Annotated in this window: 52 protein-coding genes and 1 tRNA gene; 16 read left to right on the forward strand and 37 right to left on the reverse strand. The window is 72.0% G+C overall.

Going from position 1 to position 55,516, the window contains the following annotated elements; translation table 11 throughout:
- Nucleotides 1–695: TerD family protein (locus ACFWJB_RS30000; protein WP_386926157.1), on the forward strand; the 695-nt coding region annotated here is incomplete at its 5' end.
- A gap of 42 nt (nt 696–737) precedes the next feature.
- Here ACFWJB_RS30000 and ACFWJB_RS30005 read toward each other — a convergent pair.
- The 5 genes from ACFWJB_RS30005 to ACFWJB_RS30025 form a co-directional block, all read right to left on the reverse strand.
- Nucleotides 738–1,301, reverse strand: a complete 564-nt coding sequence (locus tag ACFWJB_RS30005; RefSeq protein ID WP_385465180.1) for a TetR/AcrR family transcriptional regulator — start codon at nt 1,299–1,301, stop codon at nt 738–740.
- A gap of 153 nt (nt 1,302–1,454) precedes the next feature.
- Nucleotides 1,455–3,041: a TROVE domain-containing protein gene (locus ACFWJB_RS30010; protein ID WP_386926159.1), complete on the reverse strand. Its 1,587-nt coding sequence runs from the start codon at nt 3,039–3,041 to the stop codon at nt 1,455–1,457.
- 361 nt (nt 3,042–3,402) lie between these two features.
- Nucleotides 3,403–3,482 (reverse strand) — tRNA-Ile (locus ACFWJB_RS30015).
- A gap of 31 nt (nt 3,483–3,513) precedes the next feature.
- Nucleotides 3,514–4,974: an alkaline phosphatase PhoX gene (locus ACFWJB_RS30020; protein WP_385465174.1), complete on the reverse strand. Its 1,461-nt coding sequence runs from the start codon at nt 4,972–4,974 to the stop codon at nt 3,514–3,516.
- Between the two features lie 321 nt (nt 4,975–5,295).
- A complete protein-coding gene (locus ACFWJB_RS30025) occupies nt 5,296–6,723 on the reverse strand; it encodes a hypothetical protein (RefSeq protein ID WP_386926161.1) in 1,428 nt (475 codons plus the stop codon).
- A 280-nt stretch (nt 6,724–7,003) separates the two neighbouring features.
- On the opposite strand from ACFWJB_RS30025, the gene ACFWJB_RS30030 reads away from it, so the two are divergent.
- Nucleotides 7,004–8,830 carry an endonuclease/exonuclease/phosphatase family protein gene (locus ACFWJB_RS30030; protein WP_386926163.1) on the forward strand — a complete coding sequence of 609 codons (1,827 nt, stop codon included), beginning with the start codon at nt 7,004–7,006 and terminating at the stop codon, nt 8,828–8,830.
- 31 nt (nt 8,831–8,861) lie between these two features.
- On the opposite strand, the gene ACFWJB_RS30035 is transcribed toward ACFWJB_RS30030, so the two are convergent.
- The 3 genes from ACFWJB_RS30035 to ACFWJB_RS30045 all read right to left on the reverse strand — a co-directional run bounded on the left by ACFWJB_RS30035 (nt 8,862) and on the right by ACFWJB_RS30045 (nt 10,633).
- A complete protein-coding gene (locus ACFWJB_RS30035; protein WP_385465164.1) occupies nt 8,862–9,566 on the reverse strand; it encodes an antibiotic biosynthesis monooxygenase in 705 nt (234 codons plus the stop codon).
- 177 nt (nt 9,567–9,743) lie between these two features.
- Nucleotides 9,744–10,217: a DUF3618 domain-containing protein gene (locus tag ACFWJB_RS30040; RefSeq protein WP_385465161.1), complete on the reverse strand. Its 474-nt coding sequence runs from the start codon at nt 10,215–10,217 to the stop codon at nt 9,744–9,746.
- On the reverse strand, nt 10,214–10,633 hold the full coding sequence (locus ACFWJB_RS30045) for a phage holin family protein (protein WP_385465158.1): 420 nt from the start codon (nt 10,631–10,633) through the stop codon (nt 10,214–10,216). The genes ACFWJB_RS30040 and ACFWJB_RS30045 overlap by 4 nt, the downstream gene beginning before the upstream one ends.
- Before the next feature lie 147 nt (nt 10,634–10,780).
- Here ACFWJB_RS30045 and dapA point away from each other — a divergent pair, with 147 nt between their 5' ends.
- Nucleotides 10,781–11,728: a 4-hydroxy-tetrahydrodipicolinate synthase gene (gene dapA / locus ACFWJB_RS30050; RefSeq protein WP_386926166.1), complete on the forward strand. Its 948-nt coding sequence runs from the start codon at nt 10,781–10,783 to the stop codon at nt 11,726–11,728.
- Nucleotides 11,729–11,824: 96 nt separating this feature from the next.
- On the opposite strand, the gene dapD is transcribed toward dapA, so the two are convergent.
- The 11 genes from dapD to ACFWJB_RS30105 all read right to left on the reverse strand — a co-directional run bounded on the left by dapD (nt 11,825) and on the right by ACFWJB_RS30105 (nt 20,415).
- Entirely contained in the window at nt 11,825–12,826 is a 1,002-nt protein-coding gene (gene dapD, locus ACFWJB_RS30055; protein ID WP_385465152.1) for a 2,3,4,5-tetrahydropyridine-2,6-dicarboxylate N-succinyltransferase, read from the reverse strand.
- Nucleotides 12,827–12,928: 102 nt separating this feature from the next.
- The gene (locus ACFWJB_RS30060; protein WP_385465149.1) at nt 12,929–13,465 is read right to left on the reverse strand and encodes a TetR/AcrR family transcriptional regulator; all 537 of its coding nucleotides are present in this window, start codon (nt 13,463–13,465) and stop codon (nt 12,929–12,931) included.
- Nucleotides 13,465–13,785: a DMT family transporter gene (locus tag ACFWJB_RS30065; protein WP_386926169.1), complete on the reverse strand. Its 321-nt coding sequence runs from the start codon at nt 13,783–13,785 to the stop codon at nt 13,465–13,467. Before ACFWJB_RS30065 ends, ACFWJB_RS30060 begins: the two co-directional genes overlap by 1 nt.
- A gap of 84 nt (nt 13,786–13,869) precedes the next feature.
- On the reverse strand, nt 13,870–14,202 hold the full coding sequence (locus ACFWJB_RS30070; protein ID WP_030403776.1) for a metal-sulfur cluster assembly factor: 333 nt from the start codon (nt 14,200–14,202) through the stop codon (nt 13,870–13,872).
- Complete coding sequence (gene sufU / locus ACFWJB_RS30075) at nt 14,199–14,666, reverse strand: Fe-S cluster assembly sulfur transfer protein SufU (RefSeq protein WP_385465143.1); 468 nt, start codon at nt 14,664–14,666, stop codon at nt 14,199–14,201. Before sufU ends, ACFWJB_RS30070 begins: the two co-directional genes overlap by 4 nt.
- A 17-nt stretch (nt 14,667–14,683) precedes the next feature.
- Nucleotides 14,684–15,940: a cysteine desulfurase gene (locus ACFWJB_RS30080; RefSeq protein ID WP_385465140.1), complete on the reverse strand. Its 1,257-nt coding sequence runs from the start codon at nt 15,938–15,940 to the stop codon at nt 14,684–14,686.
- Entirely contained in the window at nt 15,937–16,701 is a 765-nt protein-coding gene (gene sufC, locus ACFWJB_RS30085) for a Fe-S cluster assembly ATPase SufC (protein ID WP_350721656.1), read from the reverse strand. Before sufC ends, ACFWJB_RS30080 begins: the two co-directional genes overlap by 4 nt.
- Nucleotides 16,702–16,708: 7 nt before the next feature.
- Nucleotides 16,709–17,026 (reverse strand): non-heme iron oxygenase ferredoxin subunit, encoded by a 318-nt coding sequence (locus ACFWJB_RS30090; protein WP_385465135.1) that lies wholly within the window; start codon nt 17,024–17,026, stop codon nt 16,709–16,711.
- A complete protein-coding gene (sufD, locus tag ACFWJB_RS30095; RefSeq protein ID WP_385465133.1) occupies nt 17,023–18,204 on the reverse strand; it encodes a Fe-S cluster assembly protein SufD in 1,182 nt (393 codons plus the stop codon). The genes ACFWJB_RS30090 and sufD overlap by 4 nt, the downstream gene beginning before the upstream one ends.
- Nucleotides 18,205–18,265: 61 nt before the next feature.
- Complete coding sequence (sufB, locus tag ACFWJB_RS30100) at nt 18,266–19,687, reverse strand: Fe-S cluster assembly protein SufB (RefSeq protein ID WP_385465131.1); 1,422 nt, start codon at nt 19,685–19,687, stop codon at nt 18,266–18,268.
- The gene (locus ACFWJB_RS30105; protein WP_385465128.1) at nt 19,684–20,415 is read right to left on the reverse strand and encodes a helix-turn-helix transcriptional regulator; all 732 of its coding nucleotides are present in this window, start codon (nt 20,413–20,415) and stop codon (nt 19,684–19,686) included. Before ACFWJB_RS30105 ends, sufB begins: the two co-directional genes overlap by 4 nt.
- Nucleotides 20,416–20,587: 172 nt before the next feature.
- On the opposite strand from ACFWJB_RS30105, the gene ACFWJB_RS30110 reads away from it, so the two are divergent.
- From ACFWJB_RS30110 to ACFWJB_RS30125, 4 genes are read left to right on the forward strand one after another with little or no spacing between them, the layout of a single operon-like run.
- Nucleotides 20,588–21,400: an aminoglycoside N(3)-acetyltransferase gene (locus ACFWJB_RS30110; protein WP_385465125.1), complete on the forward strand. Its 813-nt coding sequence runs from the start codon at nt 20,588–20,590 to the stop codon at nt 21,398–21,400.
- Nucleotides 21,401–21,431: 31 nt separating this feature from the next.
- A complete protein-coding gene (locus tag ACFWJB_RS30115; protein ID WP_386926174.1) occupies nt 21,432–22,355 on the forward strand; it encodes an ABC transporter ATP-binding protein in 924 nt (307 codons plus the stop codon).
- The gene (locus ACFWJB_RS30120; RefSeq protein ID WP_385465120.1) at nt 22,352–23,125 is read left to right on the forward strand and encodes an ABC transporter permease; all 774 of its coding nucleotides are present in this window, start codon (nt 22,352–22,354) and stop codon (nt 23,123–23,125) included. The genes ACFWJB_RS30115 and ACFWJB_RS30120 overlap by 4 nt, the downstream gene beginning before the upstream one ends.
- Nucleotides 23,126–23,180: 55 nt before the next feature.
- Nucleotides 23,181–24,203, forward strand: coding sequence for a heme A synthase (locus ACFWJB_RS30125; protein ID WP_386926176.1), 1,023 nt, complete (start codon nt 23,181–23,183; stop codon nt 24,201–24,203).
- Here the strand turns inward: ACFWJB_RS30125 and ACFWJB_RS30130 are convergent.
- The 4 genes from ACFWJB_RS30130 to ACFWJB_RS30145 form a co-directional block, all read right to left on the reverse strand.
- Nucleotides 24,158–24,895: a nucleotidyltransferase gene (locus ACFWJB_RS30130; protein WP_385465114.1), complete on the reverse strand. Its 738-nt coding sequence runs from the start codon at nt 24,893–24,895 to the stop codon at nt 24,158–24,160. The genes ACFWJB_RS30125 and ACFWJB_RS30130 overlap by 46 nt on opposite strands.
- An 18-nt stretch (nt 24,896–24,913) precedes the next feature.
- The gene (locus ACFWJB_RS30135; protein ID WP_385465111.1) at nt 24,914–26,020 is read right to left on the reverse strand and encodes an amidohydrolase family protein; all 1,107 of its coding nucleotides are present in this window, start codon (nt 26,018–26,020) and stop codon (nt 24,914–24,916) included.
- Between the two features lie 65 nt (nt 26,021–26,085).
- Nucleotides 26,086–26,418, reverse strand: coding sequence for a hypothetical protein (locus tag ACFWJB_RS30140; RefSeq protein WP_385465108.1), 333 nt, complete (start codon nt 26,416–26,418; stop codon nt 26,086–26,088).
- Nucleotides 26,419–26,508: 90 nt separating this feature from the next.
- A complete protein-coding gene (locus ACFWJB_RS30145; protein WP_386926179.1) occupies nt 26,509–27,462 on the reverse strand; it encodes a heme o synthase in 954 nt (317 codons plus the stop codon).
- 372 nt (nt 27,463–27,834) lie between these two features.
- On the opposite strand from ACFWJB_RS30145, the gene tkt reads away from it, so the two are divergent.
- From tkt to pgl, 5 genes are read left to right on the forward strand one after another with little or no spacing between them, the layout of a single operon-like run.
- Nucleotides 27,835–29,922 (forward strand): transketolase, encoded by a 2,088-nt coding sequence (gene tkt / locus ACFWJB_RS30150; protein ID WP_386926181.1) that lies wholly within the window; start codon nt 27,835–27,837, stop codon nt 29,920–29,922.
- A gap of 34 nt (nt 29,923–29,956) precedes the next feature.
- Complete coding sequence (tal, locus tag ACFWJB_RS30155) at nt 29,957–31,075, forward strand: transaldolase (RefSeq protein ID WP_385472557.1); 1,119 nt, start codon at nt 29,957–29,959, stop codon at nt 31,073–31,075.
- 4 nt (nt 31,076–31,079) lie between these two features.
- Entirely contained in the window at nt 31,080–32,603 is a 1,524-nt protein-coding gene (zwf, locus tag ACFWJB_RS30160) for a glucose-6-phosphate dehydrogenase (RefSeq protein ID WP_385472559.1), read from the forward strand.
- Nucleotides 32,600–33,655, forward strand: a complete 1,056-nt coding sequence (gene opcA, locus ACFWJB_RS30165; protein WP_386926183.1) for a glucose-6-phosphate dehydrogenase assembly protein OpcA — start codon at nt 32,600–32,602, stop codon at nt 33,653–33,655. Before zwf ends, opcA begins: the two co-directional genes overlap by 4 nt.
- Entirely contained in the window at nt 33,652–34,437 is a 786-nt protein-coding gene (gene pgl, locus ACFWJB_RS30170; RefSeq protein ID WP_386926185.1) for a 6-phosphogluconolactonase, read from the forward strand. Before opcA ends, pgl begins: the two co-directional genes overlap by 4 nt.
- A 73-nt stretch (nt 34,438–34,510) precedes the next feature.
- On the opposite strand, the gene ACFWJB_RS30175 is transcribed toward pgl, so the two are convergent.
- The 12 genes from ACFWJB_RS30175 to uvrC all read right to left on the reverse strand — a co-directional run bounded on the left by ACFWJB_RS30175 (nt 34,511) and on the right by uvrC (nt 49,932).
- Nucleotides 34,511–35,482: a hypothetical protein gene (locus ACFWJB_RS30175; RefSeq protein WP_386926187.1), complete on the reverse strand. Its 972-nt coding sequence runs from the start codon at nt 35,480–35,482 to the stop codon at nt 34,511–34,513.
- An 89-nt stretch (nt 35,483–35,571) separates the two neighbouring features.
- The gene (gene pgi / locus ACFWJB_RS30180) at nt 35,572–37,224 is read right to left on the reverse strand and encodes a glucose-6-phosphate isomerase (RefSeq protein ID WP_386926189.1); all 1,653 of its coding nucleotides are present in this window, start codon (nt 37,222–37,224) and stop codon (nt 35,572–35,574) included.
- A gap of 163 nt (nt 37,225–37,387) precedes the next feature.
- Nucleotides 37,388–37,723: an RNA polymerase-binding protein RbpA gene (locus ACFWJB_RS30185; RefSeq protein ID WP_003976875.1), complete on the reverse strand. Its 336-nt coding sequence runs from the start codon at nt 37,721–37,723 to the stop codon at nt 37,388–37,390.
- Between the two features lie 199 nt (nt 37,724–37,922).
- Nucleotides 37,923–38,159: a preprotein translocase subunit SecG gene (gene secG, locus ACFWJB_RS30190; protein ID WP_385470272.1), complete on the reverse strand. Its 237-nt coding sequence runs from the start codon at nt 38,157–38,159 to the stop codon at nt 37,923–37,925.
- Between the two features lie 112 nt (nt 38,160–38,271).
- Nucleotides 38,272–39,048, reverse strand: a complete 777-nt coding sequence (tpiA, locus tag ACFWJB_RS30195; RefSeq protein ID WP_385470274.1) for a triose-phosphate isomerase — start codon at nt 39,046–39,048, stop codon at nt 38,272–38,274.
- 5 nt (nt 39,049–39,053) lie between these two features.
- Complete coding sequence (locus tag ACFWJB_RS30200) at nt 39,054–40,265, reverse strand: phosphoglycerate kinase (RefSeq protein ID WP_386926192.1); 1,212 nt, start codon at nt 40,263–40,265, stop codon at nt 39,054–39,056.
- A 143-nt stretch (nt 40,266–40,408) separates the two neighbouring features.
- A complete protein-coding gene (gap, locus tag ACFWJB_RS30205; protein ID WP_386926194.1) occupies nt 40,409–41,416 on the reverse strand; it encodes a type I glyceraldehyde-3-phosphate dehydrogenase in 1,008 nt (335 codons plus the stop codon).
- 226 nt (nt 41,417–41,642) lie between these two features.
- Complete coding sequence (locus ACFWJB_RS30210) at nt 41,643–44,597, reverse strand: M14 family zinc carboxypeptidase (protein ID WP_386926196.1); 2,955 nt, start codon at nt 44,595–44,597, stop codon at nt 41,643–41,645.
- A gap of 193 nt (nt 44,598–44,790) precedes the next feature.
- Nucleotides 44,791–45,783 carry a DNA-binding protein WhiA gene (gene whiA, locus ACFWJB_RS30215; protein WP_385470282.1) on the reverse strand — a complete coding sequence of 331 codons (993 nt, stop codon included), beginning with the start codon at nt 45,781–45,783 and terminating at the stop codon, nt 44,791–44,793.
- A complete protein-coding gene (gene yvcK, locus ACFWJB_RS30220) occupies nt 45,774–46,865 on the reverse strand; it encodes a uridine diphosphate-N-acetylglucosamine-binding protein YvcK (protein WP_385470284.1) in 1,092 nt (363 codons plus the stop codon). The genes whiA and yvcK overlap by 10 nt, the downstream gene beginning before the upstream one ends.
- Nucleotides 46,862–47,878 carry an RNase adapter RapZ gene (gene rapZ, locus ACFWJB_RS30225; protein WP_385470286.1) on the reverse strand — a complete coding sequence of 339 codons (1,017 nt, stop codon included), beginning with the start codon at nt 47,876–47,878 and terminating at the stop codon, nt 46,862–46,864. The genes yvcK and rapZ overlap by 4 nt, the downstream gene beginning before the upstream one ends.
- The gene (gene uvrC / locus ACFWJB_RS30230; protein ID WP_385470287.1) at nt 47,875–49,932 is read right to left on the reverse strand and encodes an excinuclease ABC subunit UvrC; all 2,058 of its coding nucleotides are present in this window, start codon (nt 49,930–49,932) and stop codon (nt 47,875–47,877) included. Before uvrC ends, rapZ begins: the two co-directional genes overlap by 4 nt.
- A 387-nt stretch (nt 49,933–50,319) precedes the next feature.
- On the opposite strand from uvrC, the gene ACFWJB_RS30235 reads away from it, so the two are divergent.
- Nucleotides 50,320–51,321, forward strand: a complete 1,002-nt coding sequence (locus ACFWJB_RS30235) for a hypothetical protein (protein WP_386926199.1) — start codon at nt 50,320–50,322, stop codon at nt 51,319–51,321.
- A 27-nt stretch (nt 51,322–51,348) separates the two neighbouring features.
- On the opposite strand, the gene ACFWJB_RS30240 is transcribed toward ACFWJB_RS30235, so the two are convergent.
- Nucleotides 51,349–51,771: a Rieske 2Fe-2S domain-containing protein gene (locus tag ACFWJB_RS30240; protein ID WP_385470289.1), complete on the reverse strand. Its 423-nt coding sequence runs from the start codon at nt 51,769–51,771 to the stop codon at nt 51,349–51,351.
- Between the two features lie 194 nt (nt 51,772–51,965).
- Here ACFWJB_RS30240 and ACFWJB_RS30245 point away from each other — a divergent pair, with 194 nt between their 5' ends.
- Together ACFWJB_RS30245 and ACFWJB_RS30250 are read left to right on the forward strand one after the other, a co-directional pair.
- Nucleotides 51,966–53,027, forward strand: coding sequence for a LacI family DNA-binding transcriptional regulator (locus ACFWJB_RS30245; RefSeq protein WP_385470291.1), 1,062 nt, complete (start codon nt 51,966–51,968; stop codon nt 53,025–53,027).
- Nucleotides 53,024–53,932, forward strand: a complete 909-nt coding sequence (locus tag ACFWJB_RS30250) for a carbohydrate kinase (RefSeq protein WP_385470293.1) — start codon at nt 53,024–53,026, stop codon at nt 53,930–53,932. The genes ACFWJB_RS30245 and ACFWJB_RS30250 overlap by 4 nt, the downstream gene beginning before the upstream one ends.
- A 13-nt stretch (nt 53,933–53,945) precedes the next feature.
- Here ACFWJB_RS30250 and ACFWJB_RS30255 read toward each other — a convergent pair whose 3' ends face one another.
- The gene (locus ACFWJB_RS30255) at nt 53,946–54,809 is read right to left on the reverse strand and encodes a helix-turn-helix domain-containing protein (RefSeq protein WP_386926203.1); all 864 of its coding nucleotides are present in this window, start codon (nt 54,807–54,809) and stop codon (nt 53,946–53,948) included.
- 101 nt (nt 54,810–54,910) lie between these two features.
- Here ACFWJB_RS30255 and ACFWJB_RS30260 point away from each other — a divergent pair, with 101 nt between their 5' ends.
- A complete protein-coding gene (locus ACFWJB_RS30260; RefSeq protein WP_386926205.1) occupies nt 54,911–55,471 on the forward strand; it encodes a YceI family protein in 561 nt (186 codons plus the stop codon).
- Nucleotides 55,472–55,516: the final 45 nt, after the last annotated feature.

A 55,516-nucleotide genomic window follows, 5' to 3' on the forward strand; every position in this document is an offset into this window, starting at 1 on the left:
AGCCGGCCCCGCCGCAGGCGGTCACCCCGCCGCCGGCCCCGCCCGCCGCCGCGCCGACGATGCCCGCCGCTCCCCCGGCCCCGCCGGCCGCGCCGCCCGCGCCCGCCCCCGGCACCGGGAAGATCAACCTGGACAAGGGCCGGGTCAGTCTCCAGAAGAACCAGACCGTCTCCCTGATGAAGGGCGGCCGCCCGCTGCTGTCCCAGGTCACGATGGGCCTCGGCTGGGAGCCGGCCTACCGCGGCAAGGACATCGACCTGGACGCCTCGGTCATCGCCTACGGCCCGCAGCGCAACCACGTCGACAGCTGCTACTTCGGCAAGCTCCAGATCGTGGGCGGCGCCATCCGCCACTCCGGCGACAATCTCACCGGCGAGGGCGGCGGTGACGACGAGACGATCACCGTCGACCTCGGCCGGCTCCCCATGGACGTCACCGGACTGGTCTTCACCGTCAACTCCTTCTCCGGCCAGAAGTTCACGGAGGTCGCCAAGGCCTACTGCCGCCTCCTGGACACCACCACCGGCGAGGAACTGGTCCGCTTCGACCTCACCGGCGCGGAGCCGCAGACCGGCGTGATGATGGCGAAGCTGATCCGCCAGTTCTCCGGCGAGTGGGAGATGACCGCCATGGGCGACTTCGTGAAGTCCCGCACGGTGCGGGGCATGGTGAAGCCGGCGAGCCAGGCGCTGTAGGGGGCCGGGCACAGGGCCGCCCCCGGGTCCCCCGGCGCGGCCCTACGCCCGCAGGCCGTCCACCACCAGCGACAGATACCGCCGTACGGAGGTCCCGTCCTCCGCACCGGCCATCTCGGACGCCGTCACCACCCCGTGCACGAGCCGCAGCACCTCGACCGGTTCGACGTCCCGACGCAGCGCGCCCTCCTCCTGCGCCGCCCGGACCAGCCGCGTCGCCGCGCCCCGCACGCAGTCGCCGCACACCGCGCCCATCGCGGCGCCGGTGACGGCCGTGCCCAGCAGTGCCTTCAGTCCGCGCACCTGGAGCATTCCGGCGGCGAGTTCGCCGAGCCACGCGACGAGCGCCTCGCCCGCCGGCCGTCCGGCCGCGATCGTGTCGGCGCGGGCGGCGATCGCCTCGATGCGCTCCAGGTAGGCGGCCTCCAGCAGCGCCCGGCGCGTCGGGAAGTGCCGGTACAGGGTGCCGACGCCGACGCCCGCGCGCTTGGCGATGTCGTCCAGCGAGGCGCCCTCACCGCGCTCGGCGAAGGCCTCCGCCGCCACCGCGAGCAGCCGCTCGCGATTGCGCCGGGCATCCGCACGCATGGGCCTGACCTGCGTCATCCCCCTACTCCCTGCCCGCCGGGAACCCTCCCGGGCAGCCTACCGCGCGGGGCCGGCGCGGCAGGCGGGCCGCCCGGGCGTCACGTGCGGGTGCGGTCATGGGGGAGCCCGCACCCGTCGTGCGTGGGTGCGGGCCGCGCGGACCGGCCTGTCTCAGGCCGCCGCCCAGGGCCAGTCGGCGTCCCGGGCGGCCTCGAGCAGCGGGACCATCCGGAAGGCCGCGTCCGAGAGGCCGCCGAAGGTGTGCCGATTCGCCTTGCCCGACGGGCCGTGGCCCGCCCGGTACCCGGCGAGGTTCCAGGTGTAGACCGGCACGTCCGCCGGCACCTGCTCGGTCGGGTCGCCGTGCCGGCTGTACGCGTACTGCTCGTCGGTGACGATCAGCACCCGGTCGTGCTTGCGGTAGTGCCGCCGGACCGCCTCGGTCGTGTCGGTGCCGCCCAGGTTGCCGAAGCGGTCCAGGATCCTCAGCACCGACTCGCCCCGGCGGAACCTCACGCGACCGCTCGAGGTCCCGAACTCGACGAGGTCGGCGTCCGCCGCCCGCAGCGCGAGCGCCGTGCCGAAGACCGCCGCCGCGTCGGCCCGGTTCAGCTCCGAGCGGTCCGACATCCGCGAGTGGAACATCGAGCCCGAGCGGTCCACGAGGACCAGCGTCCGGCCGGGCAGCGCGGGCACGTTGGCCAGCGAGTGGCCGAGCGCCTGCTCCAGCGGGTACGACCAGCGCAGCGACGGCGCGTGCCGGTACGCGGCGAGGTAGCGGAAGGGGAACTGCCGCGAGCGCGCCACCTGTTCCGGGTCGCTGATCCGCGCCGCGACCCGGGCGGCGGCCTCGTCGGACACGCCGGCCTCGTCGAAGGCGCGCAGGTTGCGGACGAGCGCCATGGCACCCATGGACGGGATCACGGCCTCCCACGCCGCCTTGTCCATCGGGCCCTGGAGCCAGCCGGCCAGCATCTCCCAGGTGAAGCCCGCGGCCGCGAGCCGCTCGGCGCCGTCGGGCGCGGTGACGACCGCCCGCCGCCGCTCGACGGGCAGCTCCATCAGCTCGCGGTGCGCGACCAGGACGCGGTTCGAGGCGGGCGGCACCGCGGTGTCGGGGTTGTGCCGGCGGTCCAGCGCGTACCGGAACAGCTCCCCCTGCCACGGCTTCTCCGGGTCCGGCGCCGCGTGCACCAGATTGAGGATGTCGCCGAAGCGGTACCCCTTGGACGCGGTGTCGTACTTCAGCAGCGACTTGCCGTGGTAGAGCCGCCGTACGGCGTCGGCGACACCCCGCTTGACCGGCTTGGGCACGGCGCGGCCGTACGTGGCCGTCCAGTAGGCCAGCAGCTCGCCGGGCTCGTCGGGCCGCTGGAGCACGGAGGCGACGACCTGCCGGTTGGCGGGACCTTCGGTGGCGCCGGCGTCGAGGCGGGCCTTGACGTACTCGGCGGCGCCGACGATCGAGGCGGTGCGCAGGTTGCCCTCGCCGCGCAGCCAGCCGAGCAGGCCCGCCGTCCAGGACGGGTCGGCGAGGGCGAGTTCGCGCACGAGCGCGGCGAACCGGTCGTCGCGGTCGGCGCCGGACTCGTAGAAGGTCTGCTGCGAGACGAAGTTCCCGACCGCCAGCAGGAAGAGTTCGGAGCGCGGGTCGCGCTCGCGGCCCCGGCCGCCCTGGTGGGTGGTGAGGACGCGGCCCGTCGACGTCACGCGCGAGGTGGGCCGAGCCTTCGCGGACTTGGCGTTGAAGCGTGCCATGGTGAATTCCCCCCGAATTCGTCCGGAGGGAGGCGTGGCGAACTACAGGATGCCCGAGGTCGGAATCGGTGGCGGGACTTTCCGGACGCTCTTCCGGTTGAGCTACACCGACCCGAAGTCGGTGACGGGACTCGAACCCGCAGCATTCCGGTCCAAAGAAGTATCCGCCGCCTGCGCACCGGGCACCCTGCCGTTCGCTGCGCCTCCCGAGATCAAGTCGGCCGCGGCATCGGTTTCTTTTACGAGAAGAAGTAGCCGCGGCCCGCGCACCGGGAGGTGCGTGAAGTTTTCGGTGTCCAGAGTTCAGGTCGGCGGAACCGACAAGGTGCTCCAACCCCTGAGCTACACCGGCGCGTTGTGCCGGAGACGGGACTCGAACCCGTGACCGCCCCATTATCAGTGGAAGTAGGTCCTGCCTTCGCACCTGGACGTTCATCACTCTAAAAGAGCGGCCGCCGGTCGGGCGAGCGAATTAATTGCCGCGCTTCTGCCGCTTCCACGGCCCGGTGATGGCGAGCATGATGCCGGGGGTCTGGATGTTGGCGTACAGGGTGCGGCCGTCGGGCGAGAAGGTGACGCCGGTGAACTCGCTGTACTCGGGCTCCTCCTCGGACCCGATGTTCAGCTCGTTGCGGGCGATGGGGTAGGTGCGGCCGCTGTCGGTGGCGCCGAACAGGTGCTGGACGCCGTCGCCGTCCTCGGCGATGACGAGGCCGCCGTACGGCGAGACGGTGATGTTGTCGGGGCCGTCGAAGGCGCCGTCCGCGGAGGGGTCGGGGTTGACGCCGAGGAGGACCTTCAGGGTGAGGGTGCGGCGCTTGGGGTCGTAGAACCAGACCTGGCCGTCGTGCGGCCGGCCGGGGCTCTCGTCGCGGGCGAAGGAGGAGACGACGTAGGCGCCGCCGTCGGCCCACCACATGCCCTCCAGCTTGCGGGCGCGGGTGACCTGGCCGGTGGTGAACTGCTTGCGCACGGACGTGGTCCTCGCGTCACGGTCGGGGACCTCGACCCAGTCGACGCCGTAGACGGTGCCGGTCTTCGTGGCGCGGGAGAGGTCGTCGACGAACTTGCCGCCGGAGTCGAAGCACTTGAACGCCTCGAGGACACCGGCGTCGTCGGCGAGGGTGCGCAGCCGGCCCCGGCCGTGCCGGAAGCCCTGCGGCGGGGTCCAGCGGTAGAACAGGCCGTTGGGGCCGGAGGCGTCCTCGGTGAGGTAGAGGTGGCCGCGCTTGGGGTCGACGACGACGGCCTCGTGGGCGTAGCGGCCGAGGGCCTTGACCGGCTTGGGGTCGCGGTTGGCGCGCCGGTCCTCGGGGTCGACCTCGAAGACGTAGCCGTGGTCCTTGGTCATGCCGTTCCTGCCGGCCTTGTCCTCGGTCTCCTCGCAGGTCAGCCAGGTGCCCCACGGGGTGCTGCCACCGGCGCAGTTGGTGGCGGTACCGGCGATGCCGACCCACTCGGCGACGTGGCCGCCGCGGCGGACCTCGACGACCGTGCAGCCGCCGGCGGCGGCGGGGTCGTAGACCAGGCCCTCGGTGAGCGGCACGGGGTGGGGCCAGCCGTCGCGGTGGCCGCCGAGTTCGTGGTTGTTGACGAGGAGGGTGGTGCCGCGCGGGCCCTCGAAGGTGGCGGTGCCGTCGTGGTTGGAGGGGGTGTACTCGCCCGTCTCCAGCTTGGTCCGGCCGCAGTAGGTGACGATCTCGTACCGGAAGCCGGCGGGCAGGGCGAGGATGCCGTCCGGGTCGGGGACCAGCGGTCCGTAGCCGACTCCCCCGTGGCCGTGGCCGTGGCCGTGCGCGTCCCCGGCGCTCTCGGTGTCGGTGGACGCGAGGGCCTGCGGGGCGGTGGCGAGGGCGCCGACGCTGCCCGCCAGTACGACTCCCGCTCCGGTGAGAGCGGATCGACTGGCGAAGTCCCTGCGGGTGAGCGACATGGTGTCTCCTGTGACGATGAGCGTGCCGTGGAGGGTGGCGGACCTCGGTTCGGCGTCACGTTGTCGCCCACGTCTGAACAGCAGTTGAACTGAGCGAGGCCGCACCCTGCCCACTTGCGTGAATCCGCACGGGGCGTACGGAGCGGGCCCGCGCGACCGCGAGCGCCCGTGCCGCCCGGGGCGGCACGGGCGGGCGGTGGGGTCCCCCCGCTCGAGCGAAGCCGAGAGTGGGGGAGGCACCCCGCGGGCGCCGGGCCGCGTCACCCGCCCGCCGGTCCGCCGGACCAAGGGCTCCGGGACACCCCGGTCACCCGCGCACGCTCAGCCCCCGTGCTGCGACCTCGCCTTGAACGCCGCCTTCCGCGCCTCCTTGGCGACCTTCTTGTCGGGGTGCAGCCGCCCCATCGCCTCCAGGACGTCCGCCGTCGCCGGGTGCCCGACCCGCCAGGCCGTGTCGAAGAACCCGCTGTGCTGCCTGGCCAGGCCCTCCACGAGGGCCTGCAGTTCCTCGGAGTTGCCCTCGGCGGCGAGCTGCGCGGCCACGGTGTCGATGGTCAGCCAGAAGACCATCTCCTGCGGCGGTGCGGGCACGTCCCGCGCCCCGTGCTCGGTCAGCCAGACCCGGGCCAGTCCGCCGAGTTCCGCGTCGTCGAGGACCTCGCGCAGCGCGGGCTCGGCCCCGGCGCCGACCAGGGACAGCGCCTGCTGGCAGCGCAGCCGGCGCAGGGGCGCGCCGGCGTCCGAGCCGCGGGCGGCGGCCAGCAGTTCGCGCGCCGCGGCGAGCGGTTCGCGGTGGGCCAGCCACAACTCGGTCTCGGCGTGGGCCGACACGGGCGGGTAGGACGCCGTGCCGTCCAGCAGCGCGTCGGCGCCCTTGTCGGCGAGGTCGCCGACGGCCGGCGCCTCGAAACCGGCCTCCAGCAGCCGGGTGCGCAGTGCGTACAGTCCGAGCGGAGTGAGCCCGACCATGCCGTAGCGGGCGACGTCGGTCTCGTCGACGGGCGCCGCCGGCTCCTCGTCCGCGTCGGCCATCAGCGCCTCGTCCACCGGGCGGTACGTGACGAGGCCGACGGGCTCCAGCAGCCGGAACTGGTCGTCCAGCCGCATCATCGCGTCGGAGACCTGCTCCAGCATGTCGTTGGTGGGCTCGCCCGTGTCGCTGGGCACGATCACGGACGCGGCCAGCGCGGGCAGCGGCACCGGGGAGCCGTCGGGCCCGTCCTCGCCGACGGTGAGCAGGTACAGGTTGCCCAGCACGCCGTCGAGGAACTCCGCCTCGGCCTCCGGGTCCCAGCCGAGGGAGGACAGGTCGACCGCGCCGCCCTCGGCCATCGCGTCGACCAGGTCGTCCACGTCGGGCACGCTCGCGTCGGCGAGCACGGTCTCCAGGGCGGTGAGCCACACGCCCAGCACGTCCTGCGGGGAGCCGCCGGTGAGCAGGGCGAGGTCCTCACCCGTCGTGACGGTGCCCTCCTCCTCGTCGGTGATCTCCACCAGCCCGGTGTCCACCGCGATCCGCCACGCCTCGCTCGCGTACGCCGCGGCGTCGTCCCCGGTCAGCCCGAGCACCTCGGCCGCCGCGGGCAGCTGTTCCTCGACGAGCCCGCCGCCGGCGTCGACGCGGGTGTCCGGCCCGGCCCAGCGGGCGAGCCGGGCGGCCCGGGAGAGCACCGGCGTCGACAGCGCGTCGCGGGCCAGCTCCGCTTCGGGACGCAGCCGTGCGGGCGGCAGGGTGGAGCTGTCTGACATCGGCTGTTTCTCCTCGCGCGCCTCGACCGCCGTACGGCCATCCTCACCGCCGTACGGCTCAGCCGCTCAGCCTAGACGGGTTTCCACCCATGCCGCCCGGTTCATCTCCCCGTCGGGTGCCGTACATGGCCGAAACCTTGACAACCGGCCCGGCCAGGCAGGAGATTGACGCGCGTAGAAAGCGGGGGGACAAGTGTTCACTCAGGGCCTCGTACGGCCCCGTGGCCCCTCGCGTCCCACCCTCGTCCCGGCGCTCCGTCACGTCCCCGGAGGGATCCCGTTGGCCAGCAAGTCCTCCGCGCGCCTCGCCGCGCTCACCGTCGCCGCCGTCTGCTCGGCCGCGTCCACCGTCGTCCTCACCTCGCCCGCGCACGCCGAGTCGGTGCGCATCCACGACATCCAGGGCACGACCCGGCTGTCGCCGTACGCCGGCCGGCAGGTCGCGGACGTGACCGGAATCGTCACCGGCGTCCGGGGCTACGGCTCGTCCAAGGGCTTCTGGATGCAGGACCCGGACCCGGACGCGGATCCGGCCACCAGCGAAGGCGTCTTCGTCTTCACGAGCTCCACGCCGAAGGTCGCCGTCGGTGACGCGGTCACCGTCTCCGGCACGGTCTCGGAGTACGTCCCGGGCGGCGCCTCGTCCGGCAACCAGTCGCTGACCGAGATCACCCGCACGACGTTCACGGTCCTCTCCGGCGGCAACCCGGTGCCGGCCGCGACGACCGTCTCCGCCCGGTCCGTGCCGCGCGCCTTCGCCCCCGCCGGCGACCCGGCCGCGAACGGCTCGGTCGACGCCCTGCCGCTGCGCCCGGCGGAGTACGCCCTGGACTACTACGAGTCCCTCGAGGGCATGAACGTCCGGGTCGCCGACGCCCGCGTGGTCGGCGCCTCCGACCCGTACACCGAGCTGTGGGTCACGGTGAAGCCGTGGGAGAACGCCAACCGCCGCGGCGGCACGGTCTACGGCTCCTACGCCTCCCAGAACACCGGCCGGCTCCAGATCCAGTCCCTGGGCAAGCCGGCCGACTTCCCCGCCGCGACCGTGGGCGACACGCTCGCCGGCACGACCGCGGGCCCGCTGGACTACAACCAGTTCGGCGGCTACACGCTGGTCGCGAGCGAGATCGGCGCCCTGGAGAGCGGCGGCACCGAGCGCGAGTCGACGCGTGCGCAGAGCGGCCACGAGTTGGCGGTGGCGACGTACAACGTCGAGAACCTCGACCCGTCCGACGACACCTTCGCCGCGCACGCCGACGCGATCGTGCACCGCCTGAAGTCGCCCGACATCGTGTCCCTGGAGGAGATCCAGGACAACAACGGCGCCAAGGACGACGGCACCGTGGCCGCCGACGTGACGGTCGGCAAGCTGATCGACGCGATCGTCGCGGCGGGCGGCCCGCGCTACGAGTGGCGGGGCGTCGACCCGGTCGACAAGGCGGACGGCGGCGAGCCCGGCGGCAACATCCGCCAGGCGTTCCTGTTCAACCCGCGGCGGGTCTCCTTCACCGACCGCGAGGCCGGTGACGCGGCCACCGCGACCGGGGTGGCGAAGATACGCGGCAAGGCGGTGCTCACGCACTCCCCCGGCCGTGTCGACCCGGCGAACCCGGCCTGGGAGAACAGCCGCAAGCCGCTGGCCGGCGAGTTCGTCTTCCGCGGCCGGACGGTCTTCGTCATCGCCAACCACTTCAACTCCAAGGGCGGCGACCAGGGCCTGACCGCGCGGTACCAGCCGCCGGCGCGCAGCTCGGAGACCCAGCGCCACCTCCAGGCGAAGGCCGTGAACACCTTCGTCAAGGAGATCCTCTCCGCCCAGAAGAACGCGGACGTCGTCGCCCTCGGCGACATCAACGACTTCGAGTTCTCCGGGACGGCGAAGATCCTGGAGGACGGCGGCGCGCTGTGGTCGGCGGTCAAGTCGCTGCCGCCGAGCGAGCGTTACTCGTACGTCTACCAGGGCAGCAGTCAGGTCCTCGACCAGATACTGGTCAGCCCGTCGATCCGGCGCGGCGGGCACCTGTCCTACGACAGCGTGCACGTAAACGCCGAGTTCCCCGACCAGATCAGCGACCACGACCCGCAGGTGCTGCGGTTCCGTCCGTAAGCGGGTCGCGAGGTCGCGTGGGGGCGGCGGTTCAGTGGGGCACGAGGCCGAGGGCGTGGTCGTAGCGCTCGACCGTGCTGCTCTTGAGTCCGGGCCAGTTCTGTACCCGTTCCCACGCGGCCGTCGCCGAACCGACGCCGTCGCCGGGTGCGGCGAGGGCGTCGATGTGGGCCCGGGCGCTCTCCCACTCGGCGTAGTTGAGGACCCGGGTGCCGTCGGTGCTGAGGTGGAAGTGGGCGGAGATGCCGCCGGGGGCGGGCTTCGGCTCGCTGTCCAGGGCCTCGAAGACCGCGTCCACCCAGGCACGTTGCCGCTCGGGGTCCGGCCCCTCGAACTCGATGTCGACGACGACGATGCAGCCCGGGACGGGAGCCGCCCCACCGGTCCGGGTGCCGCTGCGGTAGCGCCGGTACCGGCCGAGCCGCAGGCGTTCGATGCCCGGCACGGCGGTGTCGATCTCGTCGACGCGCTCCTGCCGGTGTGTCTTCACGAAGGCCTCGTACGCCTGCTCGCTCGCCCACTGCGAGTGGTGCAGCAGCGTACTGCCGTCGTGGCCGGTGTAGACGTGGTAGCCCAGCAGGCCGTCGGCGGGCCAGGGGCGGCGCTCCCAGGTGCGGGCGATGGCGTCGACGGTCTCCCGCTGCCGCTCGGGGGTGCCGACACGCCAGGTACTGAAGAAGGGGGCCTGCACGTCGGGGCGTTCGAGTTCGGGGTGGGCGTCGGTACGGCGGGTCATGCCGGCCTCCACGGGTCGGTGGTCGTCGGGTGCACGCACCACCCTCCGACCTCGACCATGGTCGAGGTCAAGTGCGGAATACCGCCGCCGCACAACGACGACGAGGGGCCCGTCGCCGGAGCCCCTCGTCGCGCCGCCTCCGGATCCCGCGGTGCCCGGTCAGCCGGCCGTGCCGGGTCAGCAGTGCCCGTGCCGCCGGCGCCGCAGCACACCCGCCGCGACCGCCGCGCCGGCCGCCGCCCCGGCGACGAGCAGCGGACGCGGATGCCGCATACCGGCCCGGACCACGCCGCGCACCCGCTCGGGCACCCGCTGCCGGGCCTCGTACCGGGCGGTGTCCCCGGCGCTGCCCGCCTTGTCGTGCACGGTGTGACCGGCGCGGCTCGCCCTGTCCTGCGCGGTGTGACCGGCCTGCGCGGCCGAGCTGCGCAGCTGCACGGTCAGGGCTCCCGCCTTGTCCCTGAGGTCGGCGGCCCGGGCCTTGGCGCGGCCCTTCACGTCCGCCTTCCCCGCCAGCTCCTCGACGGTGTCGCCGAGCTGGCTGCGGGTCAGTTCGATCTGCCGTCGCAGCTCGTCGGGCCCCTTGGCCCCGCCGGTCGGCTGCGCGGTGGAGCCGGTCCTCGCGCCGTCTCCGCTCGTCGCGTCGGTCATCGATGCGCCCTTTCCCTGATCTCGTCCACGTCGGCCTTCACGCTGCCGATGGTCTGCTCGGGCGTGGGGGGTGCGGCACGGCGGAGCTGGGCACGGCCGGCCATGGCCAGGACGCCCGCGATCACGAAGAGCACCGCCGTCACGATGAGCGCCGCGGCCCAGACCGGCAGCACCAGCGAGAGTGCGGCGGTGGCCGTCCCCGCCAGGGCGAACAGGCCCACATAGGCGATGGCGCCCGCGGCACCGAGCATTCCGCCGCCGCGTCCGACGCGCTTGCCCTTCGCGGCGAGCTCCTCCTTGGCAAGGGCCACTTCCTGGCGCACGAGCCGGGAGAGCTGTTCGGTGGCCTGACCGACGAGTTCGCCCACGGAGTGGTGCTCGTCGTGCACTGGCCTGGTGTGCAAGGTCCCGGTCACGGTATTCCGCCTCCTCTCGGTTCGGAGGCTTCCGGGTACCCCCGGCGGGCGGGCACTACCCCGAGGCTCGAACGATCAGCTTTCCTTACCGATACCGCGTAGAAGATTTAAGTAGAGCTGCACCGTTCGGGGGCCGAGACTACCCGCATGACGACAGAGACGACGACGGAGACCCACCCGCCGCCCGCCGCCCCCGCCCGCCCCTTCGGCCGCGCCCTGTGCGCCATGGTCACGCCCTTCACCGAGGCGGGCGCGCTCGACCTCGACGGCGCGCAGCGGCTCGCGGACCGGCTGGTGTCCCGGGGCTGCGACTGCCTGGTGCTGTCCGGCACGACGGGCGAGTCGCCGACCACCACGGACGCGGAGAAGGCGGCGCTGGTCACGGCGGTGCGCGAGGCGGTCGGGGACCGGGCGGCGCTGGTCGCCGGGGTGGGCACCGCCGACACCCGGCACACGGTGGAGCTGGCGCGGGCCGCCGAGAAGGCCGGCGCGGACGGCCTGCTGGTCGTCGCGCCGTACTACAGCAGGCCCCCGCAGGACGCGCTGGAGGCCCACTTCAGGGAGATCGCGGACGCCTGCGGGCTGCCGCTGATGCTCTACGACATCCCGGGCCGCACCGGCACCCGCATCGAGCCCGGCACGCTCGTCCGGCTGGCCGGGCACCCGCGCGTCGTGGCCGTCAAGGACTGCTCCTACGACCTGCTCGGCACCCAGAAGGTGCTCTCCCGCACCGGCCTGGCGTACTACGCGGGCTGCGACGAGCAGGTCCTCGCCCTGTACGCGATCGGCGCCGCCGGCTGCGTCAGCACCGTCGCGAACGTCGCGCCGGAAGCGTTCCGGGCCGTTCTGGACGCCTTCGACGCGGGCGACGTCCGGGAGGCGGCCCGGCTCCAGTGGCGGACGATCGCCCTCACCGAACTGATGATGGCCTCGGACCTGCCCGGCACGGTCACCGCCAAGGCCCTCCTGAACGCGCTGGGCCTGCCCGCGGGCCCGGTCCGCGCACCGCTGCGCCCCGCGGACGCCGGGACGACCGCCCGGCTGCTGGCGGCCCACGGCGACCTGACCGCCGACGCCGCGCCGCTCCCGGCGTGACCGCCCGGTCCCGCCGAACGGACGAGTGCCCTCCCGGACGGGCCCGCGGGGGGCGTCCGGAAGGGCACTCGGAAACGCGGCGACCGTTCGGGACGGTCAGTTGTGGCTGTGGAGGACGTCGTTCAGGCCGCCCCAGACCGCGTTGTTCGGGCGGGCCTCGACCGCGCCCGAGACCGAGTTGCGGCGGAAGAGGATGTTCGAGGCGCCGGAGAGTTCGCGGGCCTTGACGATCTGGCCGTCGGGCATGGTGACGCGGGTGCCGGCGGTGACGTACAGGCCGGCCTCGACCACGCACTCGTCGCCGAGCGCGATGCCGACGCCCGCCTCGGCGCCGACCAGGCAGCGCTCGCCGATGGAGATGATCACGTTGCCGCCGCCGGACAGCGTGCCCATGGTGGAGGCCCCGCCGCCGATGTCCGAACCGTCGCCGACGACGACGCCCGCGGAGATGCGGCCCTCGACCATCGACGTGCCGAGCGTGCCGGCGTTGAAGTTGACGAAGCCCTCGTGCATGACGGTGGTGCCCTCGGAGAGGTGCGCGCCGAGGCGGACGCGGTCGGCGTCGGCGATGCGGACGCCCTTGGGGGCGACGTAGTCCGTCATGCGGGGGAACTTGTCGATCGAGGTGACCTGGAGGTGCAGGCCCTCGGCGCGGGCGTTCAGGCGGACCTTCTCGACGTCGTCGACGGCGACCGGGCCGAGCGAGGTCCAGGCGACGTTGGCGAGGTGGCCGAAGATGCCCTCGAGGTTCTGGCCGTGCGGCTTGACCAGGCGGTGCGAGAGCAGGTGCAGGCGCAGGTAGACGTCGTGGGCGTCGATCGGCTTGTCGTCGAGCGAGGCGATGACCGTGCGGACCGCGACCACCTCGACACCGCGACGGGCGTCCGGACCGACCGCCGCGGTCGCGCCGCCGCCGAGCAACTGGGCGGCCTGCTCGGCGGAGAGCCGCTCGGTGCCGGCCGGGCCGGGGCCCTCGGCAGTCGCAGCGGACAGTTCGGGGGCGGGGAACCAGGTGTCGAGGACGGTGCCGTCGGCGGCGACCGTGGCGAGGCCGGCGGCCACGGCGCCGGTGGTGCGGGGAGCAGTCGTGTCGGTCATGGGGGCAACCTAACCGGCCGGGGCCGTCGGGTGCGAACCGACCGAGGGGGCGTCTCAGGTGGCGAGCCGGTGCAGACGCCGGGGCCGGAGCAACCGCTCGGTTCAGCCCAGCACCCGCCCCAGCACCACCCGTACGTACTCCTCGTCGTACGGCGCACCGGTCAGCAGGACCTGGAGGCAGACACCGTCGAGCACGGCCACCAGCGCCCGCGCCGTGACCGGGTCCGTGCGGGCGGCGAGGAGGGCGCCGACCTCCTCCGCCCACTCCGCCGCGACCGGACGCAGCGCCGGGCGGCGCAGGGCCGCCAGGTACAGCTCGTACTCCAGCTCCACGCCCGTACGGTCGCCGGCCAGCCACTCGCCGAGGACGCGGGCCAGCGCGGCGGCCAGGTCCGCGGCGGGGTCCGACAGCGCCGGGTGGGCGGCGACGACCCGGGCGAAGCCCTCGTTGGCCTGCCGCAGGGCGGCGACCAGGAGGTCGTCCAGGGTCGCGAAGTGGTACGTCGTGGAGCCGAGCGGCACGTCCGCCTCCGCGGCGACCGCGCGATGGCTGAGCCCCGCGATGCCCTTCGCCCCGACGACCCGGATCGCCGCGTCGATGATCCGCTGCCGGCGCTCGGGGTCGTGGCGCCGTGCCATCAGTGCGCCCCGCCCAGGTTCAGCACCACCACGCCGACGATGATCAGCGCGATGCCGGCCGCCTTGGTGAGCGTCACCCCCTCCCCCATGAACGCCACCCCGATCGTGGCGATGGCCGCCGTGCCCACCCCGGACCAGATGGCGTACGCCGTGCCGACGGAGAGGGTCTTCAGGGTCTGCGCGAGCAGCGCGAAGGAGATCAGGTAGCCGAGGGCGGTGAGGACCGACGGCACCAGCCGGCTGAAGCCCTCGCTGTACTTCATGGCGGTGGTCCCGGCGACCTCGGCGGCGATGGCTCCGGCCAGGAGCAGGTATCCCATGTGTACGAGCGTACATAACGGAGCCGTCGCAGACAGGAGAACGGCGGCACCCGGTGGGTGCCGCCGTTCTCGTGAGTGTGTGCCTCAGACGTTGAACCCGAGCGCCCTGAGCTGCTCGCGGCCGTCGTCCGTGATCTTGTCCGGGCCCCACGGCGGCATCCAGACCCAGTTGATGCGCAGTTCGCTGACGAGGCCGTCCGTGGCGGACTTGGCCTGGTCCTCGATCACGTCCGTCAGCGGACACGCCGCCGACGTCAGGGTCATGTCGACGGTCGCGATGTTCGCGTCGTCGACGTGGATGCCGTAGATGAGGCCCAGGTTGACGACGTCGATGCCCAGCTCGGGGTCGACCACGTCCATCAGGGCCTCGCGGAGCTCCTCCTCCGAGGCCGGCTTCATCTCCACGGTCTCGCTCATGCCGTCGTCTCCTTCTCGGCGTCGGCGCCCAGCGCCTGGGCCGTCGCGTCCTTCCAGGCCATCCAGCTCAGCAGGGCGCACTTGACCCGGGCCGGGTACTTCGACACCCCGGCGAACGCGACCGCGTCCTCCAGGACGTCCTCCATGGCGTCGTCGGGCTCGATCCTGCCCTTGGACTGCATCAGCTCCAGGAAGGTCTCCTGGATCCTCTGCGCCTGCGCGAGGTCCTTGCCGACCAGCAGGTCGTTCAGTACGGAGGCGGAGGCCTGGCTGATCGAGCAGCCCTGCCCCTCGTACGAGACGTCGCTGATCGTCGTGCCGTCGTACTTCACGCGCAGCGTGATCTCGTCACCGCACGTCGGGTTGACGTGGTGCACCTCGGCGTCGCCATCCCTCAGACCACGCCCGTGCGGGTGCTTGTAGTGGTCCAGGATGACTTCCTGGTACATGGAGTCCAGCTTCATGCGATTCGCTCGTCCCGTCAGCCGAAGAAGTTCCGTACGTGCTCCAGGCCGTCGACCAGCGCGTCGATCTCGCCCGGCGTGGAGTACAGATAGAACGACGCTCGCGTGGTCGCAGGAATTCCGTACCGCAGGCAGACCGGCCGCGCGCAGTGGTGGCCGACCCGGACCGCGATGCCCTGCTCGTCCAGGACCTGGCCCACGTCGTGCGGGTGGATGTCGCCCAGGGTGAAGGAGATCGCGGCGCCGCGCTCCTCGGCCGTGGTGGGGCCGATGATGCGCAGGTCGGGGACCTCCAGCAGCCGCTTGACCGCGTACTCGGTCAGCGCGTGCTCGTGGGCGAGGATCCTGTCCATGCCGATCGTGTTGAGGTAGTCGATCGCCGCGCCGAGACCGACCGCCTGCGCGATGGGCGGCGTGCCCGCCTCGAACTTGTGGGGCGCCGGGGCGTAGGTGGAGGAGTGCATCGAGACGGTCTCGATCATCTCGCCGCCGCCGAGGAACGGCGGGAGGTCCTCCAGCAGCTCCTGGCGGCCCCACAGGACGCCGATGCCGGTCGGGCCGCACATCTTGTGGCCGGTGAAGGCCACGAAGTCGGCCTGGAGGGCCTGCACGTCCAGCGGCATGTGCGGCGCGGCCTGGGAGGCGTCGACGCACACCAGGGCGCCGACCTCCTGGGCGCGGCGCACGATCGCCTCGACCGGGTTCTGGGTGCCCAGGATGTTGGAGACCAGCACGAAGGAGACGATCTTGGTCTTCTCCGTGATGACCTCCTCGATGTTCGAGAGGTCCAGGCGGCCGTCGTCCGTGAGACCGAACCAGCGGAGCTTCGCGCCCGTGCGCTGCGCGAGCAGCTGCCACGGCACGATGTTGGAGTGGTGCTCCATCTCCGTGATGACGATCTCGGTCTCGTGGTCCACGCGGTAGGGCTCGTCGGCCCAGCCCAGCATGTTCGCCACGAGGTTCAGGGACTCCGAGGCGTTCTTGGTGAAGATCACCTCGTCGCGCGACGGTGCGTTGATGAACTCCGCGACCTTGTCACGCGCGCCCTCGTACAGCGCCGTGGCCTCCTCGGCGAGGACGTGCACGCCACGGTGGACGTTGGCGTTGTGCTGCTCGTAGTACTCGTCGAGCACGTCGATGACCTGGCGCGGGGTCTGCGAGGTCGCGGCGTTGTCGAGGTAGACGAGCTTCTTACCGTCGTGGAGCACTCGGTCCAGGATCGGGAAGTCCTTGCGGATCGCCTCGGTGTCGAGGAGGCCCGGCAGCTGTGTCACGCGGATGCGCCACCCTTCGTGTATGCCTCGTAGCCCTCTTCCTCCAGCTTGTCGGCGAGTTCGGCGCCGCCGGACTCGACGATGCGGCCGGCCGAGAAGACGTGGACGTAGTCGGGCTTGATGTAGCGCAGGATGCGCGTGTAGTGCGTGATCAGCAGGGTGCCGACCTCGCCCGTCTCGCGGACGCGGTTGACGCCCTCGGAGACGACGCGCAGCGCGTCGACGTCCAGGCCGGAGTCGGTCTCGTCGAGGATCGCGACCTTCGGCTTGAGCAGCTCGAGCTGGAGGATCTCGTGGCGCTTCTTCTCACCGCCGGAGAAGCCCTCGTTCACGTTGCGCTCGGCGAAGGCGGGGTCCATGTTGAGGCGCTCCATGGCCTCCTTGACCTCCTTCACCCAGGTGCGCAGCTTGGGGGCCTCGCCGCGGACGGCGGTGGCGGAGGTGCGCAGGAAGTTGGAGACCGAGACGCCGGGGACCTCGACCGGGTACTGCATGGCGAGGAACAGGCCGGCACGGGCGCGCTCGTCGACGGACATCTCCAGGACGTCCTCGCCGTCGAGGGTGACGGTGCCGCCGGTGATCGTGTACTTGGGGTGACCCGCGAGCGAGTAGGCGAGGGTCGACTTGCCGGAGCCGTTGGGGCCCATGATGGCGTGCGTCTCGCCCTGCTTCACGGTGAGGTCGACGCCCTTGAGGATCTCCTTCGTGGCGTTGTCGGCCTCGACGGTGACGTGCAGGTCTCGGATTTCAAGCGTTGCCATGGGTGCCTCAGGACTCCTGGGTGAGGGAGACGAGCACGTCGTCCCCTTCGATCTTTACGGGGTATACGGGGACGGGGCGCGTCGCCGGAAGACTGTCGGGCTTGCCCGAGCGGAGGTCGAAGCGCGAGCCGTGCAGCCAGCACTCGATGTGGCAGTCGTCGACCTCGCCCTCGGACAGCGAGACGTTCGCGTGCGAGCAGATGTCGTGGATCGCGAAGACCTCGCCCTCGGTCCGCACGACGGAGATCGGCGTGCCGTCGAGCTCCACCCTCTTGGGGGTGTCCTCCTCCAGCTCGCCTGCTCCACAGACGCGTACGAAGGTCATGCGACCGACGCCTCCAGCTCCTCTTCGATCTTGGCGAGGAGGCGCTCCTCGATGTCCGGGACACCGATCTGCTGGACCAGCTCGGCGAAGAAGCCGCGGACCACGAGGCGGCGGGCGTCGATCTCGGGGATGCCGCGCGCCATCAGGTAGAAGAGCTGCTCGTCGTCGAAGCGGCCGGTGGCGGAGGCGTGGCCGGCGCCGACGATCTCGCCGGTCTCGATCTCCAGGTTCGGCACCGAGTCGACCCGCGCGCCGTCCGTGAGGACGAGGTTGCGGTTCATCTCGTAGGTGTCCGTGCCCTCGGCCTTGGCCTCGATGAGCACGTCGCCGATCCACACCGCGTGCGCGTCCTCGCCCTGGAGCGCGCCCTTGTAGACGACGTTCGACTTGCAGTGCGGGACGTTGTGGTCGACCAGGAGGCGGTGCTCCTGGTGCTGGCCGGCGTCGGTGAAGTACAGACCGAACAGCTCGGCCTCGCCGCCGGGGCCGGCGTAGGCCACGCGCGGGTGCAGCCGGACCAGGTCGCCGCCGAAGGTGACGAGGAACGACTTGAAGGTGGCGTCCCGGCCGATCAGCGTGTTGTGCTGGCCGGCGTGCACGGCCTTGTCGTCCCAGTCCTGGACGGAGACGACGGTCAGCTTGGCGCCGTCGCCCAGGACGTAGTCGACGTTGGCGGCGAGCACCGCGTCACCGGTGTGGTCGATCACGACCACGGCCTCGGCGAAGGCACCCAGCTCGACGACCTGGTGGGCGTAGGCGGTCCCGCCCTCGCCGCGGACGGCGATGCGGATCGGCTCGGTGAGGACCGTCTCCTTGGGGACGGTGATCACACCGGCCTTCTCGAACGCCGAGTAGGCCTGGGCGGCGACCCGGTCCACCGGGGCGCCCGCCCTGCCGATGCGCGCGTCGTCACGGCCGACGGTCTCGACGACGACGCCCTCGGGCGCGTCGATCTCGACCCGCACGCCGTCGCCGGCGACCGCGGTGCCGTCGTGCAGTCCGCGCAGCCGCTCCAGCGGCGTGAACCGCCACTCCTCCTCGCGGCCGTGGGGGACCGCGAAGTCCGCCACGTCGAAGGACGGGGGCGCGCTCATGCGCGTGGCGACGGTCGACTCGGCGGCCACCGCGATCTGGCCCGCGGTGGTGGACCCCACGGGGATGTTCTGAGCCTCAGCCATGGCTGTCGGTCTGCTCTCTTCCTGCGTCAAGAAAATCTGGGACTGCTGCGAAGGACGGGCCTCAGCCGACCGCGCCTTCCATCTGCAGCTCGATCAGCCGGTTGAGCTCGAGGGCGTACTCCATGGGCAGCTCCTTGGCGATCGGCTCGACGAAGCCGCGCACGATCATCGCCATCGCCTCGAACTCGCTCAGACCCCGGCTCATCAGGTAGAAGAGCTGGTCCTCGGAGACCTTGGAGACCGTCGCCTCGTGGCCCATGGACACGTCGTCCTCGCGGACGTCCACGTAGGGGTACGTGTCGGAGCGGGAGATGGTGTCGACGAGCAGCGCGTCGCACAGCACGTTCGACTTGGAGCCGTGGGCGCCCTCGCCGATCTCGACGAGACCGCGGTAGGATGTGCGGCCGCCGCCGCGCGCCACGGACTTCGACACGATGTTGGAGGAGGTGTTCGGCGCCATGTGGACCATCTTGGAGCCGGCGTCCTGGTGCTGGCCCTCGCCCGCGAAGGCGATGGACAGGGTCTCACCCTTGGCGTGCTCACCCATCAGGTAGACGGCCGGGTACTTCATCGTCACCTTGGAGCCGATGTTGCCGTCGATCCACTCCATGGTCGCGCCCTCGTACGCCACGGCGCGCTTGGTGACCAGGTTGTAGACGTTGTTCGACCAGTTCTGGATGGTCGTGTAGCGGCAGCGGGCGTTCTTCTTGACGATGATCTCGACCACGGCGCTGTGCAGGGAGTCCGACTTGTAGATCGGAGCCGTGCAGCCCTCGACGTAGTGCACGTAGGCACCCTCGTCGACGATGATCAGGGTCCGCTCGAACTGACCCATGTTCTCCGTGTTGATGCGGAAGTAGGCCTGGAGCGGGATCTCGACGTGCACGCCCGGGGGCACGTAGATGAAGGAGCCGCCGGACCACACCGCGCTGTTCAGCGACGCGAACTTGTTGTCACCGACGGGGATGACGGTCCCGAAGTACTCCTTGAAGAGCTCCGGGTGCTCCTTCAGCGCGGTGTCGGTGTCGAGGAAGATGACGCCCTGCTCCTCCAGGTCCTCGCGGATCTGGTGGTAGACGACCTCGGACTCGTACTGCGCGGCGACACCGGCGACGAGGCGCTGCTTCTCCGCCTCGGGGATGCCGAGCTTGTCGTACGTGTTCTTGATGTCCTCGGGCAGGTCCTCCCAGGACTCCGCCTGCTTCTCCGTGGAGCGCACGAAGTACTTGATGTTGTCGAAGTCGATGCCCGACAGGTCCGAGCCCCAGTTCGGCATGGGCTTCTTCTCGAAGAGGCGCAGGCCCTTGAGACGGAGCTTGGTCATCCACTCCGGCTCGTTCTTCTTCTCGGAGATGTCCCGGACGACGTCCTCGTCGATGCCGCGCCTGGCAGAGGCGCCGGCCGTGTCGGAGTCGGCCCAGCCGTACTCGTACTTGCCCAGGCCCTCGAGCTCAGGGTGAGCAGTCTCCGTGGGGAGAGTCATGCGGGGTTCCTCCCGGCCGTGCTTGCAGATGCGTTGTCGATGGTCTTGGAAGTCTTCGGGACGTACGTGGTGCAGACGCCGTCGCCGTGCGCGATGGTCGCGAGCCTCTGCACATGCGTACCGAGCAGCTCGGCGAAAAATTCCGTCTCCGCCTCGCACAGCTGCGGGAACTGCTCGGCGACGTGGGCGACCGGGCAGTGGTGCTGGCAGAGCTGCTCGCCCTGCTGGGGCCGGGGCGCGCTGCGCGCGGTAGCAGCGTACCCGTCCGCGCTCAGGGCCTTGGCCAGCGCCTGGGTGCGCTGTTCGGGGGCGGCGCCCTCGACGGCCTTGCGGTACGCGCCCGCCTGGGCGGCGATCCGGGCTCGGGCGAAGGCGGCGATCGCCTGCTCCCCGCCCTCCTGCTCGGCGATCCAGCGCAGGGCGTCCGCGGCGAGCTGGTCGTACGACTGGTCGAAGGCGTCGCGGCCGCAGTCGGTGAGCGCGAAGACCTTGGCCGGGCGCCCACGCGTGCGCGTGCCGTAGACCCTCTGTTCACGGGCTTCGACCACGTCGTCGGCGACCAGGGCGTCGAGGTGGCGCCGGACGGCGGCCTGGGTCAGCCCCAGGCGTCCGGCGAGCTCGGCGACGGTCGACGGCCCGTGGTCCAGGATGGAGCGCGCGACGCGGTTGCGGGTGGACCGCTCACCGGTCGCGAGTTCCTCCTGCGGAGCCTCGCCAACGTTTTTCACAACGCCATTGTTGCGTAATTCTTCAGAGGGGGGCAAGCCGCGCCCGGACGGCCGGACGGTGCCCTGCGTCACTTAGGTATACCTAATGTGATACCTGACGTGACCTGCGGAAACGATCTCCGGTCGATCGGGAAGGTGGCATTCGGGGCGCGCTTCGGCGAGACTCGCCCGCATGCCCGCACCCGCTCCGACCGGCCCACTCGTCACCCGCGGCACGATCGCCGCCGGACTGCGCGAGCTGGGCGTCCGGACCGACGACACCCTCCTCGTGCACTCCTCCCTCAGCTCCCTCGGCTGGGTCTGCGGAGGCCCCGTCGCGGTCGTCCAGGGGCTCCTCGACGCACTCGGCCCGGACGGCACCCTGGTGGTCCCCACCCAGACCGGGGACCTGTCCGACCCGGCCCTGTGGAGCGATCCGCCGGTGCCCGCGCGGTGGTGGGACGCCGTCCGCGCGGCGATGCCCGCCTACGACCCGCTGATCACCCCCTCGCGCGGGGTCGGCGTGATCCCCGAGACCGTGCGCACCTGGCCGGGCGCCCTGCGCAGCGCGCACCCGCAGACGTCGTTCGCCGCCCTCGGCCCGCGCGCCGCCGAGGTGGTCGCGGGGCACGCGGCCGACTGCCGGCTGGGCGAGCGCAGCCCGCTGGCGACCCTGGAACGGATGGGCGCGCGGATACTCCTGCTGGGCGCCGGCTACGACGCCTGCACCGGCTTCCACCTCGCCGAGTACCGGATCCCCTCCCCTCTCGTCGAGGTGGGGCGGCCGGGGCTGATGGGCTGGGAGCGTGTGACCGAGGTCTCGATCACCTCGGAGCGGTTCGACGAGCTGGGCCACGACTTCGAGCGGGACCGGGACGTCGTCCGCGGGCGGATCGGCGCGGCCGACGTGCGGCTGTTCCCGCTGGCGGACGCCGTCGCCTACGCCGAGCGGTGGCTGCCGCTGCACCGGCCCCGTGCGGAGGACATCGCGCACCCCCGCGCCTGAGCCCTCGCGGGCGTACCTAGACTCGTGACCCATGCGAAGCGAGCCCGTGGTCCAGGTCCAGGCCCTGGTGAAGCGGTACGGCGACAAGACCGCGGTGGACGGCCTCGACCTGGTGGCCCGAACGGGTGTCACCGCCGTACTCGGCCCCAACGGGGCCGGCAAGTCGACCACCGTCGAGACCTGCGAGGGGTACCGCACGCCGGACTCCGGCACCGTGCGCGTACTGGGCCTGGACCCGGTACGGCAGGGGCCCGAGCTGCGCCCCCGGATCGGCGTGATGCTCCAGTCCGGCGGCGTCTACTCCGGCGCCCGCGCGGACGAGATGCTGCGCCACGTCGCGAAGCTGCACGCCCACCCCCTGGACGTCGACGTCCTGATCGAGCGGCTCGGACTGGGCTCCTGCGGCCGCACCACGTACCGCAGGCTCTCCGGCGGCCAGCAGCAGCGGCTCGCCCTGGCGATGGCCGTGGTCGGCCGCCCGGAACTGGTGTTCCTGGACGAGCCGACCGCTGGTCTCGACCCGCAGGCCCGGCGCGCCACCTGGGACCTCGTGCGGGACCTGCGCGGCGACGGCGTCTCGGTGATCCTCACCACGCACCACATGGACGAGGCCGAACAGCTGGCCGACGACGTGGCGATCATCGACGCCGGCCGGGTCGTGGCCCAGGGCTCCCCCGAGGAGCTGTGCCGCGGCGGCGCCGAGAACACGCTGCGCTTCACCGGCCGGCCCGGGCTCGACGTGGCCTCGCTGCTCAAGGCGCTCCCCGCGGACTCCGCGGCCGCCGAGCAGGCGCCGGGCTCGTACCGCGTCGTCGGCAGGATCGATCCGCAACTGCTGGCCACGGTGACGTCCTGGTGCGCTCAGCACGGGGTGATGCCGGACCGCATCTCGGTGGAACGGCACACCCTGGAGGACGTCTTCTTGGAGCTCACGGGCAAGGAACTGCGCGCATGACGACCACCACCGGCACGTACACCCCGAGGCCCGGCGCCGCGCCGCTCGGCCGCATGATCGCGACCCAGGCCGCGCTCGAGACGAAGATGCTGCTGCGCAACGGCGAGCAGCTGCTGCTGACGGTGATCATCCCGACGCTGCTGCTGGTGCTGTTCAGCTCGGTCGACATCGTCGACACCGGCGAGGGCGAGGCCGTGGACTTCCTCGCCCCCGGCGTCCTGGCGCTGGCCGTGCTGTCGACGGCGTTCACCGGGCAGGCCATCGCCACCGGCTTCGAGCGCCGCTACGGGGTGCTGAAGCGGCTCGCCGCGTCGCCGCTGCCGCGCTGGGGTCTGATGACCGCCAAGACGGTGTCCGTGCTGGTCACCGAGGTGCTCCAGGTCGTCCTGCTGACCGGGATCGCCTTCGCGCTGGGCTGGTCCCCGCAGGGCGGCCCGTTCCCCGTGCTGCTGCTCATGGTGCTCGGCACGGCTGCCTTCTCCGGGCTCGGGCTGCTCATGGCCGGCACGCTCAGGGCGGAGGCCACGCTCGCCGCGGCCAACCTGGTCTTCCTGCTGCTGCTGGTGGGCGGCGGTGTGATCGTGCCGCTGGACAAGTTCCCGGACGCGGCCCGGGACGTGCTCGGCCTGCTGCCGGTCTCCGCCCTGTCGGACGGACTGCGGGACGTCCTCCAGCACGGGGCCGGGATGCCGTGGGGCGACCTGGGGATCCTCGCCGTGTGGGCGGTCGTGGGGCTCGCGGCCGCCGGGAGGTTCTTCCGCTGGGAGTAGGCGGGGACCCCCGACGGGCGACCCTCGTGAACGCGCGCACAAGCGGCCGCCTACGATGGACGGCGTGCCAAACGTGACCCGCGCCGACGCCGCAGCCGCCGTGCGCAATCCGCTCGCCTTCATCGCCGCGCGCTGGACCCCGGAGCCCCGGACGGTCCGGCGGGCGGCGCTCGCCGCCCTCGTCATGGCCGTGCTCATCGTGGTCACCGGCGGTGCCGTACGCCTGACGGGGTCCGGCCTCGGCTGCCCGACCTGGCCGAAGTGCACCGACGACTCGCTGACCACCACGAGCGCGATGGGCTTCCACGGCGTCATCGAGTTCGGCAACCGCCTGCTCGCCTACGTGCTGTGCGCCGCGGTCGGCTGGGCGATCATCGCCGCCCGGTCGCAGAAGCCGTACCGGCGCGATCTGACCCGGCTGGGCTGGGTCCAGTTCTGGCTGGTCATGGGCAACGCGATCCTCGGCGGGATCGTGGTCCTGGTCGGCCTGAACCCGTACACCGTCGCCGCGCACTTCCTGCTGTCGACCGCGCTGATCGCGGTCGCGACGGTGATGTGGCAGCGCACCGGGGAGGGTGACGCGGTGCCGCGCCCGCTGGTCGGCAAGGCCGTCGAGCAGCTCGTCCGGGTCCTGGTCGCCGTCTCCTTCCTGCTGATCGCGGTCGGCACGGTGGTCACCGGTTCGGGCCCGCACGCGGGCGACTCCAGCGACGTCCCGCGGATGCCGGTCGACTGGGAGACCGTCACCAAGGGGCACGCCGTGCTGGCGTGGATCGTGGTGACGCTGACGTTCGCGCTGTGGTTCGTGCTGAAGGCGGTCGACGCGCCCAAGGGGCCGCTGGACCGCACCCGCGACCTGTTCCTGATCCTGCTCGCCCAGGGCGTCATCGGCTACGTGCAGTACTTCACCGACCTCCCCGAGATCCTGGTCGGCCTGCACATGCTCGGCTCGTGCCTGGTGTGGATCGGGGTGCTGCGGGTGCTGCTGTCGCTGCGGGAGCGTCCCGAGGAGACGGCGGCCGGGCTGCCGGTTCAGGAGTACGACGCCACCAGCGTGTCGATGGCCGGGCCCAGGTAGTCCCGGGTCAGCTCGCCGCGGCGCGCGGTCCACTCCTCGGTGGGCGGCGCGGGAGTGCCGTAGCGCCGCCGCGCGATGTCCTCGACGACCTCGCCGGGCGCGCCGAGGCCGGGCAGCTCCGCCAGGGCCTCGCGCTTGGTGATCAGACGGCCGTCCCGCAGCGTGACCGTGGCGCGGGCGAAGGTCAGCAGGCCCAGGTCGACCCACACGTCCTGCCGCCACAGCTCCGCCTTGCGCACGACCGGCCGCCAGTAGTCCCGCTCGTTGCGGACGACGTACTCGGCCAGTTCCGCGTCCGGCACCGGCGGCAGCAGGAGGTCCGGCGACTCGCCGTACAGGACGCGCCCGAAGCTGTGCAGCTCCCGCCGGGTGACCGGGGTGACCGTCCGCTTGAACAACTGGCGGTGGGCCCAGGTCAGGTGCCGTCGCTCGGGGTCGGCGGCGGTGCCGGGCGAGAGGTAGGTGCAGTGCAGATGCCCGGCGAGGGGGTCGGCGCGCAGGCGGGCGTGGAGCCGCCCCAGCCGCCAGGCCGTGCGCGTCGTGGCCGGCCGGGGCAGGACCGCGATCAGGTCGAGGTCGCTGCGGCCCTCCTGGTAGTCGCCGCCGCCCAGTGAGCCGTGGGCCCAGACGGCCACGGGCTCGAGGGGCAGCAGGCCGGTGACGAAGCGGTCGAGCAGGGCGTCGGTGGGCATCGGCCCAGTCTCTCCGGTTCAGTCCAGGCCGTAAACCCGGCGCGCGTTGCCCGAGGCGATCATGGTCGCCACCCGCTGGGCGTCCGCCCGCCCCCACGCCCCCTCGGTCACCCAGGTGCCGAGCACCCGGGTGAGGGCCTCGCGGAACAGGCGGGCGCCCACGACGTGCAGCTCGGGCAGGCCCTGGGCGCCGCTGGAGAACAGGATCTTGCCGAACGGGGCCAGCTCCAGGATCTCCGCGAGCACGGTGGCGGCCCGGGCGCCGGTGCGCACCAGAGCGGCCCCGGAGTCGGCGTAGACGTGCGGGAAGACGCCGGCGAGGTGGGCGGCGTGGCGGTGGTAGGGGTAGCCGTGCAGCAGGACCAGGTCGGTGCCGAGGCCGGCGGTGGCCCGTACGAAGTCGGTCAGCAGCACGGGGTCGGTGCGGTCGATGCGCAGGCCCGGTTCGCCGAGCCCCGCGTGCAGCTGGAGCGGCCGTCCGGAGGCGACCGCGATCCACAGCAGGTGACGCAGCAGCACCGGGTCGCTCAGCTCACCGCCGACCTCGCGTCCGGCCAGCCAGCGGGCGGCGGCGCCCCGCACCTCGACGGGGCCCGGCGGCTCCGGGGCGAGCGACAGCCCGTGCCGGACACCGGCGACGGAGGTGAAGGCGACGGCGTACGCGGCGGCGCCGTGCACGGCCTCGGCGAGGTTGGCGAGGAAGGCCTCGACGGTGCCGGAGGTGTCGGCGACCTGTTCGGCCAGCAGTTCCAGGCGCACGATCTCGTGGGCGTCGGCGTCCGCCGCGCTGGCCAGCTCCGCGGGGCCGGTGAGGTCGCCGGGCAGGTCCGCGTCGACCAGGTAGGTCGTGATGCCGCTGCCGCGCAGCAGCCTGCGGTCCGCCTCCAGGACTCCCAGTTCGCGGCGCCGGGCGAGGTAGCGGGCGGGCGCGCAGTGCGGTTCCAGGCCGAGCAGGGGCGGGCACCAGCGGCGCACCGCGAAGCCGGTCTGGGTGTCGAAGAGGGTGGTGCCCGGCGCGGGCGGTCCCTCGGTGCGGGCCAGCTGGGCCTCGAAGGTGCCGAGGCCCAGCTCCGTTCTCAGCACGCCGTGGCAGTACTGGTCCACGAGGGACGGCGTTTCGATCATCCGGACTCCCCGCGTCGGGACCGTGCGCCTCACGGCTTCCTACGGTCCTAACGGGTGAACCGGCGTCAGGTGTTGCTCGGCCCGCCGACCTGGATGCCCGCCATGCGCGACCACTCGTACGGGCCGGTCGCGACCTTGGCCGCGAACTCGCCGTCGAAGTCCTCGTGCACGGTGATGCCGGACTTCTCCACCGCCTTGCGCGCGATCTCGGGGGTGGTCGCGACCAGGTCGCCCCAGCCGCCGTCCTCGCCGACGAGGACGATCCGGGCGCCGCGTTCGCCGATGTGGGCCACCTGGCCCTCGGCGCCGCCGTGCGCCTTGGAGAAGGAGTCGATCCGCCGGGCCAGCCGGGTCACCTGGCGCTCGGCCTTCGCGTCAACCTGCTGCGTGTCTGCCATGCCCAGGATGCTACCGACGGGTAGATCAAACGGCGACGGGCGGGGTGCGTGGCCTTGACCACGCGCCCCGCCCGTCGGACGGCCGTCGGCTCAGCGCAGGAAGGGGTCCACCGCGATCGCCAGGAACAGCACCGACACATAGGTGATGGACCAGTGGAACAGCCGCATCTCCTTGAGCTTGGCGCCCGTGACCTCGGCCTTGGCGCGGTTCTGCAGCCCGTGCGCCTCCCACAGCCACATGCCGCCGGCCGCGACGGCGACCGCCGTGTAGAACCAGCCGGTGTAGCCCAGCGGCGTCAGCAGCAGCGACACCGCGACCATCACCCAGCTGTAGATCACGATCTGCCCGGCGACGACCTTGTTGGAGGCGACGACCGGGAGCATCGGCACGCCGACGCGCGCGTAGTCCTCCTTGACCTTCATGGACAGCGGCCAGTAGTGCGGCGGCGTCCAGAAGAACATCACCCCGAAGAGGATGATGGGCGCCCAGGACATCGAGTCGGTGACGGCGGACCAGCCGATCAGCACCGGCAGACAGCCGGCGATGCCGCCCCAGACGATGTTCTGCGAGGTGCGGCGCTTGAGGATCATCGTGTAGACGACGACGTAGAACAGGAGCGCGCCGAGCGACAGCCACGCCGAGAGCCAGTTGACGGTGAGTCCGAAGAGCAGGGTCGAGACGACCGCCAGGGTGATGCCGAAGGCGAGGCACTCCCGCGGGCTGACCATGCCCGTGACCAGCGGACGCTGCGAGGTGCGGTCCATCAGCGCGTCGATGTCGCGGTCGATGTACATGTTCAGCGCGTTTGCGCCGCCCGCGGACAGGTACCCGCCGACACAGGTGAGCAGCACCAGCCACAGATCCGGTACGCCCTGCTCGGCGAGGAACATCACCGGAACGGTGGTGATCAGCAGAAGCTCGATGATCCGCGGCTTGGTCAGCGCCACGAACGCCTTGACACGGGCCCCGAACGGCCGGTGACTCGGGCTCTGGCTCGTCCCGATTACCCCCGCAGGACGGGATTCAACGGCCGTCACGCACACCCCTGACAGAGACTCCCAGCGAGCCTGCCCGGTGAAGTGGCGGTGAGGGCTCGCGCGTACCACGCCACTTTAGACGTTGCCCAGACCCCGGCATTCGCGGGGGTGCGTTCGTGTTGAGGGGGACGCTCCGACGTGCATACGGAGAGTCGATTGAGCAGTCAGATGAGCGGCCGCGTATTCACTTGCCGAATGCGGTTTCGCCCGGTCGGCGGGCGGATCCACCGGAGTCCCTGCAGTCTGGTTTCCAGCGGAAAAACGCACGTACTTACGGGGGTAGGCTCGACAGCGGCCGGCCGACGCACGACCGCGCCGGCAGCCGGTGGGCGCCACGTGCACCGGCATCCGACATGTGGAGAGGAGCCCTGACTCAGGGTGAGCACCAAGCCGACCACCACAGACCTCGAGTGGACCGAACTGGACCAGCGGGCCGTGGACACCGCCCGCGTCCTGGCCGCCGACGCCGTACAGAAGGTTGGCAACGGCCATCCGGGTACGGCGATGAGCCTGGCGCCCGCCGCCTACACCCTCTTCCAGAAGGTGATGAGGCACGACCCGGCCGACGCGAACTGGGTCGGACGCGACCGTTTCGTGCTGTCCGCGGGCCACTCGTCCCTGACCCTCTACACCCAGCTGTACCTGGCCGGCTTCGGCCTGGAGCTGGACGACCTGAAGTCCTTCCGGACGTGGGGCTCCAAGACCCCGGGTCACCCCGAGTACGGTCACACCACGGGCGTGGAGACGACGACCGGACCGCTGGGCCAGGGCGTGGCCAACGCGGTGGGCATGGCGATGGCCGCCCGCTACGAGCGCGGTCTGTTCGACCCGGAGGCCGCCGAGGGCACCTCCCCGTTCGACCACTTCGTCTACTGCATCGCCGGTGACGGCTGCCTCCAGGAGGGCATCTCCGCCGAGGCCTCCTCCCTCGCGGGCCACCAGAAGCTCGGCAACCTGATCCTGCTGTGGGACGACAACCACATCTCGATCGAGGGCGACACCGAGACGGCCGTCTCCGAGGACACGGTCAAGCGCTACGAGGCGTACGGCTGGCACGTGCAGCGCGTCCAGCCGAAGGCGGACGGCGACCTGGACCCGAACGCCCTGTACGAGGCGATCGAGGCGGCCAAGCAGGTCACCGACCGGCCGTCCTTCATCGCGATGCGCTCGATCATCGCCTGGCCCGCCCCGAACGCGCAGAACACCGAGGCCGCCCACGGCTCGGCGCTCGGCGACGACGAGGTGGCGGCCACCAAGCGCGTCCTGGGCTTCGACCCGGAGAAGACCTTCGAGGTCTCCGACGAGGTCATCGGCCACACCCGCAAGGCCCTGGAGAAGGGCCGGGCGGCCCGCGCCGTGTGGGACAAGGCCTACCAGCAGTGGCGGGACAACAACCCCGAGCGCGCCGCCGAGTACGACCGGATCGCCAGGGGCGAGCTCCCCAAGGGCTGGGAGGAGAAGATCCCGGTCTTCGAGACCGGCAAGGGCGTGGCCACGCGTGCCGCCTCGGGCAAGGTCCTCCAGGCGCTCGGCGCGGTGATCCCCGAGCTGTGGGGCGGCTCCGCCGACCTGGCCGGCTCGAACAACACCACCATCGACAAGACCTCGTCGTTCCTCCCGGCGGGCAACCCGCTGCCGGAGGCCGACCCGTACGGCCGCACCATCCACTTCGGCATCCGCGAGCACGCGATGGCCGCGGAGATGAACGGCATCGCCCTGCACGGCAACACCCGCATCTACGGCGGCACCTTCCTGGTGTTCTCCGACTACATGCGCAACGCCGTGCGCCTGTCCGCGCTGATGCACCTGCCGGTGACCTACGTGTGGACGCACGACTCCATCGGCCTCGGCGAGGACGGCCCGACCCACCAGCCGGTCGAGCACCTGGCCTCGCTGCGCGCCATCCCGGGCTTGAACGTGGTCCGCCCGGCCGACGCCAACGAGACCGCCATCGCCTGGCGCGAGATCCTGCGCCGCTGGACGAAGGAGTTCGGCAAGGGCCAGCCGCACGGTCTGGCGCTGACCCGTCAGGGCGTGCCGACGTACGAGCCCGACGAGAACGCGGCCAGGGGCGGCTACGTGCTGTTCGAGGCCGACGGCGGTGACGCCCAGGTCGTGCTGATCGCCACCGGCTCCGAGGTGCACGTCGCCGTGGAGGCGCGCGAGCGGCTCCAGGCCGAGGGCGTGCCGACCCGTGTGGTGTCCATGCCGTCCGTGGAGTGGTTCGAGCAGCAGGACCAGGGGTACCGGGACAGCGTCCTGCCTCCGTCCGTGAGGGCCCGTGTCGCGGTGGAGGCCGGTATCGGTCTCACCTGGCACAAGTACGTCGGGGACGCCGGCCGCATCGTTTCCCTGGAGCACTTCGGTGCTTCGGCCGACGGAAAGCTGCTCTTCCAGGAGTTCGGCTTCACTGCCGAGAACGTGGCCGCGGCCGCCCGGGAATCGATCGCCGCAGCCCAGCGCTGACGCTCGTATACGACACGTAGGAGATGCATTTTCCATGACAGACGCACTCAAGCGCCTCTCCGATGAAGGCGTCGCGATCTGGCTGGACGACCTGTCGCGCAAGCGGATCACGTCCGGCAACCTCGCCGAGCTGATCGACCAGCAGCACGTCGTGGGCGTCACCACCAACCCGTCGATCTTCCAGAAGGCGATCTCGCAGGGCGACGGCTACGACACGCAGCTCACCGACCTCGCCGCCCGCGAGGTCACGGTCGAAGAGGCCATCCGGATGATCACCACGGCGGACGTCCGCGACGCCGCCGACATCCTGCGTCCGGTCTTCGACAACACCGGCGGCAAGGACGGCCGGGTCTCCATCGAGGTCGACCCGCGCCTCGCGCACAACACCCGGGCGACGGTCGCCGAGGCCAAGCAGCTCGCCTGGCTGGTGGACCGCCCCAACACGCTGATCAAGATCCCGGCGACCGAGGCGGGCATCCCGGCGATCGCCGAGACCATCGGCCTGGGCATCAGCGTCAACGTCACGCTGATCTTCTCGCTGGAGCGCTACCGCAAGGTCATGGACGCCTTCCTGACCGGCCTGGAGAAGGCCAAGGAGCGCGGCCTGGACCTGTCGCAGATCCACTCCGTGGCGTCCTTCTTCGTGTCCCGCGTGGACACCGAGATCGACAAGCGGATCGACGCGCTCGGCACCGACGAGGCCAAGGCGCTGCGCGGCAAGGCCGCCGTCGCCAACGCCCGCCTCGCGTACCAGGCCTACGAGGAGATCTTCTCGTCCGACCGCTGGAACGCCCTGGAGAAGGCCGGCGCCAACAAGCAGCGTCCGCTGTGGGCGTCGACCGGCGTGAAGGACAAGGCGTACAGCGACACCATGTACGTCACCGACCTGGTCGCACCCAACACGGTGAACACCATGCCGGAGGCGACGCTGTTCGCCACCGAGGACCACGGCGAGATCACCGGCGACACCGTCGCCGGCACCTACGAGCAGGCCCGTGCCGACCTCGACGCCGTCGAGAAGCTCGGCATCTCCTACGACGAGGTGGTCCAGCTCCTGGAGAAGGAGGGCGTCGACAAGTTCGAGGACGCCTGGAACGACCTGCTGAAGTCGACGGAGGCGGAGCTCAAGCGCCTCGCTCCCTCGGAGGGCTGACAATTTGTCAAGCAGCAACCCGCTGCGTGACCCCGCAGACCGACGGCTCCCGCGTATCGCGGGGCCGTCGGGTCTGGTCATTTTCGGCGTCACCGGCGATCTGTCCCGCAAGAAGCTCATGCCCGCCGTGTACGACCTCGCCAACCGGGGTCTGCTGCCGCCGGGCTTCTCGCTCGTCGGGTTCGCCCGGCGCGACTGGGAGCACGAGGACTTCGCCCAGGTCGTGCACGACGCCGTCAAGGAGCACTCCCGTACGCCGTTCCGCGAGGAGGTCTGGCAGCAGCTCATCCAGGGGATGCGCTTCGTCCAGGGCACCTTCGACGACGACGAGGCGTTCGAGCGGCTGCGCGGCACCATCGAGGAGCTGGACAAGGCACAGGGCACGGGCGGCAACTTCGCCTTCTACCTCTCGGTGCCCCCGAAGTCCTTCCCGGTGGTCATCCAGCAGCTGAAGAAGCACGGCCTCGCCGACCAGACGGGCGGCTCCTGGCGCCGCGCGGTGATCGAGAAGCCGTTCGGCCACGACCTGAGGTCGGCCGAGGAGCTCAACGCGATCGTCCACGAGGTCTTCGCCCCGGACCAGGTCTTCCGCATCGACCACTACCTGGGCAAGGAGACCGTCCAGAACATCCTGGCGCTGCGCTTCGCCAACACGATGTTCGAGCCGATCTGGAACCGGTCCTACGTGGACCACGTGCAGATCACCATGGCCGAGGACATCGGCATCGGCGGCCGGGCCGGCTACTACGACGGCATCGGCGCCGCCCGTGACGTCATCCAGAACCACCTGCTCCAGCTCCTCGCGCTGACCGCGATGGAGGAGCCCGCCTCCTTCGACGCGGACGCCCTGGCGGCGGAGAAGACCAAGGTGCTCGGCGCGGTGCGCCTGCCGAAGGACCTCGGCCGGGACACCGTGCGCGGCCAGTACGCGGCAGGGTGGCAGGGCGGCGCGAAGGCCGTCGGCTACCTGGAGGAAGAGGGCATCGACCCCAAGTCGAAGACCGACACCTACGCCGCGATCAAGGTCGGGATCGACAACCGCCGCTGGGCGGGCATCCCCTTCTACCTGCGCACCGGCAAGCGCCTGGGCCGCCGGGTCACCGAGATCGCGGTGGTCTTCCAGCGCGCCCCGCACTCCCCCTTCGACACGACGGCCACCGAGGAGCTGGGCCAGAACGCGATCGTCATCCGCGTCCAGCCCGACGAGGGCGTCACCGTCCGCTTCGGTTCCAAGGTGCCGGGCACGTCGATGGAGATCCGGGACGTCTCCATGGACTTCGCGTACGGCGAGTCCTTCACCGAGTCCAGCCCGGAGGCGTACGAACGCCTGATCCTGGACGTGCTGCTCGGCGACGCCAACCTCTTCCCGCGCACGGAGGAGGTCGAGCTGTCCTGGAAGATCCTCGACCCGATCGAGCAGTACTGGGACGAGCACGGCACGCCCGCGCAGTACCCGTCCGGTACGTGGGGACCCGTCGAGGCGGACGAGATGCTCGAGCGAGACGGACGGAGCTGGCGCCGGCCATGAAGACAGACCTCACGGACACCACGTCCAGCAAGATCAACAAGGCGTTGGTGCTGGGCCGCCGGGCGATCGGCACGCCGGCCGTCGGCATGGTGCTCACCCTGGTCATCGTCACCGACGAGGAGAACGCCTACGACGCGCTGAAGGCCGCGAGCGACGCCGCGCACGAGCACCCCTCGCGCACGCTCGTCGTCATCAAGCGCGTCTCGCGGTCGCCGCGGGACCGCACCCAGTCCCGGCTGGACGCCGAGGTCCGCCTCGGCGCCGACGCGGGCACCGGCGAGACGGTGGTGCTGCGGCTGTACGGCGAGGTGGTCGACCACGCCCAGTCGGTCGTCCTGCCGCTGCTGCTGCCGGACGCGCCGGTCGTGGTGTGGTGGCCGGTCAACGCGCCGCTGGACCCGGCGGGCGACCCGCTGGGCGCGCTGGCCCAGCGCCGGGTGACCGACACCTACGCCTGCGAGGAGCCGGTACGGGAGCTGGCGGCCCGCGCCGACGCCTATACGCCGGGGGACACGGACCTGTCCTGGACCCGCATCACCCCGTGGCGGTCGATGCTCGCGGCGGCCCTGGACCAGGTCGACTGCCGGGTGCAGAGCGTCGTGGTGGAGGGCGAGGAGTTCAACCCGAGCTGCGAGCTGCTGGCGATGTGGCTCGCGGACCGGCTGGACGTCCCGGTGCAGCGCACCGCGTCGAGCGGCCCGGGCCTGACCGCGGTCCGTATGGACACCGACTGCGGTCCGGTCGTCCTGGACCGGGCCGACGGCTCGCTCGCGACGTTGTCCATCCAGGGGCAGCCGGCCCGTGCGGTGGCGCTCAAGCGCCGCGAGACGGCCGAACTGATCGCGGAGGAGCTGCGGCGCCTCGACCCGGACGACACGTACGCCTCGGCGCTGCGCTTCGGGGTGGACCGGCTGAACGCGCCGGCCCCGTCCGAGGCGAAGGCGGACGAGGGGCCCGTCGCGGTGCCCGCTCCCGTCGGGACGGCCGCGAAGGCGCCCGCGAAGGACGCGGCGCGGGAGAAGGCACCGGTGAAGAAGGCGGCGGCGAAGTGAGCGACACTCCACAGCTGGTCGTGCACCGGGACAAGGAGCTGATGGCCGAGGCCGCGGCGGCCCGGCTGATCACGAAGATCGTGGACGCCCAGTCCTCCCGGGGCTCGGCGTCCGTGGTCCTGACCGGCGGCCGCAACGGCAACGGCCTGCTGACCGCGCTGGCGGCGTCCCCGGCCCGGGACGCGATCGACTGGGCCCGCCTCGACCTGTGGTGGGGCGACGAGCGCTTCCTGCCGGAGGGCGACCCGGAGCGCAACGTCACGCAGGCCCGCGAGGCCCTGCTGGACGCGGTGCCGCTGGACCCGGAGCGGGTGCACGCGATGCCCGCCTCGGACGGTCCGCACGGCTCCGACGTGGAGGCCGCGGCGGCGGCGTACGCGCGGGAGCTGGCGAAGGCGGCCGCGCCGGAGAACCACGCGGCGGTCCCGTCCTTCGACGTCCTGCTGCTCGGCGTCGGCCCGGACACGCATGTGGCCTCGCTGTTCCCGGAGCACCCGGGAGTGCGGGAGACGGAGCGCACGGTGATCGGCGTCCACGGTTCCCCGAAGCCGCCGCCCACCCGGGTCTCCCTGACCCTGCCCGCGATCCGCGCGGCCCGTGAGGTGTGGCTGCTCGCGGCGGGCGAGGACAAGGCGAACGCCGTGGCGATGGCGCTGTCGGGCGCCGGCGAGATCCAGGCGCCGGCGGCCGGGGCGCGGGGCCGTGCCCGCACCCTGTGGCTGCTGGACGCGGCGGCGGCCTCCCGGCTGCCGCGCACGATGTATCCGCCGGCCTCGGCGTAGCCACCGCCGCGCACGAGAACGCCGGGTCCCGCGACGGGGCCCGGCGTTTCGTCGTGCGGCTCCGGACGCGGCGTCAGGTCCCGTTCGGGCCCGGGGAGTAGGGGTTGCCGTGCCCGTTGGGGTGGGGCGCGTACGGCGGCTGCGGCGGCGGCGCGTAGGGGTTGCGCGGTCCGGGGGCGTACGGGTGGCCGGCTCCGGCGGGCGGGTACGGGTGCCCGTAGGGGTTGCCCTGCGGCGGCACGTGCGGCAGCCCGGTCGGCGGGAGGTGCCCGGGGACCGGCGGGAGGTGTCCGGGGAGCGGCGGGAGGGTCGCCGGGTGGGCCTTCAGCCGGATGCCGTAGCGGCGCCTGAGCCGCCCCATCTCCAGCAGTGCGATCGCGGTGACCGTCACGGGCGCGCCCAGGATGAAGACGACGCCCAGGGTGAGGCTGAGCCCGTGCAGGTCGCCGGTGACCAGGTCGGGGATGGCCATCAGCCAGCTCGTCACAGTGGCTAGCAGCGCGGGCAGGCAGCGGTGGACGGCGGCGGTGCCGAAGAAGTTGCCCGAGACCCTGATGGCCCCCCAGACCACGAAGCCGAGCATCCACAGCATCGTCAGGCCACCGAAGATGATCACCAAGGGGTTGCCCGAGGCGTTGATCGTGGTGACGAGCACCACCAGGCCGGCGACGCAGCCGACGAACAGCAGCAGCAGCTTGAGCGCGTTGAACAGCGGCCCGCGCAACTGCCCGACGGTGCCGGTGCGCCGCCAGACGAAGAGCATCGTGCCGACCGCCAGCGGGGTGATGAACAGCAGGACGACGGAGGCCGTCAGCGCGTTCTCCAGCAGCTGGGTGACGTCGAAGCCGCCCTCGAAGATGGTGTAGACGCCGAGCGAGGCGACCGCGCCCGCGATGACCCGGAACCGTTTGAGCTGCTCGATCGAGGGATCGACCGAGGGCGGGATCCACGCGGGGTGGAACACGGCGGTCGCCGCCTGCTTGGGATTCAGCAGGGACCGGGCCGTCAGTCTGCCGCCCGTCCAACTTCCGTGCGTACGTGCCATCCTGCTCCCCCGAGCACTCGCTGTGATGATCGCCGGGGGATTCTACGACAGGTGGACGACGTCCCGCCGTCCACCTGTCCGCGCCGGGCTCACCGCCGGCCGCGCAGCTCCCGGTAGGCGCCGACCAGCGCCGTCGTGGAGGCGTCCAGGCCGGGCACGTGGGCGCCCTCGGTGAGGGCGGGTTCGACGCGCTTGGCGAGGACCTTGCCGAGCTCGACGCCCCACTGGTCGAAGGAGTCGATGTTCCAGACCGCGCCCTGGACGAACACCTTGTGCTCGTAGAGGGCGATGAGCTGACCGAGCACCGACGGGGTCAGCTCGGGGGCGAGGACGGTGGTCGTCGGGTGGTCGCCCCGGAACGTCCTGTGCGGGACCAGTTCCTCCGGTACCCCCTCGCCCCGCACCTCGTCGGCGGTCTTGCCGAAGGCGAGGGCCTGGGTCTGGGCGAAGAAGTTGGCCATCAGCAGGTCGTGCTGGGCCCCGAGTTCGCCGCTCAGCCCGGCCGCGGGCCGGGCGAAACCGATGAAGTCCGCCGGGATCAGCTTGGTGCCCTGGTGGATGAGCTGGTAGTAGGCGTGCTGCCCGTTGGTGCCGGGCGTGCCCCACACCACCGGGCCGGTCTGCCACCGAACCGGACGGCCCTGGCGGTCCGTCGACTTGCCGTTGGACTCCATGTCGAGCTGCTGGAGATAGGCGGTGAACTTCGACAGGTAGTGCGAGTACGGCAGGACCGCGTGCGACTGGGCGTCGTGGAAGTTGCCGTACCAGATGCCCAGCAGGCCCATCAGCAGGGGGACGTTGGACTCGGCGGGCGCGGTGCGGAAGTGCTCGTCGACGATACGGAAGCCGTCGAGCATCTCGCGGAAGCGGTCCGGGCCGATGGCGATCATCAGGGACAGGCCGATCGCCGAGTCGTACGAGTAGCGTCCGCCGACCCAGTCCCAGAACTCGAACATGTTGGCCGTGTCGATGCCGAACTCGGCGACCTTCCCGGCGTTGGTCGACAGGGCGACGAAGTGCCGGGCGACGGCGTCCTTGTCGCCGAGCGCGTCCAGCAGCCAGCTCCGGGCCGAGGTGGCGTTGGTGACCGTCTCGATCGTGGTGAACGTTTTGGACGCCACGATGAAGAGGGTCTCCGCCGGGTCCAGGTCCCGGACCGCCTCGTGCAGGTCGGCGCCGTCCACGTTGGACACGAACCGGAAGGTGAGCGAGCGGTCCGTGAAGGCCCGCAGCGCCTCGTAGGCCATGGCGGGGCCGAGGTCGGAGCCGCCGATGCCGATGTTGACGACGTTGCGGATGCGCTTGCCGGTGTGGCCCTTCCACTCCCCCGTGCGGACCCGGTCGGCGAAGCCGGACATCCTGTCGAGGACGGCGTGGACCTTGGGGACGACGTTCTCGCCGTCGACCTCGATCACCGCGTCGCGGGGGGCGCGCAGCGCGGTGTGCAGCACGGCGCGGTCCTCGGTCGTGTTGATGCGCTCGCCGCGGAACATGGCGTCGCGCAGCCCGAACACGTCGGTGGCGGCGGCCAGTTCGCGCAGCAGGGCGAGCGTCTCGTCGGTGACCAGGTGCTTGGAATAGTCGACGTACAGGTCACCCACCCGCAGGACGTACCCCGTGCCGCGTCCGGGATCGGCGGCGAACAGGTCGCGCAGCCGTACCTCGCCGAGCTCCTCGCGGTGCGCCGCCAGCGCCCTCCATTCGGGCGTCTGGTCGATCATGGTACGGCCGTCTGCGTTCATGTCGGACTTCAGCCTTCTTCCTCGGTGTCCCAGCTCTCCCGGCTGTCCCCCAACCTAATTGATCAGTGGTGAGGAAGGCCGAAGAGGAGGAACCGCGGGTGAACCGGGCCAGGCCGGTGAAGAAGGCCGAAGGGGAGGAACGCGCCGCCGGCGGACCGCCGTACTAGATCTCGCCGCGCAGCTTGGCGAGCGCCTCCGCGAGGATCGCCTCGCCGTCCGCGTCGCTGCGGCGCTCGCGCACGTACGCCAGGTGCGTCTTGTAGGGCTCGGTGCGCGGTGGGTCCGGCGGATTGTCCCGGTCCTGTCCGGCGGGGAAGCCGCAGCGCGGGCAGTCCCAGGTCTCGGGGACCTGCGCGTCGCTCGCGAAGCTCGGCTGCGTCTCGTGTCCGTTGGAGCACCAGAAGGAGATGCGCAGACGCGGCGCGGACTCGCCGCGCTCGGCCTCGCCCATCGGCCCCGCCCCGACCCGGCTTCCCCGGATCGCGTTGCCACTTGCCACGGTCGTAACTCCCTGCGTGATGGTGCCGCAAAGCGAGTCGGCGTTTCGCTTCGCTGCGAGCGCCTCAGTCTACGTAAGGCCCAACGCGCGTCCAGTGGTTGGAGTTACAAGCTCCCGCACACAGACGCAAGCCCCATGATAGGCCGCGCAACGGGGCGCGTACCGGACATGGGGCATTGCGTACTCAGTGCGTGCCGGGTCAGTTGTTCGCCTTCATCACCAGGCCGAGCACGACGATGCACGCGAACCACAGGAGACCGACCACCACGGTGATCCGGTCGAGGTTGCGCTCGGCGACCGAGGAGCCGCCGACGGACGACTGCATGCCGCCACCGAACATGTCGGAGAGGCCGCCGCCCTTTCCCTTGTGCATCAGCACCAGCAGCATCAGCAGCAGGCTGAAGACGATCAGGGCGATCGAGAACCCCAAAACCACGGCTGGACCAACTTCCTCGGATTCTGACGGACGACGGGGGCACGGCGGCCACGGCCACCATGCCCCCGCAAGGGTACGACGTATCGTCGCTACCGCCTACTCACCGGCCGCTCTACTGGTCGCGGAAGCGGACGATCTTGACGAACTCGTCGGAGTCCAGCGAGGCGCCGCCGACCAGGGCACCGTCGATGTCGGGCTGCGCCATGATCTCGGCGACGTTCCCGGACTTCACCGAGCCGCCGTACTGGATGCGGACCTTGTCGGCCAGCTCCTGCGAGTACAGCTCGGCGACCTTGCCACGGACGGCCGCGCAGACCTCCTGCGCGTCCTCGGCGCCGCAGACCTTGCCGGTGCCGATGGCCCACACGGGCTCGTAGGCGATCACGACGGTCTCGGCCTGCTCGGCGGTGAGGTCCTTCAGACCGCCTTCGACCTGGGCGAGCGTGTGGGCGACGTGGTTGCCCGCCTCGCGGACGTCCAGCTCCTCGCCGACGCACAGGATCGGGGTCAGACCGTGCTTGTAGGCGGCCTTGACCTTGGCGTTCACCAGCTCGTCCGACTCCGCGTGGTACTGCCGGCGCTCGGAGTGACCGACGGCGACGTAGGCGCAGCGCAGCTTGGCCAGCATGGGGCCGGAGATCTCGCCGGTGTAGGCGCCGCCGTCGTGGGCGGAGACGTCCTGGGCACCGTACTTGATCTTGAGCTTGTCGTGCTCGACCAGTGTCTGCACCGAGCGCAGGTCGGTGAAGGGAACCAGGACGGCGACCTCGACGGCGTCGTAGTCCTTGTCCGAGAGGGCGAAGGCGAGCTTCTGGACGTGGGCGATGGCCTCGAGGTGGTTGAGGTTCATCTTCCAGTTGCCCGCCATCAGCGGCGTGCGGGTGCTCATTGAGGTCAGTCCTCCAGTGCGGCGAGGCCGGGGAGCGTCTTGCCCTCGAGGTATTCGAGGGAGGCGCCGCCGCCGGTAGAGATGTGGCCGAATGCCTTCTCGTCGAAGCCGAGCGTACGCACGGCGGCGGCGGAGTCGCCGCCGCCGACCACGGTGAAGCCCGGGGCTTCGACGAGGGCCTGGGCGACCGCCTTGGTGCCCTCGGCGTAGTCGGGGTGCTCGAAGACGCCCATGGGGCCGTTCCAGAAGACGGTGGCCGCGTCGGCGAGCTTCGAGGCGTAGAGCTTGCGGGTCTCGGGGCCGATGTCCAGACCCTCCTGGTCGGCCGGGATGGCGTCCGCGGCGACGGTGGAAGGGTTGGCCGGGGCCTTGGTCTTCAGGTCCGGGAACTCCGGCGCGACCAGCACGTCGACGGGGAGGACCAGCTCGACGCCGTTGTTCTCCGCCCGCTCGATGTACTCCTTCACGGCCGGGATCTGGTCCTCCTGGAGGAGCGAGATGCCGACCTCGTGGCCCTTGGCCTTGAGGAAGGTGTACGCCATGCCGCCGCCGATGAGGAGCCGGTCGGCCTTGCCGAGCAGCTCGTCGATGACGGCGAGCTTGTCGGAGACCTTGGCGCCGCCGAGCGCGACGACGTAGGGGCGCTTGACGTCGTCGGTGAGCTTCCGCAGGACGCCGACCTCGGTGGCGATCAGGTAGCCGGCGTAGTGCGGCAGCCGCTTGGGCAGGTCGAAGACCGAGGCGTGCCCCCGGTGCACGGCGCCGAAGCCGTCACCGACGTAGACGTCCGCGAGGCCGGCCAGCCGGTCGGCGAAGGCGGCGCGCTCGGCGTCGTCCTTGCTCGTCTCGCCGGCGTTGAAGCGCAGGTTCTCGATGACGGCCACCCGGCCGTCGGCGAGGCCGGCCACCGTGGACTCGGCGGACTCGCCGACCGTGTCCTCGGCGAAGGCGACGTCCGCACCGAGCAGTTCACCGAGCCGGGCGGCGGCCGGGGCCAGCGAGAAGGCCGGGTCCGGGGCGCCCTTGGGCCGGCCCAGGTGCGAGGCGACGATCACGCGCGCGCCCGCCTGTGCCAGGGCCTTGACGGTGGGCACCACGGCACGGATGCGGCCGTCGTCGGTGATGGTGGTGCCGTCCAGCGGCACGTTGAGGTCGGCGCGGACGAAGACGCGCTTGCCCGCGACGCCTTCGGAGAGCAGTTCGTCGATCGTCTTCATGCAGAGGGCTCCTGGGTTCTCGTGCTCGCTCGTGATCCTACGAGGGCTGGTCGCTGCGGACGCGACGCAGGGCTCGGGCAGCGCGACCTTGCGCTGCCCGAGCCCTGCTACCGCATTCGAGGTGCCGCTTGAGTCTGAGTCGATCAGAGCTGGTTGCCGACGAAGACCGTGAGGTCGACGAGGCGGTTGGAGTAGCCCCACTCGTTGTCGTACCAGCCGATGACCTTCACGTTCTTGCCGTCCTGGACCATGGTCAGGGACGAGTCGAAGGTGCAGGACGCCGGGGCGTTGACGATGTCCGAGGAGACGATCGGGTCCTCGGTGTACTCGACGATGCCCTTCAGCTCGCCCTCGGCGGCCTTCTGGAAGGCGGCGTTGACCTCTTCCTTGGTGACCTCGCGGCCCAGCTCGAGGACGAGGTCGGTGACCGAGCCGGTGGGGACCGGGACGCGCATCGCGATGCCGTCCAGCTTGCCCTTGAGCTGCGGGAGGACCAGCGCGGTGGCCTTGGCGGCGCCCGTGGTGGTCGGGATGATGTTCTCCGCGGCGGCACGCGCGCGGCGCAGGTCCTTGTGCGGGAAGTCCAGGATGCGCTGGTCGTTCGTGTACGCGTGGACCGTCGTCATCAGGCCCTTGACGATGCCGAAGTTCTCGTCGAGGACCTTGGCCATCGGCGCCACACAGTTGGTGGTGCAGGAGGCGTTGGAGATGACGTGGTGGTTCGCCGGGTCGTACTTGTCCTGGTTGACGCCCATCACGATGGTGACGTCCTCGTCCTTGGCCGGGGCCGAGATGAGGACCTTCTTCGCGCCGCCCGTGATGTGCTTCTCGGCGTCGGCCTTCTTGGTGAAGATGCCGGTCGACTCGATGACGATGTCGACGCCCAGCTCGCCCCACGGGATGTCGGCCGGGTTGCGCTCGGCGAGGACCTTGATGGTCTTGTCGCCGACGGTGATGGTGTCCTCGGTGTGCGAGACCTCGTACGGGAGGCGGCCGAGGATGGTGTCGTACTTCAGCAGGTGGGCGGTGGTCGCGGTGTCACCCAGGTCGTTGACAGCCACGATCTCGATGTCTGCACCCTGCTCCAGCAGCGCGCGGAAGTAGTTACGACCGATGCGGCCAAAGCCGTTGATGCCTACGCGGATCGTCACGAACCGATCTCCTCGTTGGTACGCCGGCCCGATGTGCCGGCGAGCTGTATTTGGGATGTCCCCGACCACCTCCGACCCTACCTCTCCGAGGCGGCCGGGGTGACATCGAGACGGCCCATACCCGGCACGGCGGCCCGTACCCGCCAGTAGGGGTACGGACCGCCCGGGCCCCGGGGACCGATCACCCGATTTCGCTACACGGTGTCAGTTCCCGAAGACCGCGTTGTCACTCGTCCAGGGCACGCAGCGCCTGCCGCACGAGGGCCGCGCGGTCGGCCGGCGCGGTGAGGTGCTCGAGGCCGAAGCCCAGCAGCACGGTGTCGTCCGTGGTGACCGCGCCGTAGGTCTGGAACAGGGTGCCGGTGCGGGCCCAGTCCTTCAGTACGGCGGGGCTGCCCGCGGGCGGCCCCGGCACCTGCCAGGCGCCGAGCGAGGTCTCGAAGCCCTCGGTCCCGGTCGCCGTGCCGCCGACGACCAGCGAGGCCTCGTCGGCGAGGACGCCGCGTCCGCCGCTGCCGGGGTCGGTGACGTAGGCGACCGACACCTCGACGGACTTCCCGGCGTAGGCGCTCAGGTCGAACTCCACCTGCCGCCAGCCGCCGGAGGAGCCGGTGAGGCTGTTCCACTGCCCGGTCGTACCGGCCGCGGTGCAGCCCTCGTCGGTCTGGGTCAGGTAGTGCTCCAGCCAGGGGTGCTCGCCCATGTAGAAGCCCGCCCCGCACTCCTCGGGCACGGCGGTGCCGGTCGCGCCGCCGGCCTCGGGCAGCGTGGTCCAGTCCCCGGCGCCGGTGGTGTGGGCCTCGACCAGTGCGTGGTCGTAGCCGCGCTCGGTGTCCCACAGGAGCTGGGTGCGCAGCGTGGGCCGGTCGGCGGCGGTGACACCGGTGAGGTCGACGGTGCGGCTGAGGCGCTTGTAGGCGTCGTCGGTGTGGACGGCGGCCACCATCCAGTCGCCCGCGTAGGGCCCGTAGGGGTTCACCGTGCCGGCGAATCTGCCCGCGCCCGCGCTCGCGAACTGCGGGTAGCCGGCGACGGGCAGCTCGTCCGAGGTCACGCTGTACGTCCCGGCCGTGTCCAGCGGGTTGCCGGGGGCACCGCCGAGCGCGCCGGAGGTGCCGGCGAGCTTGCCGGAGCCGGTGAAGCCGGTGGCGCCGGAGGTCGACGTACGGGTGTAGGCGCCCAGGTAGTACTGGCTGAAGTCGTTGGACGGGGTGCCGTCGCCGAGGTCGACGCTGCCTCCCGCCCGCTCGCCCGCCTCGATCAGCCGGCCGCCCTCGTTGAGGAAGGCGCGGAGCTGGAGCTGGGTGGCGTTGCCCGGGGTCGCCGCGCCGGTGTAGTGGACGACGGTGTCGAAGTGGCCGAGGACGCCGAGCGCGTCGGGCGCGCCCTGGGTGGCGACGTCCCACACGGCCGCCCGCCGGCCGCTCGCCCTGAGCGCGTCCACGTAGGTCTGGGTCTGCGTGGCCTTCGCGCCCTCCTCGGCGACGACGAGGACGTCCGCGCGGGGCCGCTCGGCGACGGTGTAGGTGAAGTGCGTGCTGGAGACCTTCCTGCCCTGGGGCGTCTCGCCGGTGAACCAGACCTCGACCTTGTCGCCCGGGACACCGTCCTTGACCTTGGCCCGGTACTCGTCGAAGTACAGGTTGTCCTCGCCGCCGTAGGTCTCGCCGCCGCGCCACGGCTTGAGCGCCATGTCGAGGGTGCGGCCGCCGTTGACGCGGTACTTCAGCTCCTTGTCGCGCACCGCCTTGCGGGCGACGACCGAGACCTCCTGGTCGGCGCCGCGCGAGTAGGAGGTGGTGAAGGCCGCCGGGGTGAAGTCGGCGGCCTCCAGGCCGACCGCGGAGGACGGCCGGTCGGGGTGGGAGGCGGTCTCGGCGACGGAGAGCGCGAAGGGAACGTTCTTGGCGAACTCCTGCTGGATCAGCTTCTCGTCGTCCGGGAAGGTGAAGCCCGACCGGCAGTCCCGCGCGTTCCACTGGTCGTCGGGGTCGACGTCGGAGGCCGTCTGGCAGGTCGACATCTCCGGGGTGAACATCGCCATGCCGTTGACGTTGGCCGCGTGGCCGTCGGCCTCGCCGTTGGTGGTGTACAGCTCCGAGGAGACCTGCGGGTGGTAGCCGGGGATCGCGGAGTTGTCCGGCGTGCCGGCGAGCGCCTTGTAGAGGACGTCGTCCGGGGTGTTCGTGGCCACCTGCCAGCCGACGCCGTAGAGGAGCAGCTCGGCGGCGGAGTGGTAGTTGATGCCGTACTTGAAGCCGATGCGCTTCTGGAAGGCGTCCAGCGCCTTGGTCTCGGGCTCGGAGGCCGGGCTCGCGCCCCGGTAGGTCTCGCTGGTGGGGTTGGGGGACGAGCCCTCGTCGTCGTAGCCCCACTTGTAGGCGAAGTTGCGGTTGAGGTCGACCCCGTCGCCGGTGCCGATGACGCCGTCGCCGTTGACGTCGCGCAGGTTCTTGCGCCACAGCCGGTTGGCGGGGTCCTGGAAGGTGTAGTCGTAGCCGTCGGGGTTGGCCGACAGGACGAACCACAGTTCGGTGGAGTCGACGATCTTCTTGACCCGCCGGTCCTTCGTGTAGTTGTCCAGATAGTGGTGCATCAGCCGCCGGGTCATCTCCGGGGTGATCCACTCGCGGGCGTGCTGGTTGGACATGTAGAGGACGGAGGGCCTGGAGCCGTCCTTCGCCTTCTTCGCGTTCCTGGTGAGCTTGAGCGCCAGGATGTCCTGCCCCCGGACCGTCTTGCCGATGGAGACGACCTTGGTGAGGCCGGGGTTCTGCTGGGCGGTACGGAGGATCTCCTCCTGGAGGCCGTTGCTGCCGCTGTACGGGCGGAAGACGCCGTCGGCCGCGGCCTCGACGCGGTTCGCGGCCCGGGCCGAGAGGGTGTGCTCGGTGAGGTCGACACCCTTCTTCTCCAGCGCCTTCGCCTGCCGGTCGGTGAGGAGGACCTCGACGGCGGCCGTTCCCCCGTCGGGAACCCGCTCTCCGAGTTCGTGGGCGTCCTGGCCGGCCGCCAGCAGCAGGGGCACCTGCTGCTGGGTGACGTCGGCGCGGAACACCTTCACTTCGTCCGCGTCCGGGGTCCCCGGATCCGCGGGTCGTGCCTGGGCGACGGGTGCGAAGCTCGCTCCGCCGATCAGGAGCGCGCCGACAGCGAGGATCGATCTCGCTCTTCGTCTCATGAACCCCCCTAGCGTGGGTCCGCCACAGCAGCGAACAGATGCCAGGCTCATGACACCTCATGATCGAGTCAAGAGCGCGGTACGGACACGCCGCAGCCGGTGCCGGTCACCCAAGTGGACGGCGGCACCGGCCGGTTGACGGCCCGTGGGCGGGCGGTCGGTACGGTCGCGGCAGGGGGGGCGGGCGACCCGGTCAGCCGACGAGGTTGTCGGCGAGCTCGTCCTCGCCGAGGTTGGCCTCGGTGCCCGGGATGCCGAGGTCGGAGGCCCGCTTGTCGGCCATCGCCAGCAGGCGGCGGATGCGGCCGGCGACGGCGTCCTTGGTCAGCGGCGGGTCGGCGAGGGCGCCCAGCTCCTCCAGGGAGGCCTGCTTGTGCTCCATGCGCAGCCGGCCGGCGGCCGCGAGGTGCTCGGGCACGTCGTCGGCGAGGATCTCCAGGGCCCGCTGGACCCGGGCGCCGGCGGCGACGGCCGCGCGGGCCGAGCGGCGCAGGTTGGCGTCGTCGAAGTTGGCGAGGCGGTTGGCGGTGGCCCGCACCTCGCGGCGCATCCGCCGCTCCTCCCAGGCCAGCACGGACTCGTGGGCGCCGAGCCGGGTGAGCAGCGCGCCGATCGCGTCGCCGTCGCGGACGACGACCCGGTCCACGCCGCGGACCTCACGGGCCTTGGCGGCGATCGAGAGCCTGCGGGCGGCACCGACCAGGGCGAGGGCGGCCTCGGGGCCCGGGCAGGTCACCTCCAGGGAGGAGGAGCGGCCGGGCTCGGTGAGCGAGCCGTGCGCCAGGAAGGCCCCGCGCCAGGCGGCCTCGGCGTCGCAGGTGGCCCCCGAGACCACCTGCGGCGGCAGGCCGCGGATCGGCCGGCCCCGGCCGTCCACCAGGCCGGTCTGGCGGGCCAGCTGGTCGCCGCCGGCCACCACCCGGACGACGTAACGCGAGCCGCGGCGCAGCCCGCCCGGCGCCATCACGATCAGCTCGGAGCTGTGCCCGAAGATCTCCAGGATGTCCCGCTTGAGCCGGCGGGCCGCCATCGCGGTGTCCAGCTCCGCCTCGATCACGATGCGCCCGCTCACCAGGTGAAGGCCGCCGGCGAACCGCAGAACGGCGGAGACCTCCGCCTTCCTGCAGCAGGTCCGGGTGACGGGAAGCCGGGAGATCTCATCCTTCACCGCTGCCGTCATCGCCATGGGCCGATCCTTCCATGCATCCGAAAAATACGGTCGTACGCGGCGGCCAGCAGCTCCGGGTCGTGCCTCGGGGTCCCGTCGGTCCGGGCGACCGGAGCGAGTTCCACCGCGGCGCCGAACCGTTTCGCGGCGTCGGCGAGCGAGTCACGGTCCGGCACGGCGGCCTCGTCGGCCAGCACCACGTCCAGGGCGAGTTTAGGGGCGTGTCGTCCCAAAACCTCCAAATGACGCTGCGGGGAGAAGCCCTCGGTTTCTCCGGGCTGCGGCGCGAGGTTCAGGGAGAGCACCCGGCGCGCCTTGGTCTCGGCCAGCGCGTCCAGCAGGTCGGGCACGAGCAGGTGCGGAATGACCGAGGAGAACCAGGAGCCGGGGCCGAGCACCACCCAGTCCGCGTCCAGGACGGCCTCGACCGCCTCGGGGACGGCGGGCGGGTCGTTCGGCACCAGGTGCACGGACTGCACCTCGCCGGGGGTCAGGGCGACGGTGGCCTGTCCCCGTACGGTGTCGACCTCGTCGGGCCGCTCCGGGTCGTGGCCCCTGACCAGGGCCTGGAGCTCCAGCGGGACGGCGGACATGGGCAGCACGCGCCCGTGCGCGCCGAGCAGCTTGCCGACCAGGTCGAGAGCCTGGACGTGGTCGCCGAGCTGCTCCCACAGGGCGACGATCAGCAGGTTGCCGACCGCGTGCTCGTGCAGGTCGCCCTGGGACTGGAAGCGGTGCTGGATGACCCGGGCCCAGGTCTGGCCCCAGTCGTCGTCGCCGCACAGCGCGGCCAGCGCCTTGCGCAGGTCGCCGGGCGGCAGGACGCCCAGCTCGTCACGCAGCCGCCCGCTGGAGCCGCCGTCGTCGGCCACGGTGACGACGGCGGTGAGGTCGCCGGTGATCCGGCGCAGTGCGGCGAGCGAGGCGGACAGGCCCATGCCGCCGCCGAGGGCGACGACCTTGGGCTGGGCGCCCCGGCGGCGCGGCCTGCCGCCGCGCGCCTGCTCGGGCCGGGCGGCGCGGGCGTCGGCGGGTCTGCCGCCGCGGCCCTCGGGCACCACCCGGCGCAGCCTGCTCAGCCGCGGAGTTCGTCCTGTCATTCCCGTCCCATGTCCCGGTGGACGACCACCGTCTCCACGCCCTCGGCGGCGAGCCGGGCGGCGAGCTTCTCCGACATGGCCACGGACCGGTGCTTGCCGCCGGTGCAGCCGACGGCGACGGTCACATAGCGCTTGCCCTCACGACGGTATCCCGCGGCGATCAGCTGGAGCAGCTCGGCATAGCGGTCGAGGAACTCCTTGGCCCCGGGCTGGTTGAGGACGTACGACGAGACCTCCTCGTTCAGGCCGGTGAACGGGCGCAGCTCCGGGACCCAGTGCGGGTTGGGCAGGAAGCGCATGTCCACGACCAGGTCGGCGTCGACCGGCAGGCCGTACTTGAAGCCGAAGGACATGACCGTGGCCCGCAGCTCGGGCTCCTCCTCGCCGGCGAACTGGGCGTCCATCTTGGCGCGCAGCTCGTGCACGTTGAGGCTGGAGGTGTCGATCACCAGGTCGGCGTCGCCGCGCAGCTCGCGCAGCAGCTGCCGCTCGGCGGCGATGCCGTCGACGATGCGGCCGTCGCCCTGCAGGGGGTGCGGGCGGCGCACCGACTCGAAGCGGCGTACGAGGGCCTCCTCGGAGGACTCCAGGAAGACGATCCGCCGGGTGACACCGCGTGCGTCGAGGTCGGCCAGGGACTCGCGCAGGTTGTCGAAGAAGCGCCGGCCGCGGACGTCGACGACGACCGCGATCCGCGCCACGTTGCCCTGCGAGCGGGCGCCGAGCTCCACCATGGTGGGGATCAGCGCGGGCGGCAGGTTGTCGACGACGAACCAGCCCAGGTCCTCCAGACACTTGGCGGCCGTCGAACGGCCCGCCCCGGACATGCCGGAGATGATCACCAGCTCGGGGATGGCCGCCTCCTGCGCCCCGGCTGCTTCCTTGCCCGTACTCACCTGTGCTCCGTTGTCCTGGCGTCCGTCGGGCCGGGCCGTCTGCGGGCCCGCCTCCCCGCCGGCCGTGGCGTGGGTCTGTTCTCGTCCCGATGCGGGATGTGTGCCGTGCTCGGTCATCTCTCCTGCCCCCGTCGTTCGTCCGGGGTGCCCGCGGACACGGGCTCCCCCGGGGCATCCGCCGTCGTCCCGGCCGCCCCGTCGTCGTCTTCCATGATCTCTCCGGTCGCCGTGTTCACGGCGGGCGCGGCCGGGGTCGCCCGGGCGAGGGCCACGGCGACCGTCTCGGCCGTCTTGCGGCCTATGCCGGGCACCTCGCAGATCTGGTCGATCGTGGCCGACCGGAGCTTCTTCACCGAACCGAAGTGCTTGATCAGGGCCTGTTTGCGGGTCTCCCCCAGGCCGGGCACGTCGTCCAGGGGGCTCGACCGGAAGCGCTTGGCGCGCTTGGCGCGCTGATAGGTGATCGCGAAGCGGTGGGCCTCGTCGCGGACCCGCTGGAGCAGATACAGGCCCTCGCTCGTGCGGGGCAGCACGACCGGGTCGTCCTCGCGGGGCAGCCAGACCTCCTCCAGGCGCTTGGCGAGGCCGCACACGGCGATGTCGTCGATGCCGAGCTCGTCGAGGGCCCGCTGGGCCGCCGCGACCTGCGGCTGCCCGCCGTCGACGACGACGAGCTGGGGCGGGTAGGCGAAGCGCCTCGGACGGCCGTCCTCGTCCTTGAGGGGCTCGCCCTCCGGGACGTCCTCGCCGTCGGCCCACTCGCCGGTCCGCTCCTTCTCGGCGAGGTAGCGCCGGAAGCGGCGGGTGATCACCTCGTGCATGGAACGGACGTCGTCCTGGCCCCGGAAGCCCTTGATCTGGAACCGGCGGTATTCGCTCTTGCGGACCAGTCCGTCCTCGAAGACGACCATGGAGGCCACCACGTCGTCGCCTTGGAGGTGGGAGATGTCGTAGCACTCGATCCGGAGCGGGGCGCTGTCCAGGCCGAGGGCCTCGGCGATCTCCTCCAGGGCGCGCGAGCGCGTGGTCAGGTCGGAGGCGCGCTTGGTCTTGTGCAGGACGAGGGCCTGCTGTGCGTTGCGCTGCACGGTCTCCATGAGCGCCCTCTTGTCGCCGCGCTGCGGGATGCGCAGCGAGACGCCCGAGCCGCGGCGGTCGGTGAGCCACTGCTGCACCGGCTCGACCGGGTCGGGCAGGGCGGGGACCAGGACCTCCTTGGGGACGGCGTCGCCCCTCTCCTCGCCGTAGAGCTGCTGGAGCGCGTGCTCGACGAGGGCGGCGGTGGTGATGTCCTCCACCTTGTCGGTGACCCAGCCGCGCTGTCCGCGCACGCGTCCGCCGCGCACGTGGAAGATCTGGACGGCCGCCTCCAGCTCGTCCTCGGCGACGGCGATCAGGTCGGCGTCGGTCGCGTCGGCGAGCACGACCGCGCTCTTCTCCATGGCCTTCTTCAGGGCCCCGATGTCGTCGCGCAGGCGGGCCGCCCGCTCGTACTCCATGTCCTCGGCCGCCTCGGCCATCTGCTTCTCAAGGCGGCGCAGGTACGTGCCCGTACGGCCGGCCATGAAGTCGCAGAACTCGTCGGCCAGGTCCCAGTGGTCGTCGGCGGAGATGCGCCCGACGCAGGGCGCGGAGCACTTGCCGATGTAGCCGAGCAGGCAGGGGCGGCCGGTGCGGGCGGCGTTCTTGAAGACACCGGCGGAGCAGGTGCGCACCGGGAAGACGCGCAGCAGGAGGTCGACTGTGTCGCGGATCGCCCACGCGTGCGTGTACGGCCCGAAGTAGCGCACGCCCTTCTTCTTGTGGCCGCGCATCACCTGGGCGCGCGGGAACTCCTCCTGCATCGTCACCGCGAGGTAGGGGTAGCTCTTGTCGTCGCGGTACTTGACGTTGAACCGGGGGTCGTACTCCTTGATCCAGGAGTACTCCAGCTGCAGGGCCTCGACCTCCGTGGACACCACCGTCCACTCCACGGACGCGGCCGTGGTGACCATGCTGCGGGTGCGGGGGTGGAGGTTCGCCAGGTCCTGGAAGTAGTTCGCCAGGCGCTGGCGCAGGCTCTTCGCCTTTCCGACGTAGATCACCCGGCGGTGCTCGTCACGGAACCTGTACACCCCCGGGGAGTCCGGGATCTCTCCCGGCCTGGGGCGGTAGCTGGAGGGGTCGGCCATGACTCACACCCTACTGGCGGGGACCGACAGTCCGGCGGGGCTGTGGACGACGGGCGCGGCCCCTGTGGACGGCCGGCGGGCGGGGCCCGCGGAAGGCAGCCGGCGGGGGCCCGCGGGAGGCCGCCCGGGGACCGTCCGGGGCCGGCCGGTCACGCGCGGTGGCCCCGGTGCGGCGGGCCCGTGCGTTCTCGGCCAGGAGTGGGCCGGGGTCCCGCCGAAGGTGTTGTCGGGACCAGGCCGACACGCTTCAATGCGGGGAAACCCGGGGGCCTGAGCGCGGCGTACGGATGTGCAGACCTCCCCTGCGCCGCGACCGGGGGCGGGCCCCGCGGATCGGCGCCGGACGGTCCGACCAGCCGTTGTGAACCTTCACAGAAAGGCCCCTGCATGCCGCACGCCACACAGCACGCGGACGCCGACACCGCCGGCACCGTGGACGTCATGGACGCCACGGACGCCGGCACCGCGGGTGCCGACGCCGCGGAGCTCGCCTCGGCCCTGCGCGGCGGCCCGTTCCACGTCGCCCTGCGCGCCGCGATCGCCGCCCGGGGGCTGCCGTTGCAGCGCGTCCAGCACCATCTGTCGCGGCACGGGGTGACGGTGGGCGTCACGAGCCTCAGCTACTGGCAGCAGGGCGCCCGGCGTCCGCAGCGGCCGGAGTCGCTGCGGGCCGTGCGGGCCCTGGAGGAGATACTCCAGCTGCCGGAGGAGTCGCTGATCCGCCTGCTCGCCGAGGCCGACGGCCCCGCCCACCGGCCCGCGGCGCGCACCTACCGGGCCCGCGTCGAGGCCTCGGGCGTCCTGGACCGGCTGCTGGGCGAGCTCGGCCTCTCGTCCGCGGACGACGGGCTGCACACCCTCGGGCACCACGAACGGGTCCGGATCGGGGCCCGGCGCGAGCTGGCGGGGCGCGAGGCGCACCACATCGTCCGCGCCCACCGGGACGGCGTCGACCGCTTCGTCGCCGTCCACCACGGCGACCCGGGGTGCGCTCCCGCGCGCATGGCCGTCCACGCGCTGGAGAACTGCCGTGCGGGGCGGGTCCGCGTCCACCACGACACCGGGGTGCTGGTGACGGAGCTGCTCTTCGGCACCCGCCTGCGGGCCGGGGACACCTATCTGTTCCGCTACGGCGTCGAGGACGGCACCGCGGGCGTGTCGCACGAGTACGTCCGCGCGTTCGGCGCGGCGGGCGGGCAGTACGCGCTCCAGGTGGGCTTCGACGCGGCGGCACGGCCCGCACGCTGCCGGCGGTTCACTCAGCCCTCGGCGGCGGCGCCGCGCGGCGGCCGGCGGGAGCTGGCCGTGAGCGGGCCGCACCACTCGGCGCACCTCGTGGAGACGCGGGTGCGGCCGGGTCTGCTGGGGATCGCGTGGGACTGGGAGTGAGCGGGCGGCGCCGCTGACGCGTGGCGGTCAGGTGCCGGGGCTCGCGACGATCCGGCCCTGCTTCACGTCGACCCGCAGTTCCATGAGCGCCACGGTCGCCGGGGCGTGCAGCACCTCGCCGCTGCGGGCGTCGAACTCACTGCCGTGGCAGGGGCAGACGAGCTTCGTCCCCTCCAGCTTCTTGATGGGGCACCCCGCGTGCGTGCAGATCGTGCTGAACGCCTTCAGGGAGCCGTCCTCGGCCCGGCTGACCACCACGTTCCGCTCCCGGTAGAGCTTGACGTCGCCCTTGGCGACCTCGCCGTCCGTGCCCAGGTCGACGGGCGCGGTCGGCTGTGCGGCGGCACCGTCGTCACCCGGCGAGCAGGCGGCCAGGCCGAGCCCGGCGACGGGCGTGAGGGCCGCCGAGCGCAGGACGGTACGGCGGCTCGGGACGGGGCGGCCGGGCATGGGCGTCTCCACTGGTCGGGGGTGTGCAGGGCGACGATATCCGGCGGTGCCCGACGTCCGGCCGGGCGGGTCGCGGTGTGGGCCTGCACCGCGCGGCCGCCCGCGTAAACGCTTGCGCAAGCGTTTACGCCGCCCGTCGGACGGGATACGCTCCCCGGCAGCACGCCGGCGGCACGACGAGAGGGGGCGTCCCGGTGGCGACCATGGCCGACGTGGCGCGGTGCGCCGGGGTCTCCGTGGCGACGGTCTCGCACGTGCTCAACGACACCCGCCCCGTGCTGCCGCACACCCGCCGGGCGGTGCTGGACGCCGTCGACGAGCTGGGCTACATCCCGAACACCCTCGCCCGCTCCCTGGTGACCTCCCGGACCCGCTCCCTGGGTCTCGCGGTCTCGGCGATCGGCAACCCCTATTTCACCGAGATCCTCCAGGGCGTCGAGGCCGAGGCCCTGGAGCGCGGTTACAGCCTGCTCGTCGCCGACCCGCACGACGACCCCGGGCACGAGGTCGAGGTCGCGCGGCTGCTGCACGAGCGGCGCGTGGACGGCATGATCGTCGCGCCCTCCGCCGGCCCGGACGCCCTCGTCGCCTACCTGGCACGCCACCGGGTGCCCGCCGTGTTTCTCGACCGGGTCGTCGACGCACCACCGGGCGACGGCCTCCCCTTCGACCAGGTGTGCGCGGAGAGCGCCGGGCCCACCACCGGACTGGTCGGCCACCTCGCCGGGCTCGGTCACCGCCGGATCGGCCTGGTCGCGGGTCGGCCGGGACTCAGCACGACGGCCGAGCGGATCACCGGATACCGGGACGGCCTCGCCGCCGCCGGGCTGCCGTTCGACGAGCGGCTGGTGGTGCACGGCGACTCCGACGCGGCCGGCGGAGCACGGGCCACGGCGGCCCTGCTGTCCCTCCCCGCGCCGCCCACCGCACTGGTCACCGCCAACAACAACATGACCCTCGGCGCGCTGCGCGCCCTGCGGGACCGCGGCCTGTCCGTGCCCGGCGACCTCGCGCTGTGCTGCTTCGACGACTTCGCCTGGGCGGACCTGTTCACACCCCGGCTGACCGCCGTCGCGCAGCCCGGCAAGGACGTCGGTGCCCGGGCCGTCCGGCTGCTGCTGGAACGGCTCGCCGCGCCGGACCGGCCGGCCCGGACCGTGCGGCTGCCCTGCGCCTTCGTCCACCGCACCTCCTGCGGCTGCCCCGAGCAGCCCCGGCAGGCCTCCGAACCGGACCATGAAAGGACCCTCCCGTGATCGTCGTCGCCGGTGAGGCACTGATCGACCTGGTACCGCAGGGCCCGGGTGCCCTCGCCGCGCTGCGCCCGGCGCTCGGTGGCGGCCCGTTCAACACCGCCGTCGCCTTGGGCCGCCTCGGCTCCCCCGCCGCCTTCTGCTCCCGGGTGTCGTCCGACGCCTTCGGCGAGGCCCTGCTGGACCGGCTGCGCGAGACCGGTGTGGACGTGTCGCCGGTGCAGCGCGGGGCCGAGCCGACGACCCTCGCCGCGGCCACGGTCGGCGCGGACGGTTCGGCCGCGTACACCTTCTACGTGGAGGGCACCGCCGACCGGCTGTTCACGGTGCCCTCCGCGCTGCCGCCGGGCACCCGGGCGGTGTCCTTCGGCACCTGCTCGCTGGTGCTGGAGCCGGGGGCGAGCGCGTACGAGGAACTGCTGCGCGAGACGGCCGCGCGGGGAGTGTTCACGGCGCTCGATCCGAACATCCGGGCGGGGCTGATCCCGGACCCGGACGCCTACCGGGCCCGGTTCGCCGACTGGCTGCCGTCGGTGTCGCTGCTGAAGCTGTCCGAGGAGGACGCCCAGTGGCTGGGCGGCACCCCCCGGGAGTGGCTGGCGGCCGGTCCGGCGGCGGTGGTGATCACCCGTGGCGGCGACGGGCTGACGGCCTTCACCCGCGACGGCGGTGAGTACAGCGTGCCGGGCGAGCGGGTCGAGGTGGTGGACACCATCGGCGCGGGCGACACGGTCAACGCGGCGCTGCTGCACGGCCTGGCGGTGCGGGACGCGCTGTCCGGGCCCGCGGTGGCCGCGCTGGGGCCCGCCGGCTGGGCGGACCTCCTGGGCTTCGCCGCGCGCGCGGCGGCGGTCACCTGTTCGCGCGCGGGCGCGGAGCCGCCGTACGCCCACGAGGTCTCCCTCTGACGGCCCGCCGGTCTCAGCCGGCCGGCCGTACCGCCCGCAGAGCTCCGGGACGGCGTCCGTCGAGGCGGTCCAGGGCGGCGGCCGTGGCGTCGTCGGCGGGCAGGTGCACGACGATCCACTGGCCGTCCTCGGGGAGCGCGAGCGTCTCGTGCAGCAGGCTCAGCGCACCGGCCTCCGGATGCCGGACGCGCTGGGTACCGACGCGTCGCGGGGTCAGCGCGAGGTCGGCGAACCGGTCGGTGAACTCCGCGCCCGCCGTCACCGTCAGCTCGTCGGCCAGCTCGGTGACGTACGGGTCCCGCAGCGGGGCGTTGTGCCGGAGCCGGGCGACCTGGTCGTCGGCGACGCGGTCCCAGTCGGGGTAGGCGGCGCGGGCGCGCTCGTCGGTGAACAGGTGGCGCAGCAGGTTGGGCTGCTCGGCGTCGAGCAGGCCGAGCGGGCCGGTGAGCCGGGCGTAGCCGGCGGTGTGGGCGAGGACGTCGCCGATCCAGTTCAGCACCGCGGCGGGGGCGGGTTCCAGCCGGTCCAGGACGGCACGCACGGTGGGCCGCGCCTCACGGGAGAGCGGCGGGGCCGCCGCGCACAGGAGCGGGTCGCCGCCGTCGGCCTCCTTGGTCAGCCGGCGCAGCACCATCCGGTTGCTCAGGGACAGGTTCAGCGCGTCCGCGAGGGCGCCTAGCACCTGGGCGGACGGGTGCCGGTCGCGCCCCTGTTCCAGCCGGGTGAGGTACTCGACGCTGACGCCGGCGAGCGTCGCCAGTTCGGCGCGGCGCAGTCCGGGCGTGCGGCGGCGGGGGCCGGCGGGGAGCCCCACCTCGGCGGGGCCGACGGACTCGCGCCAGCTGCGCAGAAACGTGCCCAACTCGTTGTCGCTCACCCGGGGAACGTACCAACCCGTGCGGGCGGGAGGGTGGCCCTGCGACTACCACGCTCAGGCCGGTCTCCCTCGCGCGGCGCGGGGCCCGCAGGGTGGTCGGCATGACCAACGACATCGCCACCACCGCCACCCCTCCCCTGCCGATCGCGCCGGGTCAGTGGGCTCTCGACCCCTTCCACTCCGCCGTGAACTTCACCGTCCGCCATCTCGGCATCGCCAAGGTGCGGGGGCGGTTCACCGGTGTGGAGGCGGGTCTCTTCGTCGGGGAGACGGCCGGGGACGTCCGGGTGTCCGCGACGATCGACCTGGCCTCCGTCGACACCGGCAACGCAGACCGGGACGCGCACGTGCGCGCCGCCGATCTGCTCGACGTGGAGAAGCGTCCGACGATGACCTACCGCTCGACCCGGGTGTCGGGCGAGGGCGAGGACTGGGTCATGGAGGGCGAGCTGACGATCGGTGAGGTGACCCGGCCGGTGACGCTCGCCGTGGAGTTCGGCGGGCTGGTGGACGTGCCGATGGACGGCAGCCGGCACGCCGGGTTCGAGGCGACGGGTGAGATCCGGCGCAGCGAGTTCGGGCTGGACTTCGCTCCGGGGCTGCTCGGGGACGTCGTGAAGATCCAGCTCGACATGCAGTTCGTGGAGCCGGCGAGCTCCTGAGCTCCGGATGCGCGGACGCGCCGTGTCCCACGGGTTCTTCCGTGG

The sequence above is a fragment of the Streptomyces sp. NPDC127100 genome, assembly GCF_042724095.1.
GTDB lineage: Bacteria > Actinomycetota > Actinomycetes > Streptomycetales > Streptomycetaceae > Streptomyces.

Excerpts from the sequence above, each read along its gene's own strand:
- uvrC (WP_385470287.1), bottom strand. The coding sequence starts at position 49,932 with ATGGCCGACCCCTCCAGCTACCGCCCCAGGCCGGGAGAGATCCCGGAC.
- ACFWJB_RS30065 (WP_386926169.1), bottom strand. The coding sequence starts at position 13,785 with ATGGGATACCTGCTCCTGGCCGGAGCCATCGCCGCCGAGGTCGCCGGG.
- ACFWJB_RS30090 (WP_385465135.1), bottom strand. The coding sequence starts at position 17,026 with ATGACCTTCGTACGCGTCTGTGGAGCAGGCGAGCTGGAGGAGGACACC.
- ACFWJB_RS30120 (WP_385465120.1), top strand. The coding sequence starts at position 22,352 with ATGACGACCACCACCGGCACGTACACCCCGAGGCCCGGCGCCGCGCCG.
- ACFWJB_RS30125 (WP_386926176.1), top strand. The coding sequence starts at position 23,181 with ATGGACGGCGTGCCAAACGTGACCCGCGCCGACGCCGCAGCCGCCGTG.
- rapZ (WP_385470286.1), bottom strand. The coding sequence starts at position 47,878 with ATGACCGAGCACGGCACACATCCCGCATCGGGACGAGAACAGACCCAC.
- ACFWJB_RS30005 (WP_385465180.1), bottom strand. The coding sequence starts at position 1,301 with ATGACGCAGGTCAGGCCCATGCGTGCGGATGCCCGGCGCAATCGCGAG.
- ACFWJB_RS30210 (WP_386926196.1), bottom strand. The coding sequence starts at position 44,597 with ATGAGACGAAGAGCGAGATCGATCCTCGCTGTCGGCGCGCTCCTGATC.
- ACFWJB_RS30060 (WP_385465149.1), bottom strand. The coding sequence starts at position 13,465 with ATGGCACGGCGCCACGACCCCGAGCGCCGGCAGCGGATCATCGACGCG.
- ACFWJB_RS30040 (WP_385465161.1), bottom strand. The coding sequence starts at position 10,217 with ATGACCGACGCGACGAGCGGAGACGGCGCGAGGACCGGCTCCACCGCG.
- opcA (WP_386926183.1), top strand. The coding sequence starts at position 32,600 with ATGAAGACAGACCTCACGGACACCACGTCCAGCAAGATCAACAAGGCG.
- ACFWJB_RS30020 (WP_385465174.1), bottom strand. The coding sequence starts at position 4,974 with ATGTCGCTCACCCGCAGGGACTTCGCCAGTCGATCCGCTCTCACCGGA.
- sufC (WP_350721656.1), bottom strand. The coding sequence starts at position 16,701 with ATGGCAACGCTTGAAATCCGAGACCTGCACGTCACCGTCGAGGCCGAC.
- ACFWJB_RS30025 (WP_386926161.1), bottom strand. The coding sequence starts at position 6,723 with ATGTCAGACAGCTCCACCCTGCCGCCCGCACGGCTGCGTCCCGAAGCG.
- ACFWJB_RS30010 (WP_386926159.1), bottom strand. The coding sequence starts at position 3,041 with ATGGCACGCTTCAACGCCAAGTCCGCGAAGGCTCGGCCCACCTCGCGC.
- tal (WP_385472557.1), top strand. The coding sequence starts at position 29,957 with ATGACAGACGCACTCAAGCGCCTCTCCGATGAAGGCGTCGCGATCTGG.
- ACFWJB_RS30115 (WP_386926174.1), top strand. The coding sequence starts at position 21,432 with ATGCGAAGCGAGCCCGTGGTCCAGGTCCAGGCCCTGGTGAAGCGGTAC.
- ACFWJB_RS30070 (WP_030403776.1), bottom strand. The coding sequence starts at position 14,202 with ATGAGCGAGACCGTGGAGATGAAGCCGGCCTCGGAGGAGGAGCTCCGC.
- dapA (WP_386926166.1), top strand. The coding sequence starts at position 10,781 with ATGACGACAGAGACGACGACGGAGACCCACCCGCCGCCCGCCGCCCCC.
- whiA (WP_385470282.1), bottom strand. The coding sequence starts at position 45,783 with ATGGCGATGACGGCAGCGGTGAAGGATGAGATCTCCCGGCTTCCCGTC.
- ACFWJB_RS30240 (WP_385470289.1), bottom strand. The coding sequence starts at position 51,771 with ATGCCCGGCCGCCCCGTCCCGAGCCGCCGTACCGTCCTGCGCTCGGCG.
- ACFWJB_RS30235 (WP_386926199.1), top strand. The coding sequence starts at position 50,320 with ATGCCGCACGCCACACAGCACGCGGACGCCGACACCGCCGGCACCGTG.
- yvcK (WP_385470284.1), bottom strand. The coding sequence starts at position 46,865 with ATGACAGGACGAACTCCGCGGCTGAGCAGGCTGCGCCGGGTGGTGCCC.
- ACFWJB_RS30175 (WP_386926187.1), bottom strand. The coding sequence starts at position 35,482 with ATGGCACGTACGCACGGAAGTTGGACGGGCGGCAGACTGACGGCCCGG.
- ACFWJB_RS30260 (WP_386926205.1), top strand. The coding sequence starts at position 54,911 with ATGACCAACGACATCGCCACCACCGCCACCCCTCCCCTGCCGATCGCG.
- ACFWJB_RS30035 (WP_385465164.1), bottom strand. The coding sequence starts at position 9,566 with ATGACCCGCCGTACCGACGCCCACCCCGAACTCGAACGCCCCGACGTG.
- sufB (WP_385465131.1), bottom strand. The coding sequence starts at position 19,687 with ATGACTCTCCCCACGGAGACTGCTCACCCTGAGCTCGAGGGCCTGGGC.
- dapD (WP_385465152.1), bottom strand. The coding sequence starts at position 12,826 with ATGACCGACACGACTGCTCCCCGCACCACCGGCGCCGTGGCCGCCGGC.
- ACFWJB_RS30140 (WP_385465108.1), bottom strand. The coding sequence starts at position 26,418 with ATGGCAGACACGCAGCAGGTTGACGCGAAGGCCGAGCGCCAGGTGACC.
- tpiA (WP_385470274.1), bottom strand. The coding sequence starts at position 39,048 with ATGAGCACCCGCACGCCGCTGATGGCGGGCAACTGGAAGATGAACCTC.
- ACFWJB_RS30200 (WP_386926192.1), bottom strand. The coding sequence starts at position 40,265 with ATGAAGACGATCGACGAACTGCTCTCCGAAGGCGTCGCGGGCAAGCGC.
- sufU (WP_385465143.1), bottom strand. The coding sequence starts at position 14,666 with ATGAAGCTGGACTCCATGTACCAGGAAGTCATCCTGGACCACTACAAG.
- ACFWJB_RS30135 (WP_385465111.1), bottom strand. The coding sequence starts at position 26,020 with ATGATCGAAACGCCGTCCCTCGTGGACCAGTACTGCCACGGCGTGCTG.
- sufD (WP_385465133.1), bottom strand. The coding sequence starts at position 18,204 with ATGGCTGAGGCTCAGAACATCCCCGTGGGGTCCACCACCGCGGGCCAG.
- ACFWJB_RS30110 (WP_385465125.1), top strand. The coding sequence starts at position 20,588 with ATGCCCGCACCCGCTCCGACCGGCCCACTCGTCACCCGCGGCACGATC.
- ACFWJB_RS30130 (WP_385465114.1), bottom strand. The coding sequence starts at position 24,895 with ATGCCCACCGACGCCCTGCTCGACCGCTTCGTCACCGGCCTGCTGCCC.
- pgi (WP_386926189.1), bottom strand. The coding sequence starts at position 37,224 with ATGAACGCAGACGGCCGTACCATGATCGACCAGACGCCCGAATGGAGG.